This is a genomic window from Mesorhizobium sp. M0159, from assembly GCF_040322295.1.
Classification (GTDB): domain Bacteria; phylum Pseudomonadota; class Alphaproteobacteria; order Rhizobiales; family Rhizobiaceae; genus Mesorhizobium.
Genome location: NZ_JAMYTF010000004.1, coordinates 115343 through 171363 on the forward strand (window position 1 = coordinate 115343; position 56021 = coordinate 171363).

A 56021-nucleotide genomic window follows, 5' to 3' on the forward strand; every position below is an offset into this window, starting at 1 on the left:
CCGACTATTCGGTGATCGCGCTGGCGACCGCCGGCAGCACCATACCGACCTTTGTCATCGCCCCAGTAATCCAGCTTGTATTCGGATTGACCTGGAAGCTGCTGCCGATCGGTGGCTGGGGCGATGGAGCCCTCATCAATAAGGTCGGCCCGGTGCTGACGCTCGCTCTGCCGCAGATCGCCATCGTTGCCCGCCTGATGCGCGGCTCGATGATCGAATCGCTGCACTCGCATCACATCCGCACCGCGCGCGCTCTCGGCCTGTCCGACTGGTCAGTCGTCGTCAAGCATGCACTGCGCGGCGCCATCCTGCCGATCGTCTCCTTCACCGGTCCGGCAGCTGCAGCCCTTCTCACCGGCTCGATCATCGTCGAGACCATCTTCTCTATCCCGGGCATCGGCCGCCATTTTGTCGTTGCCGCGCTCAACCGCGACTACACACTGGTGATGGGGACGGTGGTGGTCATCGCGCTCTTCACCATCGTTTTCAACCTGATCGTCGACGTCCTCTATGGGGTCGTCGATCCGAGGGTGCGCTATGACTGATATCGCAGTTGCCGCACCGGTCGTCGGCCGGTCCCTGTGGGGTGACGCCTGGGCGCGCCTCAAGGCCAATCGCGCGGCCATGTTCAGCCTCTATTATCTTGCCTTCATCGCCGTCATCAGCGTGTTTGGGCCCTATTTCGTGCCGCACCAATACACCACCATCTATGCCGACTATGTCCGTACGCCGCCGAGCTTCTCGGCCTATCCGAAGGCCGACATGATCGAAGGCGCCCTCGATGAGGCGATCAGGCGTATGCGCGTCGACATCAAGGAGTGGCGGCAGGAGGACAGCCGTGTGTTCGTTACCGTCAAATCGTCCAAGCCGATCGATGACCGCAACATTCGCTACCTTGATCGTTCCGATACTTTTGATGACACAAAGATCGAGAGCAAATCGCCGGACGGTCTCGAAATGGTGATGAGTGCCTCGATCAAGCAGCAATATTTCCTGTTCGGCACCGACAATACCGGCCGCGATCTCCTGTCCAGAACGCTGATGGCCGGGCGCATATCGCTAGCCATCGGCCTGCTTGCCGGCATTGTGGCCGTGCTCATCGGCGTGCTCTACGGCGCCACCGCCGGCCTTGCCGGCGGCAGGGTCGACGAGGTGATGATGCGTGTCGTCGACGTGCTTTATTCTTTGCCGTTCATCTTCTTCGTTATCATGCTGGTGGTGTTCTTCGGCAGGAACTTCGTGCTGATGTTCCTGGCGGTCGGAGCGGTGCTGTGGCTCGACATGGCGCGCATCGTGCGCGGACAAGCGCTGTCGATCCGCCGGCAGGAATATGTCCAGGCGGCGGAGGCGATGGGCGTCGGCCAGCGCGGCATTCTGCTGCGCCATGTGATCCCCAATTTGCTCGGGCCGGTTGTGATCTACATGACGCTGCTGGTGCCGCAGGTCATTATCCTGGAGAGTTTTTTGTCGTTCCTCGGGCTCGGTGTCCAGGAGCCGATGACCAGCTGGGGCGTGCTGATCTCGGTCGGCGCCCAGAACATCGGCTCGGCCAACTGGCTGCTTCTGTTCCCGGCCTTCTTTCTCGTCTCCACGCTGTTCGCGCTGAATTTCGTCGGCGATGGGCTGCGCGATGCGCTCGACCCGAAGGATCGTTGAGATGGCCGCTTCCGAAACCATCCTCAGCGTCAAGGACCTTCGGGTCCGCTTCCGCACCCTCGACGGTGTGGTGGAGGCGGTGAAGGGCATCAATATCCACGTCAAATCAGGCGAGACCGTCGCCGTCGTCGGCGAATCCGGTTCCGGCAAGAGCCAGACGATGATGGCGGCGATGAGCCTGCTCGCCTCGAACGGCGAAGCCACCGGCACAGTCGATTATCGCGGCCGCAATCTTTTGACCTTGAGCAAACCCGAGCTCAACAAGATCCGCGGCCGCAAGATCAGCATGATCTTCCAGGAGCCGATGACGTCGCTAGACCCGCTCTATTCGATCGGCAACCAGCTGATCGAGCCGATCCGCAAGCATCGCGGACTTGGCGCCGCCGCGGCGCGCGAGGAGGCGCTCAAGCTGCTGCGGCTGGTCCATATTCCCGATCCGGAGCGGCGGATGAAATCCTATCCGCACGAGTTGTCGGGCGGTCAGCGCCAGCGCGTCATGATCGCCATGGCGCTGGCCAACGACCCCGACATACTGATCGCCGACGAGCCGACGACCGCGCTCGACGTCACCATCCAGGCGCAGATTCTCATGCTGCTCGCCGAATTGCAGCGCAAGCTCGGCATGGCGATCGTCTTCATCACCCACGATCTCGGCATCGTCCGGCGCTTTGCCGACCGGGTCTATGTGATGCGCTACGGCGAGGTGGTGGAGGAGGGCGAGGCGGAAGCGATCTTCGCCAACCCGCAGCACGGCTACACCAAGATGCTACTTGCCGCCGAACCGACCGGCACCAAGGCGCCGCCGCCTCCGAATGCCCCTGTCCTGCTTGAAGGCAGGAACGTCGAGGTGACCTTCAAGATCGGCGGCGGATTTCTTGGCGGCGAGCCGCTGCTGCTGCGCGCCGTCGATCGCATTTCGATACGGCTGAAGCGCAACCAGACGATCGGCATCGTCGGCGAATCCGGCTCGGGAAAATCGACGCTCGGCCGCGCCTTGCTGCGGCTCCTGCCCAGCGACGGTATCATCCGGCTTGGTGACCGCGACATTTCCCACGCTGACCGCCAGGCGATGCGGCCGCTGCGGCGCGAATTACAGCTGGTCTTCCAGGATCCATTCGGCTCGCTGTCGCCACGCATGACCGTCGGCCAGATAATCACCGAGGGGCTTCTGGTCCACGAGCCCAATCTGTCGGGCAGGCAGCGCGATCTCCGCGCGGTCGATGCCTTGCTCGAAGTCGGGCTCGATCCGAACACGCGCAACCGCTATCCGCACGAATTCTCCGGCGGCCAGCGGCAGCGCATCGCCATTGCGCGCGCCATGATCCTCAAGCCGAAAGTGGTGGTGCTGGACGAGCCGACCTCGGCGCTGGACCGCTCGGTGCAGAAGCAGATCGTCGAATTGCTGCGCAAGCTGCAGGCCGACCACGAACTGTCCTATCTGTTCATCAGCCACGATCTCGCCGTTGTGCGCGCCATGGCCGACTACATCATCGTCATGAAACAGGGCAAGATCGTCGAGGAGGGGCCGGCCGAGGCGATCTTCAGCAACCCGCAGGCAACCTACACACAGACACTGATGGCCGCGGCCATCGATGTCACGCGATTTCGCCTGAGCGCATAGCCTTGCTGGCGATCCGCCACATGTCGACGTCGCACAGCACAGGCCACATGGCGCGGGTGTAGCGAAGCACATTCGGGGTGACATCGTCGCCGAGCCCGGCTTCCACGCGGCAGGTGCGGAACGCCTTCTCGATGCGCTTTGTCGGTTCGCCCAGGCTGTCATGGACGACCGGCCCGCAGTCGCAATCGATACGCTTCCAGCGGCGCATATGGGCGATCAGCCGTGACGGCAGTCGCGCCGGCGGACGCCATTTCTTGCTTTTTTTCGCGTGCTGATCTTTGCAATAGAGCACGCCGCGGCCTAGGTCCGGCCAAGCTTGTGCGGCCTCGCCATCCCAATTGAGTTGCAGGATTGAACGATGTCGGCAGCCAGTGTAGAGCCCCACAATGATAAAGCGGCAGAGATGAGCGTACTGACCGTGCTTCCGGCGCAGCCGCAATGCCGCGCGCAGCAGTCCCGCTGCTTCCTCGCGCGTCAGCCAGCGCTCGCGCGCTGCTGGTTTGTCTGGCAAGGTGACGGACGGCTTCGGATCGAGACCGTATTCCTTGGCCCAAAAGTTGATCGCCGAGCGGAGGTCCTCAAGATCGCGACGCGGGCCTGATGTAAAGTCCTTGTCTCGCCACGCCGGGAGTAACGCACGGCGGGTCTCCATCGCCGCGGCGTTGAGCTTGGCGATTCGCTCACGCTCTACCCGATTGCGCTCGCGCGAACGGTGCTCGACATAGGCGCGGCAGCGATCTCCATTGATGCTGGCGACCGGCTCGGTGCCGAAGAATTCGTTCAGAAAACGCATCCTGGCGAGAAATTCCTTGCGACCGGCAATCTTGGCCTGGCGTCCTTCGGTATAGGCGGCGAGGATGTCACCGACAGTCAGGCGGCGGGCATCTGCCCTGGAGATCGGGGGCTGATATTTGCCGGCGGCGGCAGGCCCGAGTTGAGGGCGCAGCATACCTGAAGCGCTAGACACCGCTGCCGTGCGGGCATGATGATGGGTCGTCACAATGGTCCCCTTTTTTTGCTCCGAAGTTGTTCGTCCTGCGGACGGGGATCACTAGAAGAGGCAACAAGACCGGCTCTGCAACAAGCAAAATGGGCGATAGTGCCGTGAGATGCAAAGACTTGCGAAAGGCGGCGCAGAATCGCGCCGGCTTGGCTTTCCCGCCGGACGACGAGTCTTGGTGCATTCCCGGAGGGTAGCTGACAGCCGCATCAAAATGGTGGCTCGGGCTATCCCATGTTGCGGTTACAACTGAGGTGTAAATCTCACGCCGGCCTTCACGGGACGATTTGGCATTCCGAAGCGGGGGAGGTTTCGGGTGCCTTGGAAAGTCGCTTTTTGTCGGTGACGAACATCCGCTCGCGTCGGCATTAGCCGCGATCCGATGCCCCTGCGGGCACCGCTTAGCCTCTCCTCGGCCAGACCTGCCTTCTTGTCCGAATGTATCAGGGCAATTTGGAAAGAGCGCCTACGGGCTCTGAACCGGGATGGACGTATTTTTTCTGGTCGGAGTGGCAGGATTTGAACCTGCGACCCCATCGTCCCGAACGATGTGCGCTACCAGGCTGCGCTACACTCCGTGACCAGACCGCGGGCTTATAGCCGCCGCATTTGGTTACTGCAAGCGCCAATGGCAGCGCTTCTGTCGCATTTCTTTCGCTTTCGCCGCCACGTCATACAGGTTTCAGTTTCCTGTCGCACAAACACGGCTTAAAGGGCTTCTGGATAACCGTCCACTTGCCTCGAAGCACCTGATTCAGCCACCTGGAGTTTGCAGCTTTGTCGATGAAGATCGTTAGCGATGTCAGACCAAACACATTCGAGTTTGAAACCTCTGCGTTGATCAAGCCGTCCGGGTTTCGCGAATATGATGCGCGCTGGTGGTTCGGCCATCCCGGCTCGAACGAAACGCCGGAACTCAATCTGATCGGCGTCCAGGCGCTCGGCATGGGGCTCGGCACGCTTATCCGCCGTCTGGGTGCCGGACCCGACATCGTCACCGGTCACGATTTCCGCTCCTATTCGCTTGCCATAAAGCTGGCGCTGGTTTCCGGGCTGATGGCGGCCGGCGCACGGGTCAAGGATGTCGGGCTGGCCCTGTCGCCGATGGCTTATTTCGCCCAGTTCGCGCTCAACACGCCGTCCGTTGCCATGGTCACTGCCTCGCACAACGAGAATGGCTGGACCGGCGTCAAGATGGGCGCGGCGCGCCCGCTGACTTTTGGTCCGGAGGAGATGAGTGCGTTGAAGGCGATCGTGCTGTCCGGCGATTTCGATCTTGTCGGTGGCGGCTCCTATGACTTCGTTGCGGACTTCCGCAAAACCTACCTTGACGATCTGACAGCGGGAAAGCGTATCTCGAGGAAGCTCAAGGTGGTGGCCGCCTGCGGCAACGGCACCGCCGGGGCTTTCGCTCCCGAAGCACTGGAAAGGATCGGCTGCGAGGTGATCCCGCTCGACGTCGAGCTCGATCATACGTTTCCCAATTACAATCCCAACCCCGAAGACATGCAGATGCTGCACGCCATTCGCGACAAGGTGCTGGAAACGGGCGCCGATGTCGGGCTTGGCTTCGACGGCGACGGCGATCGCTGCGGCGTGGTCGACAATGAAGGCAGCGAGATTTTCGCCGACAAGGTCGGCGTCATGCTGGCGCGCGACATTTCGCACCTTTATCCCGGCTCGACTTTCGTTGTCGACGTCAAGTCGACCGGATTGTTCATGACTGACAAGGTGTTGCGGGAAAATGGCGCGGTCACCGACTATTGGAAAACCGGACACTCCCATATCAAGCGGCGGGTGGCCGAACTCGGCGCCGTTGCCGGTTTTGAGAAATCGGGCCATTTCTTCTTCAATCCTCCGATCGGCCGCGGCTATGACGATGGCCTGGTCACGGCAATCGCCATCTGCCAGATGCTGGATCGCAGCCCGCAAAGCAGCATGGCCGACCTCTATCGCGATCTGCCGCTGACCTTCGGCACGCCGACCATGTCGCCACACTGCGCCGACGAGCTCAAATACGGCGTCGTCGAGCGCGTCGTAGGCGACTTTCGCAAGATGAAGGACGAGGGCACGGTCTTCGCCGGCCAGAGGATTGCCGAACTGATCACCGTCAACGGCGTCAGGGTCGTGGCGGAGGATGGTACCTGGGGGTTGGTGCGCGCATCATCGAACAAGCCGGAGCTTGTGGTGGTGGTGGAGAGCCCGGTATCGTCCGAGCGGCGCCGGCAGATGTTCGAAGCCGTCGATGCGGTGCTGCGCCGCAGCCCCGAAGTCGGCGCCTACAATCAGACCTTTTGAGCACGAGGCTTGTTTTCATGACCGAACGGATCGTCAGTTTTGTGATGAGCGGCGGCGTCGGCTCGCGGCTGTGGCCGTTGTCGCGCGAGGACAATCCCAAGCAGTTCCATGATTTCTCCGGCGACGGCTCAATGCTGGCCAAGACGCTGCGCCGGCTCACTGCGCGGCCGGAAGGCGAAACGCCGGTTTTCCTGATTGCCTCGGAAAGGCATGCCGACCGCGTCCATGCCGACATTGCCGGTCACGAGCTTTCCGGCGGCGGCCCGCTGTTCGAGCCGACCGGACGCAACACCGCTGCGGCCGTCGCCTTGGCAAGCCTGCGCACGCTGTCGGAATTCGGCGACAGCCTGGTGCTGGTGGTGCCGTCCGATCATGAGATCGCGACCCCACAGCAATTCTGGCGGAGCATCGAGGCCGGCACGGCGGCCGCGCGCCAGGGCAGGCTGGTGGTGTTCGGCATCAAGCCCGCCCAACCCGAGACCGGTTACGGCTACATCGAGGTGGCCGGCGAGCGCGATGGCATCTGCGATGTCTCGCGTTTCGTCGAAAAACCCGATCTCGCCACGGCGCAGAGCTATCTCGAGGCCGGCAATTTCTACTGGAACACCGGCATCTTCCTGTTTCGCGCCAGTGCCATGCGCGACGCGTTCATGGCCTTCCAGCCCGACATCTGGAGCGCCACAGAGGCTGCCTACCAGGCTGCGACATCGGATCTTTCCGGCCTCTACATGCCTCTGGAGCTCTATGCCGCCATCCCATCGACATCGATCGACTATGCGATCATGGAGCGCGCCAGCGGCATCGCCATGGTGCCGGCCAGCTTTCGCTGGAACGATCTCGGCTCCTGGCAATCGCTGCTCGACGTCGGCCCCTCCGACACGCAGGGCAATGTCATCGTCGGCGATGTCGTCGCCATCGATTGCGAGAACTCCTATATCCGCAGCGACGGCCGCCTGCTGTCGGCTATAGGCCTGAAGGACGTCGCCATCGTGTCGACCGCCGACGCCACTTTCGTCGCCCCGGTCAGCCACAGCCAGAACGTCAAGAAGATCGTCGAGCAGCTCGAAAAAAGCGGCCGCCTTGAGACCAGGTTCACGCCTGCCGACGACCGCGTCATCGAAAGCGGCGCCTGGCAGCGCCGCGTGCACCATTGGCTGTTCGAGGAGACGGTGCCGTTGTGGTCGACGGTCGGCGTCGATGAGCGCCACGGCGGGTTCCACGAGGCGCTCGGCTTCGATGCCGCCCCGCTGATGAAACCCAAGCGCATGCGCACGCAGGCCAGGCAGATCTACGCCTTCGCCGTCGCCAAGGCGCGCGGCTGGAACGGCCCGGCCGATCGGCTGATCAGCCACGGCCTCGAATTCATGGCCAGGCACGGACGTACCGACAATGGCGGCTGGGTACGCACGCTCAACGTCGACGGCACCGTCGCCGACGCTGCCGAGGATGCCTATGACCATTCCTGCGTGCTCCTGGCGCTGGCGCATGCCCATATGTGCGGCAATCCCGATGCGTTGCGGCTTGGCCAGGAGACCTTTGCGTTCATCGACGCGCATCTCGAGGACGAACGCCTGACCGGCTTCCGCGAGACCTCGAGCGGCGAGGGCGAGCGCCGCTCCAACCCGCACATGCATCTGCTCGAGGCATTCCTGGCCTGGCATCAGGCGACCGGCGAGCGCGCCTATCTTCGCCGCGCCGCGCGCATCGTCGATCTGTTTCGCAGCCATTTCTTCGACCCGGAAAGCTGGACGCTGGGTGAGTATTTCGACCATGAATGGCGGCCGGCCCCTGGCGAGAAGGGCACGTGGACCGAACCCGGCCATCATTTCGAATGGGCCTCGCTGCTGGTCGACTTCGCCGGCCGCAGCGGCCAGAGCGGCTTGACCGGCCTTGCCCGGAAGCTTTACGCGTCGGCGATTGCCAATGGCCTGAACCGCGCCACGGGCCTCGCCTACGGCGCCGTCTCGCGGCAAGGACTGCCGCTCGACCGCGTCTCGCGCAGCTGGCCGCAGGCCGAAGCGATCAAGGCGGCGATCGCGCTGGACGGTTCGGGCGGTCCCGACCTGAAGCCGGAGATCGAAGCACGGGTCGGCCGGCTGTTCCGCTGGCACATCAATCCGGCACCGCTCGGCCTGTGGATCGACCGCATCGACGAGCGTGGCCGCTCCTTGGCGAGCGAGGTGCCGGCCAGCATCTTCTATCATCTCGTCTGCGCGCTGACGCAGTATCTGGACGGCACGGCGCCCAAGGATCAGTACGGGCTGGCGACATCCCCGGTCTCGACATAGACCGACTTCAGCTGCGAATAGAGCGCCAGTGCCGCGAGCGAATTCTCGCGTCCGATGCCGGACTGCTTGAAGCCGCCGAAGGGGATTTCGACCGGCGTCAGATTGTAGGCGTTGATCCAGCAGGTGCCGGCCTGCAGTTCGGCGATGACACGATGGGCGCGCGCCAGGTCGCGGGTGAACACGCCGGCGGCGAGGCCGAATTCGGTGTCGTTGGCGCGCTCGATCACCTCGTCCTCGCTGTCGAATTTCAGCACGCTCATGACCGGCCCGAAAATCTCCTCGCGGGCGATGCGCATCGTGTCGACGACACCGGTGAACACCGTCGGCTCGACGAAGAAGCCGCCCTGAAAACCCTGCAGCGAAGGCACGTTGCCGCCGCAGGCGAGCACCGCGCCATCCTGCTTGCCGGCCTCGATGTAAGAGACCACCTTGTCGTGCTGCGCCTTTGAGACCAGCGGCCCCATCTGCGTGTCCGGATCGAGTGGATCGCCGATGCGGATTTTCTTCGTCCGTTCGGTCAGCCTCTCGACGAAATGGTCATGGATGCCGCTCTGCACGAAGACCCGCGTGCCGTTGGAGCAGATCTGGCCGGTCGAATAGAAATTGCCGAGCATCGCGCCGCCGATGGCATTTTCGAGGTTGGCGTCTTCGAAGACGATCAGCGGCGACTTGCCGCCGAGCTCCATCGTTGCGTGCTTCATCTTCGAGCCGGCGAGCGACAGCACTTTGCGGCCTGTCGGCACCGAGCCGGTCACCGAGACCTTTGCGACAACATCATGGCCGACAAGGCCGGCGCCGACATCGCCAAAACCCTGCACGACGTTGAACAGCCCGTCGGGCAGCCCGGCCTCGGTGTAGATTTCGGCGAGCGCCAGCGCTGAAAGCGGCGTGTTTTCCGATGGTTTGAAAACCATCGCATTGCCCATGGCGAGGGCGGGTGCGGATTTCCAGCCGGCGATCTGGATCGGATAGTTCCAGGCGCCGATGCCGACGCACACGCCGAGCGCCTCGCGCCTGGTATAGGCAAAGGGTCCGCCGAGATCGACGGCCTCGCCATTAAAGGTGGTGACGGCACCGCCGAAATATTCGAGGCAGTCGGCCGCCGACGGGGCGTCCGCAACCAGCGTCTCCTGGATCGGCTTACCGGTATCCAGCGTCTCGATGCGCGCCAGATCGGCATTGCGCGCGCGCAAAATGTCGGCGGCACGGCGCAGGATGCGGCCGCGCTCGACCGGCTTCAGCCGAGCCCAGGCCGGCTGTGCCGCACGCGCGGCCTCGATCGCGAGTTCCAGCACGTTCGGCGTCGCCGAGCGCAGCATGGCGATGGTCTCGCCGGTTGCCGGATAGATAACCGGCAGCGCTGCGCCGCGCTCGTCGTCGATATAGCGGCCGTTGACATAATGCGATGCCGTTGGCTGGGCGCGCATGACTGTTCTCCAAATCGTCTTGTCGCGGCATGCGGAATATGCGTCCGCCGGATCATGGCCTATCTGTCCGACACCTGCCAGCGCGGATTGATCCATGGTTCCTGGTTGGACGGTGGCAGCGGCGTACGCCCGAGAATGTGGTCGGCGGCCTTCTCGCCGGTCATGATCGACGGCGCGTTGAGATTGCCGTTGGTGACGCGTGGAAAGATCGAGGAATCGGCGACCCGAAGCCCTTCGACGCCAATGACGCGGCATTCCGGATCGACGACGCTCATCGCATCATCGGCACGGCCCAACTTGCAGGTGCCGCAAGGGTGGTAGGCGCTTTCGGCGTGGTCGCGAATGAAGGCGTCGAGCTCTTCATCCGATTGTACATGCGAGCCCGGCGACAGTTCCTTGCCTCGGTACGGATCGAAGGCCGCTTGCCCGAAGATCTCGCGGGTCAGCCGGATGCAGTGGCGGAACTCCGTCCAGTCGTCCGGATGCGACATGTAGTTGAAGCGGATCACCGGCTTCGATTTGGGATCGGGCGAGCGCAGCGTGACCGAACCGCGCGACTTCGACCGCATCGGCCCGACATGCGCCTGGAAACCATGCGCCTTGGCCGCCGCCTTGCCGTCATAGCGGACCGCGGCCGGGATGAAGTGATACTGGATATCCGGATAGTCGACGCCGGCGCGCGAGCGTACGAAGGCGGCCGCCTCGAAATGATTGGTGGCGCCGAGGCCGGACTTGAAGAACAGCCATTGTGCCCCGATCAGCGCCTTCGAGAACGGGTTCAGCACCGAGTTCAGCGTGATCGGCTTCGTCGATTCCTGCTGGATGTAGAGTTCCATATGGTCCTGCAGATTGCGACCGACGCCGGGCCGGTCGACAATCACCGGAATGCCGTTCTCCCTAAGGTGCTGGCCGGGGCCGATGCCGGACAGCATCAGGATCTTGGGTGAGTTGATCGAGGACGCGGCAACGATCACCTCGCGCCGCGCTCTGATCACCTGAATTCGTTTGCGCACTTCGATCTCGACGCCGGTGGCGCGTTGATTCTCGATGATTACCCGCCGGGCGAAACCCTTGACCAGGCTGACATTTTTCCAACTCAGCGCCGGCCTCAGATAGGCGCTCGCTGCGGACCAGCGACGGCCGCCGCGGATGGTCTGCTCCATCGGCCCAAAGCCTTCCTGCTTCGCGCCGTTATAGTCGTCGGTCAGCTCGAAACCGGCCTGACGGCCTGCCTTGACGAAGGCGCCGTAGAGTGGGTTCGTCCTCGAGCCGCGCTGCACAGTCAGCGGGCCGCCGTGGCCGCGCCAGCCATTCTCGCCGCCATTGCTGTCCTCCATGCGCTTGAAGTACGGGAGCACATCGGCAAAGCCCCAGCCGGTCGCGCCCTGTTCGGCCCAATGGTCGAAGTCGCGGGCATGGCCGCGCACATAGACCATGCCGTTGATCGACGACGAGCCGCCGATGACCTTGCCGCGCGGCGTCGCCAGCACGCGGCCGCCGAGGTGCGGCTCCGGCTCGCTGGCAAAGCCCCAGTCATAGAGGCTCATATTGAGCGGGATCGACAGTGCCGACGGCATCTGGATCAGCGGGCCGATATCGCTGCCGCCATATTCGATGACGATCACCGAATGCTTGCCGTCCTCCGACAGCCGGTAGGCCATGGCCGAACCGGCCGAGCCGGAGCCGATGATGACGAAATCCGCTTCAAGCATGGTTCATGCGCGCCCGTGGTTCATATGCGCAATGAAATCGGCCAGCGAGACGTTGCCGCCGGTTGCCATTACGAGAACGGTCTTGCCGGTGACGTCGACCTTGCCGCCGAGCAACGCCGCCAGCGAAGCAGCGCCGGATGGCTCGAGCACCAGCTTCAGCCGCTCGAAGGCGAGGCGCATGGCGCGCCGCACCGAAGCATCGTCGACGGTGACGCCGCGAACGCCGGCGGCCTTCACCGCTGCGAACGGCGCGTCGCCGGGCCGCCGCGACATCAGCCCGTCGCAAATCGATTTCGGCCCGATCGGCATGGTTTCGATGGCGCCATGCGCCAGCGACGAGCCCATGCCGTCAAAACCTTCCGGCTCGACACCGATGATCTTCGTGGCTGGCGACAGGTAGTGAAAGGCCAGTGAAACACCGCCGATCAGGCCGCCGCCGCCGACCGAGCAGAACAAGAGATCGGCCTCCGCTTGCCTGGCGGCGATCTGGTCGAGTGCCTCCAGCCCGGCACCGGCTTGGCCGGCGACGATCTCCGGATCGTCGAACGGGTGTAGCAGCGCCAGGCCTTCGCTCGCAGCGATCTCGCGCGCCTTGGCGGCGGCGACTTCCTCACGCGCGCGCTCGCCATGGTCAGTCAGCACCACGCGCGCGCCGTAACCCAATGTGGCGTCGCGCTTGGCGGCCGGCGCGTCGATCGGCATGACGATGGTGACGGGAATGCCAAGCGCTTGGCCAGCCGCCGCTAGCCCCTGCGCAAAATTGCCGGAGGAGTAGGCGACGACGCCCTTTTTGGCTTCGTCAGGCGAGAGCTTCTTCAGCCGCCAGTAGGCGCCGCGCACCTTGAACGATCCTGCCCATTGCAGCGATTCGGCCTTGACGAAGACGCGGGCGGCGCCGGTCTCGCGCGCGAGTGCCGCCGATTCCAGCAGCGGCGTGACCTGCGTCGCCTTGGAGGTGACGGCATAGGCCTGCCTGAGATGGTCGAGCGAGGGGACGAGACTATCTGCCATCATTCGCCTCGCGGAAAGCGCTTCTGCTCTTCGAGCAGGTCGAGGTTCATGTGGTTGCGCATGTAGCGCTCCGATGCCTTCTGCAGCGGCTGGAATTCCCAGGGATAATGGGTGCCGTTGCGCAGCGCCGGGTAGACCACCCAGCGGCGTGCCTGGCTGGCACGCACCGCCGCGTCGAAGGCCGCCATGTCCCAGCGCGCCCGCACCTTGTCGGTGAAAGCGGCCACCAATGCCGCATTGGCCGGATCGGCGGCGAGATTGGTCAATTCCTGCGAATCCGATTCAAGATCAAACAGTTGCGGCGGATCGATCTCGCAATGGATGAATTTGTAGCGGCCCTCGCGCATCGCCACCATCGGCGCGTTGGAGCCTTCGGCGGCATATTCCATCAGCACCGGCGCGGAGCGTTTCTTTCCGTTCAGCAACGGCAGCAGCGACTGGCCGTCAGTCCACGGCGCAATCGCGCTGATGTTGATGCCGGCGAGGTCGCAAAGCGTCGGCGTCACGTCGAGATTGGAGACCGGCGTCTCGATCAGGCTGGCGGCGATGCTCTTGCCGGCGATCATCAGCGGCACCCGCGCCGAACCTTCGAAAAAGCACATCTTGAACCACAGGCCGCGCTCGCCCAGCATGTCGCCATGGTCCGAGCAGAACAGGATGATCGTGTCGTCGAGCATGTGTGTGTGCTCGAGCACCGACATCAATTCGCCGAGCTTGTCGTCGAGATAGGAGATGTTGGCGAAATAGCCGCGCCGTGCGCGGCGTATCTGCTCAGCGGTGATGTCGAACCTGTCATAGTCGCTGGCGCGGTAGAGCCGCTGCGAATGCGGGTCCTGCCTGTCGTAAGGAATGAAGCCGACCTCAGGCTCGAGCGCCGGGCAATCCTCGTAGAAGTCCCAATATTGCCGCCGTGCGACGTAAGGATCGTGCGGATGGGTGAAGGAAACCGTCAAGCACCAGGGCCGACGTGCGGCATCGTCGGAGACGCGGGCAAAATCATAAAGCTTCTGCACCGCATGGAAGGCGACCTCGTCGTCATATTCCAGCTGGTTGGTGATCTCGGCAGTACCGGCGCCGCTGACGGAGCCGAGATTGTGATACCACCAGTCGATGCGCTCGCCGGGTTTGCGATAGTCGGGCGTCCAGCCGAAATCGGCCGGATAGATGTCGGTGGTCAGCCGCTCCTCGAAACCGTGCAATTGGTCCGGCCCGACGAAATGCATCTTGCCGGAGAGGCAGGTGTGATAACCGGCGGCGCGCAGATGATGGGCAAAGGTCGGGATCGAAGACGCGAATTCGGCGGCGTTGTCATAGACCCCGGTGCGTGACGGCAACTGGCCGCTCATGAATGCGGCGCGGCCCGGCGCGCAGAGCGGCGAGGCCGTGTAATTGTTGCAAAAACGCGCCGAACGCGCGGCCAGCGCCTTCAGATGCGGCGCGTGCAGGAAGTCCGCCGGCCCATCCGGAAACAGCGTTCCGTTGAGCTGATCGACCATGACGATCAGGATGTTGGGTCGCTTGGATGTCACTGCTTCTGCCGTCCGCTGAGCTTCGTTTCGAGATAGTCCTCGACCAGTGCAATCGCGGTCGCGGCATCAGGAACACCGTCCTTCAGCGCGCGCCTGATATAGAGCCCGTCGATCAGCGCCGCGGTCGCTTCGGCGACCCGGTCGGCCTCGCTTCTCGGCAGGATGCCGGCCAGCCCGCTGAGCAGATTGGAATGCAGCCGGCGCGCATAGACCTTGAGCAGCCGGCGGAGTGCTGCCGATTTCTGCGCCTCGACATAGAAGGCGAGCCAGGCGGCGATCGTTTCGGGCTGGAACTGGATGTCGGAGAAATTGACCGCGACCACCGCCGAGACGCGCTGGCGCGCCGTGCCGGCCGCGCGAAGTGCACGGCGCGTATCGGCGGTGAGCTCGCTCAGGATGTGCCGCATCGTCGCCAACAGCAATTCGTCCTTGACGCCGAAATAATGGTGGGCAAGCGCCGAGGACACGCCGGCGCGCCCGGCGATTTCCGACATCGTCACATCAAGCGAACCGCGCTCGCCGATCGCCGAGATCGTTGCGTCGATGAGCGCCCTGCGGCGCAACGGCTCCATTCCGAGTTTCGGCATTCCTGCTCCGGCCTGTTGGGACAAGATTATTTTTTATTGACGCATCAATCAACAAAAATCCAGCCTGATTTGCTGGCAAAAGCCAGGCACTATGACCAGATGATCAAGATCAAGCGATTGTGCGGTTCTGGCCCCTTCACGAGGCCGGCGAAACGGTTCATGCTTGAACAATGCTGATGCGCGCGCAGTATCGCGTAGCCCGGGCCCGCAGGATGGAGGTTGCCATGACAGCATGCATCGTCGGCTGGGCGCATTCGCGCTTCGGCAAGCTCGAAGGCGAGACGCTGGAGGGCCTGATCACCAAGGTGGCAGTCGAGGCGCTCGATCATGCCGGCATCGGTCCAGATGACGTCGACGAGATCGTGCTCGGCCACTTCAACGCCGGGTTTTCCGCCCAGGATTTCACCGCGAGCCTGGTCCTCCAGGCCGATGACCGGCTGCGCTTCAAGCCGGCGACCCGCGTCGAGAACGCCTGCGCCACCGGCTCGGCGGCGGTCAGGCAAGGCATCCGCGCCATCGACGCCAATGCCGCCCGTATCGTGCTGGTGGTCGGCGCCGAGCAGATGACGACGACGCCCGGTCCCGAGATCGGCAAGAACCTGCTCAAGGCCTCGTATCTGCCGGAGGACGGTGACACGCCGGCAGGCTTCGCCGGCGTCTTCGGCAAGATCGCCCAAGCCTATTTCCAGCGCTACGGCGACCAGTCGGATGCGCTGGCGATGATCGCCGCCAAGAACCACAAGAACGGCGTCGACAATCCCTACGCGCAGATGCGCAAGGATTTCGGCTACGAGTTCTGCCGGCAGGAAAGCGAAAAAAACCCCTTCGTCGCCGGTCCGCTGAAGCGCACAGACTGCTCGCTGGTGTCGGACGGTGCCGCCGCGCTTGTCCTTGCCGACACGGCCACGGCGCTGAAGATGCGCCGCGCCGTCGCCTTCCGCGCCAATGAGCATGTTCAGGATTTCCTGCCGATGTCGAAGCGCGACATTCTCGCATTCGAAGGCTGCGAGCAGGCCTGGAACCAGGCGCTGAAGAAGGCGGGCGTGACGCTCGGCGACCTGTCCTTCGTCGAGACGCATGACTGTTTCACCATCGCCGAACTGATCGAGTATGAGGCGATGGGCTTGGCCAAGCCGGGCGAGGGCGCCAAGCTGGCCCTGGATGGCGAGACGGCGAAAGATGGAAGGCTGCCGGTCAATCCGTCTGGCGGGCTGAAGGCCAAGGGCCACCCGATCGGTGCCACCGGTGTATCGATGCATGTGCTGGGCGCGATGCAACTCGTCGGTGAGGCGGGCGGCATCCAGGTGCCGGGAGCAAAGCTCGGCGGCATCTTCAACATGGGTGGTGCCGCGGTCGCCAACTACGTTTCCATTCTCGACCGGATCAGATAAACCCGCCCGCATTTGCGGGAGGTGACATGACAAATCCGGTTCTGGTCGAAGTCTTGCGCGGCGCTATCGTCGAGAGCGCCCATCGCGGCGCTGTTGCCGTCTTCGACGCCGACGGCAAGCCCGTCTGGGAGATCGGCGACACGGCACAGCCTGTGTTCCCGCGCTCGGCGGTCAAGGCGATCCAGGCGTTGCCGCTGGTCGAGAGCGGCGCTGCCGATGCCTACGACTTCGGTGACCGGGAGCTGGCGCTGGCCTGCGCCTCCCATTCCGGCGAGCCGCCGCATGTCGAGCTGGCGCGCGCCATGCTGGCGAAAGCCGGCCTCGACGAGACGGCACTCGAATGCGGCGCGCATTGGCCGTCGAGCCACGGGGCGACGCTGGCGCTCGCGCGCGCCGGCCGTGCGCCGAACACCTTGCACAACAATTGTTCCGGCAAGCACTCAGGCTTCCTATGCACCTGCGTTCACAGCGGCATCGCCCATCGTGGTTACGTCAAGGCTGGCCATGCTTCGCAGGAGATGGTGCGCGAAGCGATGCAGGCGGTGACCGGTGCTGCCCATGACGCCGATCACCGCGGCACCGACGGCTGCTCGATTCCGACCTATGCCGTGCCGTTGCGCAGCTTTGCCCTTGGCTTTGCCCGCATGGCGACAGGTGCCGGCTTCGAGCCGGTGCGCGCCCGGGCGGCGAAGCGGCTGCTTTCTGCCTGCATGGCCGAGCCGTTTTTCGTCGCCGGCACGGGCAGGTCCGACGTCGCGATGATGGAGGCCGCCCCGAGTCGGATTTTCGTCAAGGGAGGCGCCGAAGGTGTTTTTTGTGCAGCCCTTCCGGAGCTTGGCCTTGGCATCGCGCTGAAATGCGACGATGGCGCCGGCCGCGCCGCTGAAGTGATGGTCGCGGCCGTGCTGGCTAAGCTGCTGCACGCCGACCACGCGCTCGCTGTGAAATTGATCGAACAGGCAAATCCGCCCATCGAAAGCCGGATCGGCGCCAAAGTCGGCGCGCTCCGGCCGACGGCCACCCTCAACTGACGTGGTTGCGCTCGACGGTCAAATGCGCGTAGCCGGCATTGCCTGATGCGGCGAGGTCACCGGTCACTCGCTCGGCCCAGCGTTGGCCGACGATCGCGCCGTTCTGGACCCCGTCGATGACGTTGTCGGAGATGATTGCCGTTCCGGCACCTTCGACCACGCTGACGACGATGCCGGTTCCGGCCTTGCGGACGATGTTTCCCGTGGCGACCACATTGCGCATGAACGGTCCCCAGCCGATCTGCATGCCGTAGAGCGGCGCATTCTCGACGACATTGCCGGAAACGGTGGTGTCGGCCTCGACGCTGATGCCGACGCCGAAGCCGGGCGCGTCCGCAGGGTAGGGACCGCTGGTCGACAGATTGCGGACGATGTTGCCGGAGCGCACGCCCATGCGGCCGCCTTCGTTGAAGTTGACGATCGAAATACCGTTCGCAGCACCATCGACGATGTTGTTGCCGATGACGGCGCCTTCGAACGAGAATTCGGAATACACGGCCGTCTCGCCCGAACGCGAGCAGGTGTTGCCGGTGATCTGCAAATTGCTGGAACTGTTGGCGCGGATCGCCGAGAACGCGCAATCCGAGACAATATTGCCGGAGATGATGACGTTGCCGGCGCGGAACGCATTGATGCCGTTGCCGTTCTGGCCGGTTCCGCCGCTGCGCGCCTGGATGCGCTCGATCCGGTTGCCGCTGACGATGGTGCCGTCTTCCGCCGCCTGCCAGCGGTGCACGAGAATGCCGCCATTGGCGCAGTCGGAGACGCTATTGCCTGATATTTCCAGGCCATCGGCCTCGACCGAATAGATGCCGGCATCGGCCGCACCGGATATCGCCGAGCGCTCGATTCGGCCCGAGGCATGTTCGAGCGCCAGACCGTTCTTGCCGCTGCCGGTCATCTGGCAGTTGTCGACGACCAGATGGGCGATGCGGCGCAGATCGAGCAGGCCTTGCGTGTAGTCGCCCATCCAGCGGTTGCTGCCATCGAACACCAGCCCGCTGAGTTCGATATGCTCGGCCCGTTCGGCCATAATGAGATGGCCATTGCCGCCATAGACGATCCGCGATGCGCCCGGCACGCCGGACAGGCGCACGCGGCCGGGCAGCGACAGGTTGGAAACGATATAGATCCCCGGCGGCAGGAACACCGGCATGTCGCGGTCGTGCGCGTCGCGCAGCAGCTTGGTGAAAGCCTTGCTCTGATCGTCTAGCGCGCCGGGCCGGACGCCGAGCTCGGTCGCGTTGATCGCGCCACGCGTCGCGGCTTTCTCAATGCCGGGCAGGTTCTTCGCCGCTGCCTTGCCAAGCGAAAGCCTCATGATGGCAAAGCCGGTGGTCTGCGCAAGCAGCGTTCTTCTGTTCAACATCGGCACAGATCCCTTGCGGCCAACGCTCACGCCGCAGGATTCGTGCCAGACTAGCCCGGTCGAACTCGTGGTGAAAATCTGAAGCTTGCCAGCCAGGACGGAATATCGCTTTCGGCCCTTCTGTGGGCGATCAAACGAAGCCCCTCTTGAGCCTCTCTTCGATCCTCGTTGGCTCGGCGAACACCGCATTTACCCCGTTGAAGGCAAGTTGCACGAATGTCTGGTCGATCTCCGCGGGGGACAGCTTCGTATCCCTCTCAAGCCACCAGTGCATCACTTCAAAGAACGCGCCAACGATGAAGCGTGTGGCGATCTCAAGTCTGACTCCGCCTTCATCACCTTGGATATTCGCCAACTCATGGCGAACCTGCCTGCTTATCCAGCCGCGGATCTCTTCTGGCATTTCGCGCTTTTTCCCGCCCATCAGCGCACGGTGCATCTCCCGCGTGGCAAGAGCATGCTCGAACACCGGACCGCTGAAGGAAAAGCCCTTGGCATTTCTCTGCGAATGGCGTTCGGCACCACGTGCCTGCAAGCCCTTCATATGCTCGTCGATCGTTGCTTTCCTCAAGTAGTCCTTGTCGGGATAGTGCGTGTAGAAAGTCGAGCGGCCGACATCGGCTTCCCTGCAGATGTCCTCGACCGTGATCGCCGTATATCCCTTCTCGGCGGTCAGTCTGAAAAGCGCCTGCTGCAGTCGGCTGCGGGTCCTGGCGACCCGACGGTCGATCGGTCCGGCTGGCATCGGCAACATCCTTTTCCGGCCAAAGGACACCAAATCGTCCAGTATTGGGCGCGTCGGTGCGATGTGGCCAGTAAAACTGATACTGGACACACTGTCCAGTATCCTATGCTCTTGCGGAAGGCCCGGCGCGATGCCCGGCTGGCCGGAGATAAAGCAATGCACCAACGTATTTTCGGAACAATAGTTGGAGGGCATGCGCTAGTCGCGCTCGTCAAAATGGCCGTGGTGCTCGCGGCATTTTTCTCGTTGGGACAGGCAAATGCGGTCTTTTCCTTGGGAGTTCCCGTCCTCCTGCTTCATGCTGGTGCACTCGTCGTAGTCGCGAGCTTATTGATATGGCAAAGCGCTCACCGGCGGCTGTCCGCCAAGGACCGCAGACCGGCCGCCGGCGAGGAGAAGGCGCCGCATGTCGGCATCACGCTTCATTCCGCCGCCCTGTACGATATGCTGGCGTGGCTTCTGACCTTCGGTCGCGAACGTGCTTTTCGCGAAAGGATATTAAGCTTTGCGGAGCTGAAACCGGGAGAAGTGGTCCTGGATGTCGGGTGCGGCACCGGCACCACCGCGCTCCTTGCCAGACAGAAGGTGGGGCCGGAGGGGCGTGTGCACGGCGTCGACGTCTCCGTCGAAATGGTTGCGCGCGCGACGGCAAAGGCCCGGCGAGCCGGGCTACAAGTCGGGTTCTCGACCGCCACCGCTCAGGAACTGCCTTTCAAGGATGGGGAATTTGATGTCGTCCTCAGCACGCTGATGTTCCACCATCTGCCAAAGAAGGGCCGCGAGGAATTCGGCAGAGAGGCCTTCCGCGTCCTGAGGCCGGGCGGTCGTGTGCTTATCGTCGATTTTGCGAAACCGCCGCGCCAGAAGAGCACCTTTCGGCTCCACCGGCATGGTTACGTCGATTTGGACAAAGTTGCAGCGGATCTCGGCCGGCACGGCTTCAATATCGTTGAGCAAGGCGACGTCGGAACCAAGGGGCTCCGCTACCTAGTTGCGCAACCGGACCTTAGCCTTGCGGCCCTCGAAGCGCGATAGTGCGCCAAGTTGAGGCATTCGCATGGTCAGCTTTACACCCCAAGCAGCTGTCTAATCTCGGGTACTGAACCCAGATCTTCACCATTAGCCTCTTCATCAGCAATGGCTTGTGGAGTCGCCATTCCAAGCCTAAGTTCGTCAGATGAGCAGGGCCTTCACCCGCGAGGAAGACAGCGAAAACGCCATTGCCGGCATCGGCGAGCGGCCGATCAGCCATCACCGCAATCTGGTCACGGAACGCGGCATGGCGCTGATCGATGCCGAGGTGGCCGCTCTGCGCGACGAACTGGGCAGAGCCGAAAAGAGGGCCGACCGCGAGCGCATCGCGCTGGTCTCGCGCGATCTCCGCTATTGGACGGCGCGGCGTGAAAGCGCCGAGCTTTCGGTGCCGGAACCGGGCAGCGACCTGGTTCGTTTCGGCATGGGTGTCACCCTGGAAAGCGACGACGGCAAGAAGGTGCACTGGAAGATCGTCGGCGAGGACGAAGCCAATCCGGGCAAAGGGACAATTTCCCATATGTCGCCGATGGCGATGGCGCTGTTCGGCAAGAAGGTCGGCGAAGTTGCCGTGGTCAACGGCAAGGAATGGGAGATCGTCAAGCTCTCCGACAGTTAGTCTTCGAGCTTGACGACATGATCGCGGAAGAACGCCGCGGCACCAGCCTCGTCGATTTCGCCGGCGGCGACGCCCATGACGAATTCGTAAAGCATGCCGTCATTGGCCGACAGGGCATAACCATTCACAATCAGAAATGCGCCGGCCGCGACAATGGCCGTGCGTTTGTTGCCGTCGACAAAGGCATGATTTCTGGCAATGCCGAAGACATAGGTGGCTGCGAGTTCCTCAACCGACGGGTCTCCGCAGTTGGCCTTGTTTTCGGCGCGAGCGAGCGCCGATTCGAGGGCATTTTCATCCCTCAAGCCTTGTGCTCCGCCGTGTCGGCGCAACTGCTCCGCGTGCATGGCTTCGACTGCACGCCGCGTCAGAAGCTCCCAGCTCATTCGGCGAGCTTCTGAAGCGCGACCTTGTATTTGTCCATGACCTCGCGGGCAGCTTTCATTTGCCGCTCGAAGCTGTCGTCCACCGGCTTCAGCGCAAGACCGTCACCTGTTTCAACGATTTGAAGCTGGTCGCCGGCCTTCAGGTTCAGACGATCGAGAAGCTCCCTCGGCAGGATTACGCCTTCGGAATTGCCGATCTTGCGAATGGTCGTGTTCATGGTGAGGCATCCTGTTGCAACGCTGATTATAACTCAGCGTGTTTCTCGTTACAACGGATATTATAACAAAGCGTCAGCCGGCCTCCAGCAGCCTATCCATCAGTCGGTCCGCCGCTTCCGGAATGACCGTGCCGGGCGGGAAGATTTCAGTGGCGCCTGCCTGCCGGACTGCGTCGTAATCCTGCGGCGGGATGACGCCGCCGGCGACGATCAGCATGTCGTCGCGGCCGAGCTTCTTCAGTGCAAGCCTGAGTTCGGGAATGAGCGTCAAATGGCCTGCTGCCAGCGACGAGGCGCCGACGATGTGCACGTCATGCTCGACGGCCAGCCTGGCGATCTCGTCCGGCGTCTGGAACATCGGCCCGACGGTGACGTCGAAGCCTAGGTCGGCAAAGGCGGTGGCGATCACTTTCTGGCCGCGATCATGGCCGTCTTGCCCCATCTTGGCGACCAGAATGCGCGGCTTGCCGCCGGACTTCTCCTCGAACGCGACGATCTTGTCCTGCAGCCGGTCGACCACCGGATTGTCGCCGAGCGCGTTGCGATAGACGCCGGAGATCGTCTGCACCGAGGCGACATGGCGGCCGAAAACCTTTTCCAGCGCCAGCGAAATCTCGCCGACCGTGGCGTTGGCGCGTGCGGCCCGGATGGCGAATTCCAGCAGGTTTGCGTTACTCCCGGCAGCACGGGTAAGCGCATCGAGCGCGCTCTCGACGGCGGCGACGTCACGCGTGCCTTTCAGCCGCTGCAGCTTCGACAATTGCCGCGCCCTGACTTCGGCATTGTCGATCTTCAGCACGTCGACTTCGATGTCCGTGCCGGGACGGTGAGCATTGACACCGACCACGATCTGTTCGCCTGAATCGATGCGCGCCTGGGTGCGCGCGGCAGCCTCTTCGATGCGCAGCTTCGGTAGGCCCTTTTCGATCGCCGCGGCCATGCCGCCGAGGCTCTCGACCTCCTCGATATGCGCAAGCGCACGCGCCGCCAGATCATGCGTCAACCGTTCGACATAGGCGGAGCCGCCCCACGGGTCGATGATGCGCGTCGTGCCGGATTCCTTCTGCAGGATGAGCTGTGTGTTGCGGGCGATGCGGGCCGAATGGTCGGTCGGCAGCGCCATTGCCTCGTCGAAGGAATTGGTGTGCAGCGACTGCGTATGCCCTTGAGTCGCCGCCATCGCCTCGATCATGGTTCGGATGATGTTGTTGTAGGGATCCTGCGCCGTCAGCGACCAGCCCGAAGTCTGGCAATGGGTGCGCAGCGACAGCGAGCGCTCGTCTTTCGGCGAAAAGTTCTTCAGCATCAGGCTGGCCCACAAAAGGCGCGCTGCTCTCAGCTTCGCGACTTCCATGAAGAAATTCATGCCGATCGCCCAGAAGAAGGAAAGGCGCGGCGCGAAACGGTCGATGTCGAGGCCGGCCGCGACGCCGGCGCGGGCATATTCGATACCGTCGGCAATCGTGTAGGCGAGCTCGAGGTCCGCCGTCGCACCTGCCTCCTGCATGTGGTAGCCGGAGATCGAAATCGAATTGAATTTCGGCATATGCTTCGACGTGTAGGAAAAAATGTCCGACACGATCCGCATCGAAGGTTTTGGCGGATAGATGTAGGTGTTGCGCACCATGAACTCTTTCAGGATGTCGTTCTGAATGGTCCCGGTGAGATCCTTCTGCGCGACGCCCTGTTCCTCCGCCGCGACGATATAGAGCGCCATGATCGGCAGCACCGCGCCGTTCATCGTCATCGATACCGTCATCTCGTTAAGCGGGATGCCGTCGAACAGCTGGCGCATGTCGAGAATGGAATCGATGGCGACGCCGGCCATGCCGACATCGCCGGCGACGCGCGGATGGTCGCTGTCGTAGCCGCGGTGCGTGGCGAGATCGAAGGCGACCGACAGGCCTTTCTGGCCGGCGGCAAGGTTGCGCCGGTAGAAGGCGTTGGACTCTTCGGCGGTCGAGAAGCCGGCATATTGCCGGATCGTCCACGGTTGCTGGACATACATCGTCGGATAGGGGCCGCGCACGAAAGGCGGCAGGCCCGGATAGGTATCGAGGTGCGGCAAGCCCTTGAGATCGCCTTGGTTGTAGAGATGCTTGACGGCGATGCCTTCCGGCGTCATCCGCTGGCCTTTGACCTCGACCGGCACCCGCCGTGGCGGCGACCAGGCGATCTGGCTGAAATCCGGGATCATGGCACGGCTCCGATCGACTGATCGATGCGGATCGGAAATAGCGGCTCGCACACCGCAACGCCTTCGGTGAAGGCAGGCCGCCGCTCCGCCGCCAGCGTCTCGACCGGACGCTCGGTCTTCGACGGGTGCAGCGTCGTGCCGACGATCGCCCGTTCGCCCGCCTGGTAGGCTGTGTTGCGGCGGGCGGAAGCTGCCTGGACGCGCCTCTGGATGTGGCCTTGCTCAAGGCTGGTCAGCACGCCGCCTTCCGCCTCGATCTGCTGGAACTCCTGCCAGGCCGCCGCGCAGAGCTCCGCAGTCAGCGCTTCGACGGCGCCCGAACCGCAAACCGGATCGGCGACGTGGTCGATGTGGCTTTCATTGGCCATGATCAGTTGCGCGTTGCGGGCAACGCGGCGAGCAAAATCCGCGGGTAGGCCGTGCGCGATCGTGTGCGGCAGGATGGCGATCGAATCCGCGCCGCCGGCGGCAGCCGCGAAAGCGGCGATGGTGGTGCGCAGGATGTTGGTTTCCGGGTCGGCCGCCGTCATCATCCGGAAGGAGGTTTCGGCATGGATGCTGGCGGTGGAGGGCGGTATCGAGCAGGCCTCCTGGACACGCGCCCACAGCCTGCGCAACGCCCTGACCTTGGCCGTCGAAACGAACTGGTCCTGGTCGACGCTGAGCGCAAAACCGATATGCGGCGCCGCGTAGACGAGCGGCTGGCGCGCCTTCTCGAACAGCCTCAGATAGGAGACGGCCGAGGCGAGCATGGTGCCAAGCTCCTGCGCCTCGGTGGCGCCGGCATTGTGGAATACCCGCCCGTCGGCCTCCAGCAGCACGCCGGGCACACCCATCGAAAAGAAATGCGCCAGCGATTGCGGCATCGAAGCCTGCAAAGCCTCGATCGACATGCGCAGCCTGCCGGTCCCGGCAAAGATCGCCGCCGGATCGATGCCGAAGGAGAGGTTGAGCTTTGCCGGGTCGGAGCGGCGCTTGGTCAAAAACGCCACCAGCCAGTCGGCCACGGCACGGCTCCAGGGATGGGCGTCGATGCGGATCTGGATGCGGTTGAGCGGCACGCCGTCGAGCACGCCCTCCAGCGCCTCCGCCGTCCTCGGCAAGCCATAGCCGAAGGCGTTCGGCGCACCCTCGAAGACAAGCGACAGTCCGGTGGCACCCTGCGCGACGTCTTCCAGCGCCTGCGCACTGGCGCGGCCTATGTCCGGATTGTCGATGCGCTGGCTGACGATCCACGGTGATCCCGGGTTGGCGCGCACGACAGGCTCCGCCGTGACCGAACGCTCGTAGAGCGGCTCGATGCGGATGGCGTCGTCCGTATGCGAGACGAGCTTTTCCTCGAAGGACCCGCCGGCCAGCGCCTTCTCCGCCAGCGCCAGCCATCGTTGCCGGTCGACGTTTGGAAGTTCGGCATCCTGGGTCAAGGCACCGGCGCCCATCGGTTCTCCTCGTTCTAGCGGCCGCAGCGGCCGACTATGTCAGTCTACGGTCCCCGGCCCGATATCACAATGCAGCACACATGCCGTGCAACGCGCCTTCCGTGACGGTGACCGTCAACCGATTGCCAAACATGGGCAGGTTCTGCAAGCTCCAAAAGCCATTTTCGACAACGCCCATTGTCGCTGCGCAATGGCCTCACTATACCTGCGGCGGGGCTCCCTTTTCTTCAAGGGATCAGGGCATTCAACCCTATAGGTTTGCGGAGACCGGACACATGGCCGACGATACCAGTATCTTCATAGGGGCCAGCCGCAAGCCGGACGACAGCTATCAGCGGCCCGAACAGCTTTTGCTGCAATATGGCAATCGTCACGGCCTGGTCACCGGCGCGACCGGCACCGGCAAGACGGTGACCCTGCAGATATTGGCCGAGGGTTTCTCCAATGCCGGCGTGCCGGTATTCTGCGCCGACATCAAGGGCGACCTGTCGGGTATCGCCATGATGGGCACAGCGCAGGATTTCCTGGTCAAGCGGGCCGAGCAGGTCAAGCTCGATCCCTATGAATTCCAGGAATTCCCGGTCATCTTCTGGGATCTGTTCGGCGAGCAGGGCCACCCGATCCGCGCCACCATCTCGGAGATGGGCCCACTGCTTCTGTCGCGGTTGATGAACCTTTCCGAGGCGCAGGAAGGCATCATGAACATCGCCTTCCGCATCGCCGACGAGGAAGGCCTTCTGCTGCTCGACTTGAAGGACCTGCAGTCACTGCTGGCCAATATCGCCGACCGCGCCGAAGAGATCGGCTCCCGCTACGGCAATGTGACGAAACCTTCGGTCGGCGCCATCCAGCGCACGCTGCTGGTCCTGGAGCAGCAGGGCGCTGCCAATTTCTTCGGCGAGCCGGCATTGCGGATCGCCGACATCATGCGCACCACGCGCGATGGACGCGGCGCCATCAGCGTGCTCGCCGCCGACAAGCTGATGATGAATCCCCGGCTTTATGCGACGTTCCTTCTGTGGCTGATGTCGGAGCTGTTCGAGGAACTGCCCGAGGTCGGCGACCCGGACAAGCCGAAGCTGGTCTTCTTCTTCGATGAGGCGCACCTTCTGTTCGACGATGCGCCGAAGGTGCTGATCGACCGCGTCGAGCAGGTGGTCCGGCTGATCCGTTCGAAGGGCGTCGGCGTCTATTTCGTCACGCAGAATCCGTTGGATATCCCTGAAACGGTCCTGGCCCAGCTGGGCAACCGGGTGCAGCACGCACTTCGTGCCTATACGCCGCGCGAACAGAAGGCCGTCAGGACGGCGGCCGAGACGTTCAGACCCAATCCCGATTTCGACTGCGCAACCGTGATCACGCAGCTCGGCACGGGCGAGGCGCTGGTCTCGACGCTGGAAGCCAAGGGCGTGCCGTCCATGGTGCAGCGGACGCTGATCCGCCCGCCGTCCTCGCGCCTTGGCCCGATCACGCCCGACGAGCGCCGCAAGCAGATCACCGAGAGCCCGGTTGCGGGACAATACGATCAGACCATCGACCGCGAATCGGCCTTCGAGATGCTGCAGAAGAAGGCCAAGGACGCCCAGGAGGCACAGGCGCAGCAACAGGACGCAGGCCGTTCGCGCTGGACCATTCCCGGTTTCGGCAATGACGAGCCCGCTCCTCAGCCCAGCGGTGGCCGGCGGGCGCCGCGGCCCTCCAACCGTCAGACGGTGGCGGAGGCGGCAATCAAGTCGGTGGTGCGCTCGGTCGGTTCGTCGGTCGGACGAGCGATCGTCCGCGGCATTTTGGGGAGCTTGTCGAGGGGCAGGTGAGGGGCATCGGACCCGAAGGCGGCATCGGTGTGGGCAAATTCTGTCCTGGCATCAAGCGCCAGTAGCCAGATCTGGAGGACAGCGGACGGCGGCTATGCGCCATTTCGAGACCTTTCTGACTGTCGCCGACAATGTCGCGCTTCGGACCCGAAGCCGCTGTCCGGCCAATGGGACTCCGGGCTACAAAGCGACACCCAACAACCTGCAACCGCCGGCTCGAGGCAGAACGACCGCTTGAGCCTCGAAACTGAAGTTTGATTGCCACGCGCCGAATGTCCTTTTGGGGTCATGAGCTGTCACTGGTGGCGTCTGCACACGGCGCCGCAAAATCCGCTGCTCAACGTAAGCATCAAATCCAAAGGCGGGCGCCGGTACGGGCAAGCCGACGCTCGGCAACACCAGCAGGAGCGAGGAAGATCCCGCCCCTGTGCTTTCGACCAGCTCAGAAGATAGAGTTTGTGATCGATTTTATAGGGCCGAGGAGGATCGATCCTTCCGGCACGCCGGCTTGATCGGAATGGCTTTGCGGTTTGCTGTCGACACCATCGGCTGGCCGATGTCGGCTGTCACCACTACCGAGGTCTTGTTCGGCAGGCGATCATAGAGATCGATAATGTCCTGGTTCATCAGGCGCACACAGCCCGACGACACCGACTTGCCGATCGACCGCCAAGAGCGGCCGGACTTCCTGAATGGCAGGAGCGACAAAATACGCGTTTGCCCTGACCGCTTTCTATCCGGCGGGGAGTTCCAGAGCCTTGTCATAAGCTGAAGGCTGAACGTGCCGACCCGCCAAGGTGTGCAAATTCCTGACGTTGGCGCTCGGCGCAGCCAGGTGGCAAGTTGCTTGAAATTCTAATCAACAACATGTATACATGATGTCTATGAGCGAGCGGCATCAATCAGAACGCACTGCGATAGGTCAACGAAGCGATGCTGCGCAGGACGTGGTCTACCGCTGGCTGAAGCAGCATGTGCTCACCTTGCCCAGCCGCGAGGGCAAGTTCCTTACCGAGGCGGAAGTCTGTCGCGAGACGGGAACGTCGCGGACGCCGGTGCGCGAAGCTCTGTTGCGGCTCGAAGCCGACGGCTTCCTGCAGATCGTGCCGAAGAAGGGCGCCTATGTTCCGCCGATTACCGAGGCGGAGATCGAAGCGGTCATGCAGGCCCGGAGCCTGGTGGAGGAGTGGTGCGCGCGACAGGCCGCCGGCTTCGGCAACATGCTTGCCGTGGAACTCGACAGGTTGGTCGCCCTCCAGATGGAGGTGCAGCACGACCCTGTTGCGTTCATTGAGCGCGACCGGGAATTTCATCGCACGATCGTGCGCGCCGCTGGCAATCCGGTGCTCGCCGAATTCTATGAGGGCCTGCGGGATCGTCAGTTGCGGATGGGCGTGCACGCCGTCACAATCTCCGGTGGGCGCGGCGACAGGGTGCTTGCCGAACATGCAGCGATCGTCGAGGGCATACGCCGCGGACAGCCCGAACAGGCGGCCGCAGCCGTTGCCCAGCATCTGGCGCGGACGCTGGTCGCCCTACGGCTGCCGACGGCGGCAGGCTGGGGCGCGGTTGCAACCGCGCGCGGGCCGGCGGTGGTGACGCAGTGAAAAAGGGGCCGCGGCGCTCGCATCGGCAATGCGGCCGAACGGTCGGAACACACAGTGGCGGCGGGCAGTTGGCCAGCGGAATTGGTGAATTGATTTTTGTGACCTAACAAATCGATGCCGAAAGGGCCGGGCATGATCATCGAAGGAGAAACGGCTTTCGACGTGCGCGCGTTCCGGCAGGCGCTTGGACAATTTCCGACCGGCGTCTGCGTCGTCACCTGTCTGGCTGACGGCGAGCAACTTGGCATGACGATAAGCTCGTTCAACTCGCTGTCTCTCGACCCGCCCCTCGTCCTTTTTAGCATTGACCGTCGTTCAGCCAGCCTGCCGCTCTGGGGGAAGGCTGCCAGTTACACGGTCAACGTTCTCTCGGAAAACCAGAAGGACATTTCCAACCGCTTCGCCAAGCCGCTTTCCAACAAGTGGGAAGGAGTGCGGTTCGAGCAGGGCCGCTCCGGCGCCCCGGTGCTACCCGGCGTGGCGGCGCTGTTCGATTGCGAGCCGTGGGCCAGGCACGAAGCCGGGGACCACGTGCTGTTCATCGCCAGGGTGAAGCATTTCCGGTCCTTCGCCGACCGGCAGGCGCTGGTTTTCAGCAAGGGGCGCTACGCATCACTGCAGCCAACGGAGTTCACGGCGCCGCTTTGGCCGCTCGACATCCATTATTGATTTCTTGGGCACTACTGATCGCGGAGGGTAAGATGATCAAGACCGGGGCGCAGCATATCGAGATGCTGAGGGATGGAAGGCAAGTCTACATCAATGGCCAGGGCGCCGGCGACGTCACCGCGCATCCAGCCTTCCGCCAGACCATCCGGTCGGTCGGCGCGCTCTACGATTTCCAGGCGCGACCGGACAACCGGGAGCTGATGACCTTCGAGGTTCCCGAAAGTGGCGGACAGCGGGCCAACCGCATCTGGCAGTTGCCGCGCAGCCATGCCGACCTTGTCGAGCGGCGCAAGGCGCTGGAAGCCTGGACGGAGCTTCATTATGGCTTTCTCGGCCGCGCGCCGGACCATGTCGCTTCTTGCATTTCCGGCATGTTCATGGGGATCGAGGTCTTCGAGGCTTACGACAAGCCGCGCGCCGCGGCGCTTGCTGACTATTACCGTTACGCCCGGGACAATGAGCTCTATCTCACCTATGTCATAATCAATCCGCAGGCCGACCGCTCGAAGCCGACGGGCGAGCAGCAGGACCGTTTTCTCACCGCCGGCATCGTCGACCAGGACGCCGCAGGCCTGACGATCCGCGGCGCCAAGATGCTGGCGACCGGCGGCATCATGGCAAACGAGGTGTTCGTCACCTGCATCCAGCCACTGCGCGAGGGCGACGAACCTTATGCGGTGTCCTTCGCCGTGCCGATGAATGCCGGCGGGCTGAAGATCCTGTCGCGCAAATCCTACGAGGAGAGCGCCGTCAGTGTCTTCGACAATCCACTCGCCAGCCGCTTCGACGAGAACGATGCCGTGCTCTACTTCGACGATGTGAAAGTTCCCTGGGACCGCGTCTTCATCAACCAGGACATCGCCATGTGCCAGCGGCAGTTCCATGCCACCCCGGCGCATGTGTTCCAGAATTATCAGGCACAGATCCGCCTGATGGTGAAGATGCGCTTTCTCGTCGGCATCGCCCGGCGCATCGCCGAGACCAATGGCGTCATCAACTTTCCGCAGGTGCGCGAGACGCTGGGAGCGCTGGCGGCGCAGAACACCATGGTCGACGCGCTGGTGCACGCCATGGAGGTGAAGGGCAGCATGCTTGGCGGCTATTTCGTGCCCGACGCACATACGCTCTATTCGGCTCAGGTGCTGACACAGCAGCTCTATGCCGGGGTGATTTTGGCCTTGCGCGAGTTGGCGGGCGGCGGACTGATCATGCTGCCGTCCTCCGTCCAGGATTTCGCCGATCCGGAGCTGCGCAGTCTGATTGAAAGGACGCAGCAATCGCCGGTCCTCTCGTCGGAGGGCCGGGTAAAATTCTTCAAGCTGGCCTGGGATGCGGTCGGGTCGGAGTTCGCCTCGCGCCACTTGCAATACGAGATGTTCTATGCAGGCGCCACCTTCGTGACCAAGGGGCACAGCTTCCGCACCTTCGACTGGGACCGCTGCACGCAGCTCGTCGATCAGATGCTGGACAGCTATTCGCTGGAAGACGAGGTCGACCGTGCCGCTCTGGCTGCCGCTTGAGGTTTGCGATGCCGATCCGAAAGGAACATAAGGAATTTCACACGATCGACATGACCGGGGATGGCTGGCATTCGCCGCCTGGTTACCCGTCCGGCATCGAGCAGAAGATTCTTGCCGGCCGGCTCGACGAGGCAGGCAAGACCGGGAATCGGACGCGGCTGCTTCGGTTTGCACCAGGCGCCTATACGACGATGCCGTTCGTGCATGAATACTGGGAAGAAGTCTATCTCGTATCGGGAGATCTCATCGTTGGCGGAACTTCGGTCGAAGAGGCGTCTCCGAGTTTTGCCCCGAACACCTACGCCTGCCGGCCGCCTGGCGTCTATCACGGTCCCTTCCGGTCGCAGACCGGGTGCCTGCTGCTCGAACTACACTACTATGAGGCTTAACTTTTTCGAATGATGTCTCGCGAGTGCGCCAGCGAGCCATGCAACGTCTGGCAATATGACGTCTCTGACGGTCCAAATGTCCGTTGCGGATCACGACCGCCGGCTCCGCTAGAGGTCAGCTTTTGGGCTACCAAATCGCCTTGGGAGGGGCGGTTCGGGTCATGAGCTGTCTACCGGCGGCGTCTGCACAGAGCGCGGCAAAATCCGCTGCTCTGCGTAACCATCGGACCTAAAAGCGGGCCACGCCGACGCTCAGCAAAACTAGCAGGAGCGAGGAAGATCCCGCCCGCGCTTTCGCCCAATTCAGAAGATAGAGTTTGTGATCGATTTTATCGGGCCGAGCAGGATCGATCCTTCCGGCACGCCGGCGTCGATCGGAATGGCTTTGCGGTTTGCTGTCGCCACCATCGGCTGACCGATGTCGGCCGTCACCACGACCGGGGTCTTGTTCGGCACACGATCATAGAGATCGATGATGTCCTGGTTCATCAGGCGAACACAGCCCGACGACACCGATTTGCCGATCGACCGCCATTCCGGCGAACCGTGCAAGCGGTAGAGCGTGTCCTGGTTGCCCTGGAAGAGATAAAGCGCCCGCGCGCCAAGCGGGTTCTTGAGCCCACCGGGCATGCCGCCATTCTCGGCGCTGTAGGGTCTCAACTCCGGCTGCCGCGCTATCATGTCGTCCGGCGGCGTCCATTTCGGCCATTTCTGCTTCCATTGGACCACGGCATCGCCCGACCATTCGAAGCCGGCGCGGCCGAGGCCGACGCCATAGCGGATCGCCTGGCCGCCCGGGCGCACCAGGTAGAGGAAGTGATTGGTCGTGTCGACGACGATGGTGCCCGGCTGCTGCCCGGTCGGATCGTCCACGATCTGGCGCAGGAACTGCGGGTCGATCTTGTCGACCGGTATGGCCGGCAGCTCGAAGCCGCCATCCGACATCGGCCCATACATCGTCACATAGTCGCCGAGCGCCGGCTCGACATAGGTCGGCGGCGGTGGCTCGACCGGTTGTTGCGACAGCGTGGTGCAACTGGAGACCGCGACCGAGGCGGCGCCGAGGGCTGCTGCGTTGAGAAAACCGCGACGGCTCAGGCGAAAAGAGGACGATGGGGGTGTGAACATGATTGCCTTTTTTAAGTCTCAAATCGCAACAAAGCATAAATGCGTCCGGTTGCGCGCGGTTGCCCGAGCAATGCCCGGCGCGATAGGCGGTTCCAATTCTGGCCGCAGGGTGGACAAACAAAGGCAAAGCTGTGACTGGATCGTCACTGTTGCGCCGAGGCAACATGTCCGGTGTCACCCCCCGGCGACCAGACCTTCAAGGGACGGCAGGATCAGGGCCGGTGGAAAATCCCGGTATTCCTCTGGCTGATTGGCGCGGTTGATCCACACCGTCCTGAAGCCGAATTTGGTGGCGCCGGCGACGTCCCAGCGGTTGGATGACTGGAAAGAGACAGCGCCCGGATAGAGGCGCCAGCCCGTGGTGACCATGTCGTAGACCGACGGATCGGTCTTGAAGCGCCTGACGCTGTCGACGGAAAAGACGTCGTCCAGGACCTGGTCGAGCGCGGCGGATTTGACGGCCGCTTCCAGCATCTCAGGCGAACCGTTGGACAGGATCGCCAGCCTTGCCCCCGATGCCTTGAGCGCCTTGAGCACGGCCGGTACCTCCGGATAGCAGTCCAGCCGCCAATAGGCCTCGAGCAGCTTCGCCCTCAGCCCGGCATCCGCGGATGGAACCTTGCGCAGGGCGAAGTCGAGGGCCTGCTCGGTGAGCTGCCAGAAATCGGCATAGGCCCCCATCAGCGTCCTGACCCAGGAATATTCCAGCTGCTTGGCGCGCCAAATATCGGACAGCAACTGGCCGTCCGGCCCGATCTGGTCGGCGTGACGGCGCACGGCCGCATGCACGTCGAACAGCGTGCCATAGGCGTCGAAAACGTAAGCCGCGAACTGCATTCGACAGTTTTGAGGCCGCGTAAGGCAAGGCGCAAGCGCTGATTGCAGTCCGCCAGTCCGCTGGCCTCAACAAATCTCAGCCAAGCCGGTTGACGGCGGCCGCCAAAGCATCTTCCAATGCGCCGCAACAAGCATCGAACGGAACCTGGCAATGACACTGGCGACTGCGGCGCAATCCGCGACATGGACCTTCGTCGACGGCGACTGGTACGAGGGCAATGTTGCCATTCTAGGGCCGCGCAGTCACGCCATGTGGCTCGGCACCAGCGTGTTCGACGGCGCCCGCTGGTTCGAGGGCGTCGCTCCCGATCTCGATCGCCATGCAGCGCGGGTAAATGCCTCGGCGATCGCGCTCGGTCTGAAACCGACGATGAGCACCGACAGGATCGTCGGCCTGACCTGGGACGGGCTGAAGAAGTTCGAAGGCAACACGGCGGTCTATATCAGGCCGATGTATTGGGCCGAGCATGGCGGCTATATGGGCGTGCCGGCCGACCCGGCCTCGACTCGTTTCTGCCTTTGCCTCTACGAATCGCCGATGATCTCGCCGGCGGGGTTTTCGGTGACGGTGTCGCCGTTCCGGCGCCCGACCATCGAAACCATGCCGACCAACGCCAAGGCCGGCTGCCTCTATCCCAACAACGGCCGGGCCATCCTAGAGGCCAAGATGCGCGGCTTCGACAATGCGCTCGTGCTCGACATGCTGGGCAATGTCGCCGAGACCGGCACCTCGAATATTTTCCTGGTCAAGGACGGCCATGTCCTGACGCCGGCGCCGAACGGCACCTTCCTGTCCGGCATTACCCGCGCGCGCACCATGGCCCTGCTAGGCGAATACGGTTTCACGACGACGGAAAAGACGCTGTCGATCCGCGATTTCCTGGAGGCGGACGAAATCTTCTCGACCGGAAACCACTCGAAAGTCGTGCCGGTCACCCGTATTGAGGATCGCAATCTGCAGCCCGGACCGGTGGCCAAGAAGGCGCGCGAACTGTATTGGGAATGGGCGCATTCGACTTCGCCCGGCTGACCCGCTAAAAAGCGGCCGGCGCTTCGTTTCCGGAGTTGTTCCAGACCAATCCAGTCCTATGTTAGTCCGGTATCGACACCGGATTTTTCCACGAGGGAGTACGACCGATGGCTTTTGAATTGCCCGCCTTGTCCTATGATTACGAGGCTTTGCAGCCTTATATGTCCAAGGAAACGCTGGAATATCATCACGACAAGCACCACAAGGCCTATGTCGACAACGGCAACAAGCTGGCCGCCGAGGCGGGCATGGGCGATTTGTCGGTCGAAGAGGCCGTCAAACAGTCCTTCGGCAAGAATGCGGGCCTCTTCAACAATGCCGCCCAGCACTACAATCACATCCATTTCTGGAAATGGATGAAGAAGGGCGGCGGTGGCAACAAGCTGCCGGGCGCATTGAAAAAGGCGGTCGACAGCGATCTTGGTGGCTACGACAAGTTCAAGGCCGACTTCATCGCCGCCGGCACCACCCAGTTCGGTTCGGGCTGGGCCTGGGTCTCGGTCAAGGACGGCAAGCTGGCGATCTCGAAGACGCCGAATGGCGAGAACCCGCTCGTCCATGGCGCGACGCCGATCCTCGGCGTCGATGTCTGGGAACATTCCTATTACATCGATTATCGCAACGCCCGGCCGAAATATCTCGAAGCCTTCGTCGACAGTCTCATCAACTGGGACTATGTGCTCGAACTCTACGAAAAGGCCTGATCCGTTCCAGAAAGCCCCGGCAGAACCGGGGCTTTTCTTTTTCAGCATCAGAACGACAGCTGCAAAAATTTCACGCAAGCGTGAGGCGAAGCGTCGGAATTTTTAAGCCATCCTTGCCGTTTGTCATCGGGGTGGGGCCGCATCCTGAATTGCCTTCAACATGGAGCCAAGTGAATGAGAAAGCTTATCCTCGCCATCTCGATGCTCGCCTTCGCCGGTTCGGCGGCATTTGCCGACCCGGTAGCCGACCGGCAGGCCCTGATGAAGGAACGTGGCAAGATCGCCGCCGGCTTGTCGAAAGTGGTCAAGGGCGAGACGCCCTACGACGCAGCTTCGGTGCTGACGGCGTTGCAGGCACTGCAGGTCAATGCCGAGAAATTCCATGCCGGCGTCGACACGCTTTTCCCGGCGGGCAGCGACACCGGCGACACCACGGCGTCCCCAAAAATCTGGCAGGACATGGCCGGGTTCAAGACGGCTGAAGGCAAGTACCTCGCCGACGTCAAGGCGGCGGTCACCGCAGCACCTGCGGATGCCGACGCGTTGAAGGCGCAGTTCAACACCATCGGCGGCGGCTGCGGCAACTGTCATCAAAACTACAGGGTGAAAAAAGGCTGATAGCGGGCAATGCGCTTGCTGAAGAAACTTGTCGGCGCCGCCCTCGTTCTGGGCGGCGCGGCCGCGATTGCCGGCTGGTTCCTGTCGGCTCCGGTCAGGCTCGATGCCGCAACGCTGGCTGAGCTTGGTCCTGGCGACGCCGCCAGGGGCAAGCGCATCTTCTACGCCGGCGGCTGCACATCCTGTCATGCCAAGCCTGGCTCGCAAGGCGACGCCCGTCTTCAGCTGGCGGGCGGCCTCGAGCTCAAGACGCCATTCGGCACCTTCGTGCCGCCGAACATATCGCAGGATACCAGGGACGGCATCGGCGCCTGGTCGGTCGAGGACTTTGCCAACGCCATGCTGAAGGGCGTGTCGCCGTCGGGCGAGCATCTCTATCCGGCATTTCCCTATACTTCCTACGCGCGCATGAAGCCGGCCGACATTGCCGATCTCTATGCATTCCTGAAGACGTTACCCGCGGTCGCCGGCAAGGCGCCCGCCAATTCGCTGGCATTTCCCTTCAACGTCCGACGCGGTCTTGGTCTGTGGAAATTGCTCTATTTGAGCGACCAGCCGGTCGTTTCCTTCGCCGACGGCAGTCCGCAGCCGGTGCAGGCCGGCCGCTATCTGGTCGAAGGCCTCGGCCATTGCGGCGAATGCCACACGCCGCGGGATCTTACCGGCGGCACCAGGAAGAGCCAATGGCTGGCAGGTGCGGCCGCCGCCGAAGGCAGCGGCATCGTGCCGAACATCACGTCGGGCGAGGGCGGCATCGCCGACTGGTCCGAGGCCGACATCGCCAACTATCTCGAAACCGGGTTCACGCCGGATTTCGATACGGTCGGTGGTGCCATGGTCGACGTGCAGCGCAACATGGCCGTGCTGACCCCGGAGGACCGCGCGGCGATCGCCGCCTACCTGAAAGCCGTGCCGCCGCACCCCAACGGCTATCCGGCGCGCAAGAAGCCGTCGAGCTGACGGCCGTTGCGTCAGCGGTCGCCGAGAAAGTCGAAGCCGGTTTCGAAGAAGTGATTGTAGTCGCAGGTCATTTCCTCGCCGGGCGCAATGTCGCGCAAGGCATAGGTCTCCTCCGGCTGCGAGACGTCGCAATTCGGGCTGTCGGCATGGTTCATGTAGCGCGCATCGTCGGCTTCGAAGACGATGTAATTCGGGTCGCGCCGGTCCGGATAGGCGTAGCGGTCGAGATAGGTTCTGACCGGCCCGGTTTCCCGCTCGTAGGCCGCTACCTCGATGCGCCGGTCGTATTTCGGGTCGAGCTTCCAGACCAGCGTGCCGCGGGCAATGTGGTTCTTGGCAAAGACGCCGATGCCCTGGATGGGCGATTTGTCGAGATAGACATCGACGAGCAACATGGCAGATCCCTGGTGATTGTGTGTTGGCGGCGACCGTGAAAAGGCCGCGCACTGGGTAGCGCGCGGCCTTTGCAATTGCGAGCGGAAAATCAGCTGTGCCTGCCCATTATCCGAAGCCTCGTACGGCTCGTCGCCTGTCGAGACCCTAGCGCTGTTGCAGCGCCAGCCGGATGCCTAAGGCGCAATAGATACCGCCGACAGCCTTGCCTTGCCATCTCAGCACCGTCGGGTTTCGGCGCAGGAATGCACCGAGGCCGCCCGCACCCATGGCGAAAACCACCGTGCTGACGAGGCCCAACAGAACAAAGATGACGCCCAATATCGCCAGTTGAAGCATCACCGATCCGTTTTCAGGCCGCACGAACTGCGGAAGAAATGCGAGGAAGAAAAGCGCGGTCTTGGGATTGAGAACCTCGGTCAAAACAGCTTGCCGAAATGCTTTGGCAGCGGGGATCGCAAGTGCGCCGGCGGCCGGATAGGCCGGCGTTTTCTCGATGATCGCGCGAATGCCGAGATAAATGAGGTAGGCTGCGCCGATGTACTTCACGATGCTGAAAAGCGCCGCCGACGTGGCAATGATCGCCGAAATGCCGACGATCGCCATGAAGGTGTGAACCACGTCGCCGGCCGCGATCCCGGCGCCGGTCGCAATGCCCACCCTGGTTCCGGAACTGGTTGCCCGCGCCACCGTCAGAAGAGTGGCGGGACCCGGGATGAAGACAAAGCCAAGCACAACCGCGACATAAGCTATCAACGTGGCGAGATCGATCATTGGTGGGCTCCGCAACTCTCACCGCCAATGAAGCCACGTCGCGGAACGGAAGGCAATGATCGCTCATCCGCCGATGTTCACGCCGCAAGCTCGGCCTTGCCCGTCACCTTGAGCGCGAAGGCGTAGGTGAAGGCGATTTCCTCCAGTCTTGAAAACCGGCCGGAGGCGCCGGCATGGCCTGAATCCAGGTTGATCTTGAACAGCACCGGATTCCCACCTGTCTTGCGGTCGCGCAGCCGCGCCACCCATTTGGCCGGCTCCCAATAAGTGACGCGCGGGTCGGTCAGGCCGGCCAGCGCCAGGATCGGCGGATAGTCGAGTGCGGCGACATTGTCGTAGGGCGAGTAGGCGGCGATGGTCCGGTAATCCTCCGCTGACGCGATCGGATTGCCCCATTCCGGCCATTCCGGCGGCGTCAGCGGCAAGCTGGCGTCGAGCATGGTGGTGAGCACGTCGACGAAGGGAACCTCGGCGACGATGCCGCCGAAGCATTGCGGCGCCATGTTGGCGACCGCGCCCATCAGCATGCCGCCGGCCGAACCGCCTTGCGCAACGATGCGGTCATGCTGTGTATAGCGTTCGGCGACAAGGTGGTGGGCGGCAGCGACAAAATCGGTGAACGTGTTCATCTTGTTCGCCCGCTTGCCGTCGTCGTACCAGCCATAGCCCTTGTCCTTGCCGCCGCGAACATGGGCTGTCGCGTAGACAAAGCCGCGGTCGACCAGCGAAAACAGATTGGTGTTGAACGCGGCGGGTACGGCTATGCCGTAAGATCCGTAGCCGTAAAGCAGGCAAGGGGCGGACCCGTCGAGCGGTGTGTCGCGGTGATGGAGGAGCGAGATCGGCACCAGTTCGCCGTCGGCGGCAGGCGCCATCAGCCGGCGCGTGACGTAGTGCTCCGGGTCGTGGCCGGACGGCACTTCCTGGGTCTTGAGCAGCACCCGCTCGCGGGTGCGCATGTTGTAATCGAAGACCTGCGCCGGGGTCGTCATCGACGAATAGGAAAAGCGCATGATCTCGGTGTCGTATTCGTAGGAGCCGGACAGGCCGAGCGAGAAGGCTTCCTCGTCGAAGGAGATCAGGTGCTCCTCGCCGCTCTTGCGGTCGCGCACGACGATGCGCGGCAGGCCTTCCTTGCGCTCGAGCCGGACCATGTGGTCCTTGAAGCCGATCACCGAAAGGATCAGCCGGCCCGCTTCGTGCGGCACCAGTTCCTGCCAGTTGGCGCGCACCGGATCATGGGCCGGCGCCGTCATGATCTTGAAGTCCTTGGCGCCGTCGGCATTGGTGAGGATGAAGAAGATGTCGCCGCCTTCCTCGAGTTCGTACTGCAGGCCCGTCTGGCGCGCCGCAACCAGCTTCGGCTCTGCGAACGGATCGTCGGCGCTCATGATGCGGTATTCCGAGGTCTCATGATCGTTGATGCCGATCATGATCCACTCGTTGGAGCGCGTGCCACCGACATCCATGAAGAAGCCGGGATCGGTCTCCTCGTAGATCAGCCGGTCGTTTTCAGGACCGTCGCCAAGCGCATGGAACAGCACTTTGGAAGGACGGTGGTTGGGGTCGAGGCGGGTGTAGAAAAAACCGTCATTGCCGGCATCCCACACACCGCCGCCGCCGGTGTCCGGGACCCTGTCCGCCAGATCGTTGCCGCCGGCCAGATCGCGGACGCGCAGCGTGTAGAATTCGGAACCCTTGTCGTCGAAGGCCCAGAGCAGCTTGCTGTGGTCGTCCGAATGATCGACGCCGCCCAGGCGGAAATAGGGCTTGCCCTCGGCCTCGGCATCGCCGTCGAGCAATATCTGCTTGTCGCCGCCGTCACGCGCCGTGCGGAAATAACGCGGCTGCTGGCCGCCAAGCTTGAAGGAGGAGCCGTAGGCGTAAGGTCCGTCCTTCATCGGCACGGAAGAATCGTCTTCCTTGATGCGTCCCTTCATTTCCGCGAAAAGCTGCTTCTGCAGTTGGACCGTATCGGCCATCAGCGCCGCCTGGTAAGCATTCTCGGCTTCGAGGTGGGCGCGGATTTGGCCGTCGAGCAGGGACGGATCCCTGAACATCTCTTGCCAATTGGCGGCCCTCAGCCAGGCATAATCGTCCGTCCGCGTTATGCCGTGATGCGTGTCGAAGATCGGCCGCTTCTCCGGCTGCGGCGGCGTGGCGGTCGGAAACACTGGGGTTCTGGTCATTGCGTCTCGCTGTGGAAGCTACTTGAATGGCGAATGAACACGCCGAGCAGCGCGGGTTCAAGGGCTATGATCTATTGTCGTGGTGGCTCGAGAGGACGGGCTGGAGGAGCGGATAACGAATATTTCTTCTCGGACTGCCGCGGTTCTCGCCGTCGCTGCGATGACCCTGCCAGTGCCGGTCAATCTCATGCAACTGCCTTCGCGGCTTGGCAAGTGGCCGATATGGCTGGGTCTACGGAAATACATTACCCCATTTCAATGACACAGCGCACCGCTCCGGCGACGGCTCGCGAGCAACAGTAACGCTTCGCAACCTATGATTTTACTGAATCCGCCGATCATCCAGGCTGTAATGCCGCCGGCAGGGTCAAGCATCGAACTCTATTTACCTGCTGCCGTTTGTGTAATGGCTGCTTGCCGCGGCGTCAGTCGATGCTGGTCTGACCAGAAAAAACGGCAAAGTTACGCTTTGCACGAAAGAGTGAAGCTGAATATGGAAGATTTGACTTGTATCGCTGAATAGACCGAAAGAAGCGAATTGACTTACTTGGCGGCCCGGCCCATTAAGATGCCGCGACGCGAATCGCGGAGGCTTTTTCCTGCACAAGTTCGCGCGATGCCCAACTATCGAAACGGGCGCAAACAGAAACAATTCTCGTTGGGGCCTGAACGCCATGGATATTACCGAAACACCTTCCAGAAACAGTGACGCGCTGATCGAGCTCACCGCCGACGTGGTGGCTGCCTATGTCAGCAACAATCCCGTACCGGTCGGCGAACTGCCGAACCTTATCGCCGATGTCCATGCCGCTCTCGGGCGCGTCGGCGGGGCCGCCGAGCAGCCGCCTGCCGACAAGCAGAAGCCGGCGGTAAATCCGAAGCGGTCGGTGCATGACGACTACATCATCTGTCTCGAAGACGGCAAGAAGTTCAAGTCGCTCAAGCGTCACTTGATGACCCACTATGATCTGACGCCCGACCAGTATCGTGAAAAGTGGAACCTGGACCCGAGCTATCCGATGGTTGCGCCCAATTACGCGGCCGCCCGTTCGCAGCTCGCCAAGAAGATGGGTCTCGGCCGCAAGCGCAAGGGACGCTGACAAGCGGCTCTTCCGGTTTGATACTCAAACGGCGCCTACAGGCGCCGTTTTCGCATTGTGGGGAGACCAAGCTCAGGCCGCCAGTTCTTCATGCCGCCGGCAATTGCCGTCCGGTCAGGCGGTCTGCTTCAGCGCTGCCTCGGCGTCACGCTTGATGCGCTTGACCATCGAGCGAAGACCATTGGCGCGCTGCGGCGACAGGTGCTCGTCAAGTCCGAGTGCCTTCAATGTGGCCTCTGCGTCGGTCCTCTGGATTTCGCTGGCCGGCCGTCCCGAAAACAGCGCCAGCATGATGGCGACCAGGCCGCGCACGATATGCGCGTCGGAATCGCCCTTGAAGGTGATAACGGGGTCGACACCCCCGCCTTGCTCGGTGGTCAGCCAGACCTGGCTGACGCAGCCGGGCACCTTGTTGGCTTGTATGCGTTGCTCGTCGGGAAACGGCGACAGCGCTTCACCCAGTTCAATCACATAGCGATAGCGGTCTTCCCACTCGTCGAGCAGGGAAAAGTCGTCGCGGATGGTCTGGATCGTCGTCGTCATTCCCCCGGATATAGTCATCCGGCGCTGCCACGTCACGGAAAAAGAGGAGAAACGCCGCAGGTGCCGAGAGCGAGAGCCTTGCGGTTTAGCGATGAATTCGGCCGAAACAGTCTCAGTTCTTCGCCGGCAAGTGCACTTTCGCCGGCAAATCGACTTTCGCCGGCAACACGATTTCCTCGGACACGCTGCCGGTGGTCGTCACCGTATCGGGTTCAGCGGCCTTGTCGTCCAGCATGGCGGCCGCGATCTTGGCGGTCTCCCTGGCCCGGGCGGTGATGGTGTGCATTGCCGATTTGCCGGTCTCGCACACGTCCGGCTTGCGCTCGCAGATGCCGGCGATATCGCCGACGGCTTCGCGCGCCGCAAACAGCGCCTGGAGCGGCCCGACGCTTTCGCGGCCCGCATCATCGGCGCCGACACCCAGCGGCAGCGCCAGAAGCACCAGCGAAAACCAGAAAGCAGCTCTTATCAGAAAGCCCATCTGTCTGTCCTTTATGACGTCATGCATCCGAACCGCACGACCCTTGTACCGCGATACTGACACAGACGCGCAAAGGACGGCTTGTCCCGAAAGCAACAGTTTTCCTTAAATTTTAGGTAGATTCGAAACGAAGCGTTTTGAAGTTCATTTGCCTCGAACGGCTCAGATTTTATTCAGCAACTGATAACCATCCAACCTATTGTTTTTCATTATCATTTTCTTAATCGGCGACAGTTTGATGCCATCGGTCGTAGGTGCAGGCGCGGGCGGTGTGGATAACGCTCCGTTTACTATGGCGGCAATTGCCCCGGTTTTTCCCCGCCGGTATCCCGATATTTGCAGCCTGCCGGGGGACGATCGGCCCAGCCTTATCCATTCCTTAAACGCTGGATGCGAGTTTTGGATCGACAAAAGCCGCCTGCAAAGCAGGGCCGTTCACGACCGGGTGCGTTGAGTTGAGTGCGATCAAGGCCAGATACGCCGAGTTGCCGGGCGCGATAGCCGCCGGTTGCGAACGGATGGTTCATCCGTCCGTGCTCGGCCAGAGCGATCGTTGCCGCCACAGCCGGTTCATTGGCGCCATGCTGGCGGCTCCTTTCTTCAGCGCGGGTGCAGCGGTGACGCTGGTCACGTCGGGCATGGGCGCGGCCGTGACTGTGGCTGCCATCTTTGCGGCGTTCGGCCTTTGCTGGTTCGCCGCCCTGCTGGTGGCTGCATCGGGCAAGATGACCCTGGCCGGCCAACTCGCCTTGGTCGTCGGCAGCGTTGCCCTCGGTGCCCTTATCGCTGCCGCCGGCGGTGTGGCATCGCCGGGTGCCTTGCTCGCGGTGGCGGTGCCGTTTGAAGCGTGGTGGATCGGCCAGTCGCGCCGTGCCGTGATCTGGGGCGCCATATCGGCCTTTGTCGCAGTCTTGCTGCAGCCTTTAGCCGGTTCCGTCTTGCCGCTCGACCAGACCGAAATCGCCGCATGGCACTGGCTGGTACCACTGGCCTGGGCACTCACGCTCATTCCGCGTATCGCTCCGCTTCGCGGCGCCGCCAGCGCACAGTTCGATCCGGCCGGCAGCGACCGGCTCGAAGACCTCATCGACGCCGTCGTGCTGCGAATCGCGGCGCATGGCGAGGTTCTGGACGTCTCGGCTAAGGCACGCGCTATGCTGAGGCTGCCGCCGGAGCTGCTTTTCGGCACCGGACTTTTCGATCGCATCCATCTGTCCGACCGCGTCCCGTATCTCAGTGCGCTGGCCGATATGCGTGATGGAGCCCTGTCGCGCCGGCTCGACCTTCGCGTACGGCTGCCGCAGAGCAGCGGCGTGACGGCCGACAATTACCGGCCGTTCTCGCTCGAGATGATGCGCGCGCCGGGGCAGGAGACTGTCTTCACGCTTCTTCTGTGCGAGAACGACGAACTGGCCGGACTGCGCCAGGAGCTTGCCGCTGCCAATGAGGCGGCTGCCTCCGCCGAGGTGGCGAAAGGACGTTTCCTTGCCGTCGTCAGCCATGAGTTGCGCACCCCGCTCAATGCCATCATCGGCTTTTCCGACATGTTGCTGCACGAGATGTTCGGCAGCTTCAAGGATCCGCGTCAGAAGGAATATGTCGGGCTGGTCAGGGATTCGGGCCAGCACCTGCTTGCCGTCGTCACCTCGATACTCGACGTATCGCGGATCGAATCGGGCGCCTACGCGACCGAACCGGAACCGTTCCGCTTCCGCGAAGCGGTCGAGATGTGCCAGTCCATGATGCGCCTGCAAGCCGAGGCAAAGGCTATCGATCTGCAGGCCCAGATCGCGCCGGACGCAGGCGAAATAAATGCCGACCGTCGCGCCGTGCAGCAGATCCTGATCAATCTCGTCTCTAACGCGATCAAGTTCACGCCCGAAAGCGGCAATGTCGTCATCGGCGCCAAGCGCATCGGCTCGCGGCTGCATTTCTGGGTCCGGGACACCGGCATCGGCATCGCCGAGGAAGACTTCGTCAATCTCGGCAAGCCGTTCATGCAGATCCAGAACGACTATACCCGCCGTTTCGAAGGCACAGGCCTCGGGCTCTCACTGGTGAAGGGGCTGGTGGCGCTGCACGAGGGCACCATGTCGATCGAAAGCATGCCGGGCGAGGGCACCACGGTGACGATCAGCCTTCCCGTGAGCGGCCCGACGGGCCGCTCGGCGGAGAAGATCGGCGTGGTGCCGATGTCCGCGGTCAAAGCCAAGGCGGACGGTGGCAAAGGGGAGAGCAATGGGTCGCTCCGCAAAACAGCCTAAGGCGGTCAAACGCCGCGGCAATGCCTTCGAGCACGGAGCGATGGCGCTGGGCAGCCTGATCTCGCGCAATCCTGTTGTGGTCGGCGGCTCCACCGCGTTCCTGGTGACGCTGTTCTACGTCTCGGCGAACGCGCTTTGGTACCAGCCCTTTCCGCATGCCGGCGCGTTTTTCGCCACCAGGAGTATCGAGCGCTTTCCCCGGGCGGACAGCGACGAGCCCGAAACCACCATCAATATCGTGCGTCCGGCCGCTGCGCCGATCAAGAGCGACCCGGTCGTCGAACAGGTCCAGGGCATATTGAAGGATCTCGATTTCTATTCCGGCACCGTCGACGGGATTCCCGGACCGAATACGCGCAAGGCCATCCAGGCCTATCAGCAGAAGGTCGGATTGAATGCCTCCGGCGAGATCGACAGCGTCCTGCTGGATCAACTGGGCGCCACGCCAAAGACCGCGGCCGTGGTACCGCATCCGGTGCCGCGGCCGGTCGAAACGGCTGCTGTTCCAGCCGCCATTCCAGCGTCCGCACCGGCAAATGCGGTGGCGCAAACGCCTGATCCCCGCATCGTCAAGATCCAGGCCGGACTGAAAGCGTTCGGCAATGACGACATGCAATTGGATGGCGTCGTAGGCGCGCGCACCAAGGCCGCGATCAAGGAATTCCAGGCGCTGTTCGGCTTGCCGGAGACCGGCGAGCCAGACGAGATCGTCTACGTCAAGATGCGCGAGATCGGCCTGACCAACTAAGGGTCGTGACGGCCGCTCGCCGGTCGCTCGGCAAAGACCGGTTACGGTTTTCCGGCCAATGCTGTAAGGACCGCCGCATGTCCAGGAATTCTCCATGCGGGTAACCACCGATCTGTGGGTGTCGGCGCTGTTGCGCCGGGTTTTCAGCGCCGGCGGCTTTGCCGCCGTGGTCAAGCGCGGCGCGACGGAAGCCGGCGCGGTTTTCGTGCTGGCGCGGGGCAGGCTGGGGGAGATAGCGCTGTTCGGGCCGGCGCCGCAGACGAGTTACGATTCAGCCAGGCCGGACGACCGTTTTTTCAGCCTGCTTGGCGAAGGCGACGATGCCGCCATCTTCGACGCGCGGCTGGAGCGCGAGAAGAGATTCGATCCGGATATCTGGGTGGTCGAGATCGAGGCGGGCGCCATTCCCGTCGAGGAGCTTATCTCGGTCAAGGCGTCGTAACGGCAAGCCTTCAGATGCGACGCGCCTTTGGGGTGGCGGCTATATCGGCGCTGTTCGGCTTGCGCAGGTCGGCATTTGCGGCGACGCGCCCAGGCTTGCGAACAATTTTCGATACGGTGTCGGCCTTCCAGCCGCGGAGCCTGTCCAACGCCGCGTCGCGGTGCAGCAGGCGGTAGCGGTCGAGGAAGATGCGGATCGCCTGCGGGTGCGGAAACTCGGTCGGATAGATGGCCGCCGTGATCAGGAACGCCTTGTCTTCACTAAGGTCGAGCGCGCGCAAGGCGGCCAGCAGCGGTGTGTAATTGTGGCTCGCGGTGAGCGTCCGCGCCGTTGAAAAATCGACTTCGAGCGCATCGGCGAGCGCTGTCTGGAAGAATGCCGCATTGCCGGTCAGCGCGGTCTCGCGCAGCTTGACATAGGTTTGTGGCTCGACGAACGGACTGATGGCGGCGCCGCTCTCGGCGCGCATCATGGATCGCAACCGGCGGCGTACAGTTTCAGCGGCATCGGAAGCCTCTTGCCTGTTGACCTCGCCCGCAACCACTTCGGCGTTTTCGGACGCGGCTTTGGCGGTTGTTTCCGGCTGCTGCTGCGACCGCACCAGCGTCGGCCTTTCGAGCACTTTGATGAGATCCGCGATCGTTTGATTGAGATCCTTGCGGCGGGCAATGGCACGGGCATGCGGCAGGCCGTGACGTCCGATCAGCGCGATCAGGTCGACGTCGCTGAGGGCGCGCGAGCGGATGAGCAGCGGAGCGGCGATGTCGACCCGCTCCTGGCAAAGCCGCCGCACCAGCGCGGCGGGTGCATATTCGCATTCGGAAAGGGCTGCCGCGACGTAGCGGCGCGATTCGACCGAGACATTCTCGAAAAGCGGCAGCGTCAGGTCTTCGAGCTGCGCGATCTCCCGGCGCGAAGGGCGGGTGAGCGAGCAGAACGCCGATACCGCGGCGCGAAACAGCCTTTCGGCCTTTCCCGATTCAGCTCCTGCTGCGATTTGCCTGAAATCCGAAGCTGACACGAAGGATACGCCCGACACTCGACACGATCTGGACAGCGCTCTGCCGGGCTGTACCGGTTTCGCGTTTCCCAAGAACAAAGATCAATTTAGCGGCGATCCGTTAGCGCTCCGTTAACCTACTGCCTTCTTAATCGACTATGGAGGCGTTGCGTTGTGCTCCGGGGCAACCGAGAGGAATACGCGAACCATGGGCATGGTACTGTCTTTCGTGCCGCGAACGGCGGCAACCAATCGAGCACAACAAGCCGCGCCGGCGGCAGTGATCATCTTTCCCGGGGTGCGCTACGAGCAGCGGCCGCTGACGGGCGAAACGCGGCCGGCCGGCCCCGACAAGCCGGGACCTTCGGGAACATTGCCGGTACCGCATCACTGAGCATCGGAACCGGCTTAAAAATCCTGCAGTTCGCAGGAACTCTGTTCGAGAAACCGCGAGACGATCGGCTTCCAGCTGTCGTCGGGCACGAACGAACGGATGACGAATACGCCTTCCTCTATCGGCGCCTCGACGAAGATCGCCCCTTGCAGTTCCTCGGGAAGATCCTTGCGGACCTCGATCATCTGGGCCGGCGTCAGTACAACGGTGTCGAGCACGCCTGCGGTCGCGCTGTGGTCGTTGAACGAGTAGATGTTGTGGCCGCCGCGGTCATAGACCGATATCGACCAGAACGGCACCTTTCCCGGCGCCTTGACCCGCACCATCCCCTCGGCAAGATCGAAGCGGCATGCCGCCGCATAAAACAGCGGATCGACCGATTTCACCACCGGCGCGCCGCCGGCTTCCGCGTCGAGCCGGGTCATCTTGTAGAGATCCGAAGCCATGGCCAATCGCGACCAGGCGTCGCGTTCGGAAAACTCGGGGACGAGCACCAGCACGATGATGTGCACGATGCCGGCGCCGAGCAGGCCGAGCAGCACGGCATGCAGCAGGCTACGCATTGCAGCCGACCTTCTGGATCTGCGGCAGCGTGACGTCCGAGAGACCGGTGCTGCTGGCGATCGGCGTGTCGTAGAACGTAAGCACCAAGTACATCTTACCGGCGCCGCTGGTCAGCAGCCAGTTGCCGGGCGCAGGGCGGCTGCCGACGGAAATGACCACCGAATTGTCGGCCTGGCGCAGCACTTGATAGGACTGCAGCGCAGCCGGCCTCGGCTTGCCGGTCTCGACCACGCCAAGCGACTGGTCGGCGGCATAAAGCGTCCAGAACCGGGCGGTGGGAAAGCCGCCCGCAATCTTGTAGGCACATTGCCGCTTGAGCTGTTCGCCGCCGGAATCGCGCTCGGCTATGAAGGACAGTCCTTCCGCCTGTCCGAGCGCCAGCACGCCTTCGCGAGCCACGCGGGCCTTCGAATAGGGATCTGCCGTCGGCGTGCCGATATCGGGGAAGGCGGTCCATTGGCCGATCCTGATGGCGCCGACGCCGTCCTGCAGCTTCAGTGCATACCAGACGCTGCCGCCACCGCCGACGACGGCGATGGCAAGCGAAAGCAGTGTCAGGAAGGCGTTCTTGAGCATGAGGAGGCAAGGGAACCGAAGGCCGGGACTGAAAGATTGCCCCTCGGGGATATCGCGGCGCACGGCCTTGTGGCAAGCGGCCCCGCGCAATTGGCCGTCACAGCGCCGACAGGGTCTCCGGCGCAGCGGGCGCGTCGAGCACGGGTGCCGCCTGGAACAGCCTGGTCAGTTCCTTCAGGGTCTGGGTGGTCCGGCTGGACAGCACCGGCGGACGCTCGGCGGCGGCATCGGCAGCTGCCTGTTCGGCGTTCTTCTTTTCCGCTTCCTCGGCCTTGGCGGCGACTTCGGCATCGACGAAGGGGTGATCGAGGCCGGGGATCGGCTTGAGATCGATGTGCTGGTGCGCATAGAGCATCAGCCGCTGCCACACCATGGCCGGCAGCGTGCCGCCGGTCATCTTGTTGGTCGCGGTGAAGTCGTCATTGCCGAGCCAGACGGCGGCCGTGTAGTTGCCGGTAAAGCCGACAAACCAGGCATCGCGGTAGGACTGGGTCGTGCCGGTCTTGCCGGCGACGACGATGTTTGGAAGGGCTGCGCGCCGGGCAGTGCCGATCACCGGCACCGCCGCCAGCATGGTGTTCATGTATTTGAGCGCCTGCTCCGACAGCACCCGGTGCGGCGGCGACGCATCCTTGGCGAAGTCGTAGACCACCTGGCCGGTACGGGTAAAGAGTTGGCTGACGCCGTGCCGGGTTCCGGCAAAGCCGTTCTGGGCAAACACGCTGTAACCCGTCGCCTGGTCCATCACGGTCATGCCCGACGTGCCGAGCACCATGGTCTTGTGCGATTCCAGCGGCGACTCGACGCCCATCGCCTCGGCCATCGCCTTGATCGGCTTGATGCCGAGATAATCCTTGGCCAGCCGCACCGGCACCGTATTGATCGATTTGGCCATCGCCGTGATCAGCGTGACGTTGCCGGCCGACCCGCCATTGTAATTGTGGGGCGACCAGCTGCCCCAGGAGATGGGTCCGCCGGAAACCACCGAATCCGGCGTGAAGCCATGCTCCATCGCCGTCGCATAGACATAGGGCTTGAACGAGGAGCCGGTCTGGCGAAGCGCTTTGGTGGCGCGGTTGAACTGGCTGGCGCCGTAGTCGCGGCCGCCGACGATCGCCCTGACCGCGCCATTGGTCTCGATGACGACGATGGCGCCCTCGGTGACGTTGTATTCCTTGCCGAACTGGCGGAGGTGGAACTCCATCGATTCTTCGGCCGCCTTCTGGATGTTGGCATCGAAGGTGGTGTGGGCGACAAGCGAGTGCGGGCCGCCTTTGGCGGCGATCTTCTTGACCTCGTCGAAGGCCCAGTCGAGGTAATAGTCGGGGCTCTTCTGCTCGCCGCGGTCGACGATTTCGGCCGGGTGCAGCCTTGCTTGCAGCACCTGGCCTTCGGTCATGAAGCCGGAATCGACCAGATTGGACAGCACCACGTTGGCCCGCGCCCGGGCGGCGGGCAGGTTTATGTGCGGCGCATATTTGGTCGGCGCCTTGAACAGGCCGGCCAGCATCGCCGCCTCGGCAAGGTTCAGGTCCTTGACGCTCTTGCCGAAATAGAAATCGGCTGCCGCCTCGATGCCGAAGGTGCCGCCGCCCATATAGGCGCGGTCGAGGTAAAGCTGCAGGATTTCCTTCTTCGACAGATTGGCTTCGAGCCACAGCGACAGGAACGCTTCCTTGATCTTGCGCTCGAATGTCCGCTCATTGGTCAGGAACAGGTTCTTGGCCAGCTGTTGGGTGATGCTCGAGCCACCCTGGACGACGGAATTTGCCCGCACATTCTCGAATATGGCGCGCGACAGGCCGAGCACATCGATGCCGTAATGGTCGAAGAAACGGCGGTCCTCGGTCGCCAGCACCGCCTTGATGACATGGTCGGGCATCTCGTCGACCGGCACTGAATCGCGCTGGATGATGCCGCGCTGACCGATCTCGTTGCCGTAGCGGTCGAGGAAGGTGACGGCGAAGTCGCCTTGCGTGCGCCAGTCGCCGGCGGTTATCTGGAAGGCCGGCAAGGCCAGCGCCAAAAGCACGACGATGCCGCCGGCACCGAGCGTAAAGCCTTCACTCAACAGTTCGATCAGGCCGCGGCGCCAGCCGCCGACGCGGAAACGCCGCGAGAAGATGGTCGCCGCCTCCCAGAACTGGCGCGCCCTGAAGCCGATTTCGTAGACCGAGGAATCGATCCACGCATCCACCGCCAGCAGCCTAGCGGCGACCGGACCTCTTCTCTTGCGTGGTTCCAAAGGACTGGCCATTCCAGGATCCGGCTGCGGCGATGCCGCCAACTGAGAAACCGCATACCGGCAATTTCACGGCGGCGCGCCGCTATGACTATTCGTCCATTTTGGCGCTGCCTACAAGGGCGATGAAGATAAGGGCGATGAAGATAAGCGGGAGGTTTGTCGAGGGGAAGACGGCTCCCGTGCGGCGTCAGCGCAGGATGCTGACTGTCCTGCGCGAGTAGGTGGTGTCGTTGATCTGGGCGAGCATGAAGGCCGCTACGTCGGCCCGCGCCAGTGTCGGCAGCAGCGATGCCGCCCGGATGCCATTGCCATGGCGGAATTCACCCGTTGCCGCTCCATTGCTCAGCTTGGGCGGCCGCACGATGGTCCAGTCGAGACTGGATTGAACGACCAGGCTTTCCTTCACCTCATGGTCCGTCACCTCATTGCGCAGCACCAATGGCACGATGATGTTGCCCAACAGGAGGCCTAGTTGCCGCCGGCCGTCGCGAACGCCAAGGAATGAAAGATAGATGAGCCGTTCGGGGCCGGCCTGCTGCATCGCCGCGACGATGAAGCCGATGCCGGCAACGACGGCCGGATCGCGTTTCAGCGGCACGCCCACCCCAAGACAGCTGAAAACCGCATCATACCTAACAACGGCGCGTTCGACTGCCTGCCGATCGGCGACGTTTCCGACGATCACCTTCAGATTTTCGTGGCTGATGGCAAGCTTGCCCGGCGTGCGGACGAAGGCGGTCACCGCATGGCCCTTCGCCAACGCCGCCGAGACAAGCAGTCGACCCGTCGCACCGGAAGCGCCGAAGATCAGCAGTTTCATCGTCCGCTCCTGGAAACCGTTAGCCCCGCTTACGCCCGGCGACGAAGGCGACAGGCGCCCCGGTCGGGCCGGGCAGCAACCGGCTGTCGGCATAGCCGCTCTGATCGACCAGGTCCTGGGCTGCGCCTTTTTCAAAGACCGTGCCGCCCCACATTGTGGTGCGGAGGCGGGCGAGGGCGTCTCCCAGTGCATCCGGTCCAGGATTGACCATTGCCAGCAGCAGCCAGCCGCCGGGCCGCAACGCGGCGTGGCTGCGCTTGACGATGGCCCTGACATCCGGCTCGGGGATGAAGGCGCTTGGTACGAAAACAAGGTCGAACGCGTCCGTGTCCGCGATATCCTGGCCCAGCCCGGTGTGCAGTTCGATGCGATGTTCGAGCCCGGCTGCCCTGACGTTGGCAGCGGCCTGCGCGATGGCTTCAGGCAAGGGATCGACACCGACCGCCTTCAGGCCGGGCCATTGCCGCAGCATCGACACCGACAGGGCGCCGACGCCGACGCCGATATCCAGGAAGGCTGCGCCCGGTGCGGCGAGCCTCTCCGGCAAACCGGCCAGTTGTGGCGCGATCAGCCGCTTCAGCAACGCCGGGAAGCCAGATGAAACGTCGCCGAAGGCCTGGCGTAAACGGGCTTCCAGGGCCTCGACGCTTTCGGAGGAGCGCGACAGCAGCTTGCCACCTGAAAGCAGGTCGACCCGGATGCTGGCCAGCACCGGCGTAAGTTCGATGACGCCAGCACTTGCCACGACGTTGGAGGCGCCGAGTTCGGCAAGCACGGCCCCTGTGCGCCGGGCCACACTGCCCTCGAGTGGCGTGCCGGAAATACGCGCCTCCATCGCCAAACCGAGCGCCACCAACGCATTGGCCGACGTCGCCTGCCGCGCCACCATCGTTCGCAAACCTTCGATATCCATCGATCGCTTCCCTGAATTGGATCAGGCCTATTCTCGCGCGGACGTCAAATTCAGGCGATTTGCAATTTCCGGGCATGCTTGTGCAAAACTGCACAGGTGCGCGGCGAGGAATTGATCTAGACTAGGTTCGTGACCAAGACCGGCGAACCGGACTGGAACGATTTGCGCTACTTTCTCGCTGCCGCCCGCGCGGGAACGTTGTCGGGAGCAGCGCGCGTGCTCGGCGTGCGTCACACGACGATCAGCCGGCGCCTTGCTGCTCTTGAGGCGGCACTCGGGGTTTCGCTTGTCGTGCGAACGCGGCAAGGCATCGAGATCACGCCGCTTGGCCAGACATTGCTGCCGCTCGGTGATGACCTTGAACGTACCATGCAAGCACTGACGGCGCTTGTGCGTTCGGGCAAGAATAGCGTTCGGCTGGCACTGCCGTCGGGCTTCAGCCCCCTTTTTGCCGAGCGTATGGCCGGGTTCCATAAGGCCCACCCAGATATCAACCTGGAACTGACGAGCGGCAGCAGGCCAGTGGACCTGCAGCACGGCGAGGCCGACCTTGCGGTCAGGATCGGCACCGTCGCCGCAGACGATTTGATCGCGCAGAAGCTTTGTGTTGCGGGTTGGTCGATCTATGCGTCCCAGCGCTATCTCGACCGTCACCCAATGCCCATCGACCCTCGCCAGTTGGCCGGACACGAGATCATTGGATTTCACGCAAGCCTTGCCGGCGTCCCCGGCGCCAAATGGGTTGAGGCGCACGGCGCCGGCGCGACAATTGTCCTTCGCGTTGCCGAAATGACGGAAATGCTGGCGGCGGCTCTGAGTGGCGCCGGTCTGGCGGTAATGCCCTGCATGTTGGCCGAAGCTGAACCGCGGATGGTGCGCCTTGCCCCCGACATTCTCGGCAGTCATCCGGTGTCGCTCGTCTATCGCCGTGAAATCGGGGCGGAGGCGCCGGTGCGCGCCGTCATCCGCTTCGTTTCTACCATCATCAAGGACCATGCCGAGGTGATCAGCGGCGAAACCCAGTAGGGGCATGGTGCAGCCGCTTGCGCGAGGTGCCGAGGATTGGCAGTCGTCACACGGGACGCTTGTCCCGCTCTTTGCGGGTCGCACCGTATCGTCCGGCGTTGGTTCTCTCGGAAGACTCGCTGGATACTCGATTTGCGGGAGCGCCAGAGAATCTTGCGATCCATGATAATATTAACAGGTATTATTTCCGCCAGGTCTCTCACCACAGTTGGGTCATGCCAAATGCCTGAGAATTGAATTTCCGCTGTGAAACACCTATCTTACAGTGAAATTCACGTTTTCGACTTTAGCTGCAAGGAGATTTTACCGATGGCCCAAGGCAATCAGAACATCATGGGAAAATCTGAGGCTCGCTTCATGGAAAATCAAAAGAAGACGGCGGAGCGGAACAAAGCAACTGCCGAATATCTCTCGGAGGCGAAGGCCAGGACCATCAAGACGGCAAGGCTGAGGGAATTGCGACTGGCCAAGGAAGAGGCGGACCGCGCGGCGGCGGCTCTGAATCCGGTCGCGCCGAAGAAGAAGCGGGCGTCGCGGGCACTCAAGCAGGCCGTATCCGCATCGACGCAGGCGAAATCATGAGCCTGACATTTCACAATCCCAGCCGCAGCTAGGAAGCAAACGCATCCGCTTCGTCTGCCGCGGCGTCGCGCATCCCAGGAGCAGGGCTTATTGCCGAGATCATGAAGGTTCATAATCCGCATGAGACGCGCTGATTCGCGCTTTGCCGGGATGCCTTCATGCAACGCAGCTACGCAGCCGGGAGGTCGACGCGACGGGCGAAGGGAAAGACGATGACCGCGCCGGCCGTCGAATTGCAGAGGGCCATATTCGAGGCAGTGAACGGCGATCCCCACCTGTCGGCGGCACTGGGCGATGCAAGATTGTTCGACCATGCGCCGGAAAATGTTGCGTTCCCCCACATGACCTTCGGCCGCACCAGCGTCTACGATTGGGCAACGGGTGGAGAACGACGCAGAACAGTTGCTGACGTTGCATGTCTGGTCGAAATCAGAGGCCAGCAAGGAAACCAATGACATCATGGACCTTGTTAGCACCCGCCTGCGCGATACGGCTCTCTCGCTCGGCGAACATCGCCGCGCCTACCTCAAGCTCGAATTCGCCGAAGCCCGCTACGACGAGGACCTTTCGGCCCATCACGGGCTGCTGCGCTTCCGCGCCGTGATCAAGGACGAGGGCTGACCACCGGGCACTTTTTGCAAATCGGGCAATTTTGTTCTTGCTTTGTGCCGGCAGCTATGCTACTAATTTCCCTATGGTGCTGATGACGCCAGCGACCCGCCGCAGAGGCGGGTTTTTTGTTTCAGGTTCGGTTCGCCTGAACTGCCATCGGTTGTCTTGGGCCGGATGCTTCGTCCTCCCAAATGGTCCTGCCCGCCAGATGATGCCGGTTGTCGGCGAAGGATTGGAGGGCTAGGTTAAACATTGGCGATTTCGCGGAGCCGGGCGGCGAAATGGCAATCCGGTAATCTCGCGCTTCAGGGGTGTGGCGGGCATGCATTCGAGCGTTCACCGTTCATATCACGTTCAGCACCGGCGCGTTAGAACGCTGACCATGAAGATCCTTCGCCCCCACTTCCGGACCGCGGCACTGGCGCTCGCAGCCGCCGGTCTGCTTGCGTCGCAAGCGATGGCGATCCCCGTTGTCGTGCCCGAGCAGCCGCAGCCGGTCGTCCTCGCCGCCTCCGACTGCTACGCGATCGGCCAGCAGGTGGCCGAGCAGAATGGCGGCACCTTGGCCAAGGCCTCGCAGTCGACACGCGGCGGCCAGCCGGTCTGCGTCATCGTCGTGCTCGTTCCGGGCAAGGACGGGCAGCGTCCTCGTCGCTCGGAGATCGTCGTTCCGCTGAACTGAACCGTGCCGTTTCCCAGTCTGCCGGAATCGGCCTATATCTGAACAGCTTCAACAGGCCTTCCGCATGCGCGTACTCGTCGTCGAAGATGACAAGGATCTCAACCGGCAGATCGGCGATGCGCTGGTCGATGCCGGCTATGTCGTCGACCGCGCTTTCGACGGCGAGGAAGGGCACTTTCTCGGCGACACCGAGCCCTATGATGCCGCGGTGCTCGATATCGGCCTGCCGCAGATGGACGGCATCAGCGTGGTCGAGCGCTGGCGGCGCGGCGGCCGCAAGATGCCGGTGCTGATCCTGACGGCACGCGACCGCTGGAGCGACAAGGTTGCCGGCATCGACGCCGGCGCCGACGACTACGTCACCAAACCCTTCCACATCGAGGAAATCCTGGCCAGGGTGCGGGCCTTGATCCGGCGTGCTGCCGGGCACGCTTCGTCCGAACTGACCTGCGGGCTGCTCCGCCTCGACACCAAGGCCTCCAAGGCCGACGTCGACGGCGTGCCGCTGAAGCTGACCTCGCACGAATTCCGCTTGCTTGCCTATTTGATGCACCACATGGGCGAGGTGGTGTCCCGGACCGAGCTGGTCGAGCATCTCTACGACCAGGATTTCGACCGCGATTCCAACACGATCGAGGTCTTTGTCGGACGGCTTCGCAAGAAGATGGGCATCGACATGATCGAAACTGTTCGCGGCATGGGCTACCGCATGCGTAAGCCGGAGGCGTAACGCGGAACCGCTGCCTACAAAACCCGCCGTCTCGAACACGCCGTCGCTGCGGTCATGGCCGCGTTCGGTGGCGTTTCGCGTCATCGCCTTTTCCACGGTCTGGGCGATCCT

53 protein-coding genes, 1 tRNA gene and 2 pseudogenes (2 of these 56 running past the window's edge) are annotated in these 56021 nt (G+C 62.9%); 29 read left to right on the top strand and 27 right to left on the bottom strand.

Annotated elements, in window-relative coordinates; genetic code table 11:
• The 3 genes in view from NKJ32_RS05695 to NKJ32_RS05705 are tightly spaced (at most 1 nt apart) and all read left to right on the top strand, a layout consistent with a single transcriptional unit that may run on beyond the window.
• Positions 1 to 545: the 3' portion of an ABC transporter permease subunit gene (locus NKJ32_RS05695; RefSeq protein WP_352591556.1), read on the top strand. It extends 379 nt beyond the left edge of the window; 545 of the gene's 924 nt are visible here — the last part of the coding sequence; its start codon lies off the left edge, out of view; the stop codon is at positions 543 to 545.
• Entirely contained in the window at positions 538 to 1656 is a 1119-nt protein-coding gene (locus tag NKJ32_RS05700; protein ID WP_352591559.1) for an ABC transporter permease, read from the top strand. Before NKJ32_RS05695 ends, NKJ32_RS05700 begins: the two co-directional genes overlap by 8 nt.
• Before the next feature lies 1 nt (position 1657).
• Entirely contained in the window at positions 1658 to 3277 is a 1620-nt protein-coding gene (locus NKJ32_RS05705; protein WP_352449088.1) for an ABC transporter ATP-binding protein, read from the top strand.
• Here NKJ32_RS05705 and NKJ32_RS05710 read toward each other — a convergent pair.
• Both NKJ32_RS05710 and NKJ32_RS05715 read right to left on the bottom strand, forming a co-directional pair.
• Positions 3252 to 4277, bottom strand: coding sequence for a site-specific integrase (locus tag NKJ32_RS05710; protein ID WP_352591565.1), 1026 nt, complete (start codon positions 4275 to 4277; stop codon positions 3252 to 3254). The two genes, NKJ32_RS05705 and NKJ32_RS05710, sit on opposite strands and share 26 nt — an antisense overlap.
• Before the next feature lie 501 nt (positions 4278 to 4778).
• Positions 4779 to 4855 (bottom strand) — tRNA-Pro (locus NKJ32_RS05715).
• Positions 4856 to 5060: 205 nt separating this feature from the next.
• Here NKJ32_RS05715 and NKJ32_RS05720 point away from each other — a divergent pair.
• Entirely contained in the window at positions 5061 to 6575 is a 1515-nt protein-coding gene (locus NKJ32_RS05720; RefSeq protein WP_502897383.1) for a phosphomannomutase/phosphoglucomutase, read from the top strand.
• A gap of 17 nt (positions 6576 to 6592) precedes the next feature.
• Complete coding sequence (locus tag NKJ32_RS05725; RefSeq protein WP_352591571.1) at positions 6593 to 8863, top strand: AGE family epimerase/isomerase; 2271 nt, start codon at positions 6593 to 6595, stop codon at positions 8861 to 8863.
• On the opposite strand, the gene betB is transcribed toward NKJ32_RS05725, so the two are convergent.
• Genes betB through betI form a run of 5 tightly spaced genes read right to left on the bottom strand, consistent with a single transcriptional unit; the run spans position 8827 to position 15129 of the window.
• Positions 8827 to 10290, bottom strand: a complete 1464-nt coding sequence (gene betB, locus NKJ32_RS05730; RefSeq protein ID WP_352591574.1) for a betaine-aldehyde dehydrogenase — start codon at positions 10288 to 10290, stop codon at positions 8827 to 8829. The two genes, NKJ32_RS05725 and betB, sit on opposite strands and share 37 nt — an antisense overlap.
• A gap of 59 nt (positions 10291 to 10349) precedes the next feature.
• Complete coding sequence (gene betA, locus NKJ32_RS05735) at positions 10350 to 12002, bottom strand: choline dehydrogenase (protein WP_352827009.1); 1653 nt, start codon at positions 12000 to 12002, stop codon at positions 10350 to 10352.
• A 3-nt stretch (positions 12003 to 12005) separates the two neighbouring features.
• Positions 12006 to 13013, bottom strand: coding sequence for a threonine/serine dehydratase family protein (locus tag NKJ32_RS05740; protein ID WP_502897384.1), 1008 nt, complete (start codon positions 13011 to 13013; stop codon positions 12006 to 12008).
• On the bottom strand, positions 13013 to 14542 hold the full coding sequence (gene betC, locus NKJ32_RS05745) for a choline-sulfatase (protein WP_352591580.1): 1530 nt from the start codon (positions 14540 to 14542) through the stop codon (positions 13013 to 13015). Before betC ends, NKJ32_RS05740 begins: the two co-directional genes overlap by 1 nt.
• Positions 14539 to 15129: a transcriptional regulator BetI gene (gene betI, locus NKJ32_RS05750; RefSeq protein ID WP_352454288.1), complete on the bottom strand. Its 591-nt coding sequence runs from the start codon at positions 15127 to 15129 to the stop codon at positions 14539 to 14541. Before betI ends, betC begins: the two co-directional genes overlap by 4 nt.
• A gap of 224 nt (positions 15130 to 15353) precedes the next feature.
• Here betI and NKJ32_RS05755 point away from each other — a divergent pair, with 224 nt between their 5' ends.
• Positions 15354 to 16520: an acetyl-CoA acetyltransferase gene (locus tag NKJ32_RS05755; protein ID WP_352591583.1), complete on the top strand. Its 1167-nt coding sequence runs from the start codon at positions 15354 to 15356 to the stop codon at positions 16518 to 16520.
• A 26-nt stretch (positions 16521 to 16546) separates the two neighbouring features.
• Entirely contained in the window at positions 16547 to 17551 is a 1005-nt protein-coding gene (locus tag NKJ32_RS05760; protein WP_352591586.1) for an asparaginase, read from the top strand.
• Here NKJ32_RS05760 and NKJ32_RS05765 read toward each other — a convergent pair.
• Both NKJ32_RS05765 and NKJ32_RS05770 read right to left on the bottom strand, forming a co-directional pair.
• The gene (locus tag NKJ32_RS05765; RefSeq protein WP_352827011.1) at positions 17544 to 18920 is read right to left on the bottom strand and encodes a TIGR03808 family TAT-translocated repetitive protein; all 1377 of its coding nucleotides are present in this window, start codon (positions 18918 to 18920) and stop codon (positions 17544 to 17546) included. The two genes, NKJ32_RS05760 and NKJ32_RS05765, sit on opposite strands and share 8 nt — an antisense overlap.
• A 130-nt stretch (positions 18921 to 19050) precedes the next feature.
• On the bottom strand, positions 19051 to 19860 hold the full coding sequence (locus NKJ32_RS05770) for a TetR/AcrR family transcriptional regulator (protein ID WP_352645789.1): 810 nt from the start codon (positions 19858 to 19860) through the stop codon (positions 19051 to 19053).
• Between the two features lie 21 nt (positions 19861 to 19881).
• Here NKJ32_RS05770 and NKJ32_RS05775 point away from each other — a divergent pair, with 21 nt between their 5' ends.
• Entirely contained in the window at positions 19882 to 20700 is an 819-nt protein-coding gene (locus NKJ32_RS05775) for a class I SAM-dependent methyltransferase (RefSeq protein WP_352591595.1), read from the top strand.
• A 142-nt stretch (positions 20701 to 20842) separates the two neighbouring features.
• Positions 20843 to 21316, top strand: a complete 474-nt coding sequence (locus NKJ32_RS05780; RefSeq protein ID WP_352507466.1) for a GreA/GreB family elongation factor — start codon at positions 20843 to 20845, stop codon at positions 21314 to 21316.
• Here the strand turns inward: NKJ32_RS05780 and NKJ32_RS05785 are convergent.
• From NKJ32_RS05785 to NKJ32_RS05800, 4 genes are all read right to left on the bottom strand, one after another.
• Positions 21313 to 21702, bottom strand: a complete 390-nt coding sequence (locus NKJ32_RS05785) for a type II toxin-antitoxin system death-on-curing family toxin (protein ID WP_352454295.1) — start codon at positions 21700 to 21702, stop codon at positions 21313 to 21315. The genes NKJ32_RS05780 and NKJ32_RS05785 overlap by 4 nt on opposite strands.
• Positions 21699 to 21920 (bottom strand): AbrB/MazE/SpoVT family DNA-binding domain-containing protein, encoded by a 222-nt coding sequence (locus NKJ32_RS05790; RefSeq protein WP_095496758.1) that lies wholly within the window; start codon positions 21918 to 21920, stop codon positions 21699 to 21701. Before NKJ32_RS05790 ends, NKJ32_RS05785 begins: the two co-directional genes overlap by 4 nt.
• Positions 21921 to 21993: 73 nt before the next feature.
• Complete coding sequence (scpA, locus tag NKJ32_RS05795; RefSeq protein WP_352591599.1) at positions 21994 to 24117, bottom strand: methylmalonyl-CoA mutase; 2124 nt, start codon at positions 24115 to 24117, stop codon at positions 21994 to 21996.
• A complete protein-coding gene (locus NKJ32_RS05800) occupies positions 24114 to 25556 on the bottom strand; it encodes a methylmalonyl-CoA mutase subunit beta (protein ID WP_352591602.1) in 1443 nt (480 codons plus the stop codon). The genes scpA and NKJ32_RS05800 overlap by 4 nt, the downstream gene beginning before the upstream one ends.
• Before the next feature lie 275 nt (positions 25557 to 25831).
• Here NKJ32_RS05800 and NKJ32_RS05805 point away from each other — a divergent pair, with 275 nt between their 5' ends.
• Positions 25832 to 27370 carry a helicase HerA-like C-terminal domain-containing protein gene (locus NKJ32_RS05805; RefSeq protein ID WP_352591605.1) on the top strand — a complete coding sequence of 513 codons (1539 nt, stop codon included), beginning with the start codon at positions 25832 to 25834 and terminating at the stop codon, positions 27368 to 27370.
• A gap of 442 nt (positions 27371 to 27812) precedes the next feature.
• On the opposite strand, the pseudogene NKJ32_RS05810 reads toward NKJ32_RS05805, so the two are convergent.
• A pseudogene (locus NKJ32_RS05810) lies at positions 27813 to 28042 on the bottom strand (L,D-transpeptidase); the annotation flags it as partial.
• A gap of 275 nt (positions 28043 to 28317) precedes the next feature.
• Between NKJ32_RS05810 and NKJ32_RS05815 the strand changes: the two are divergent.
• From NKJ32_RS05815 to NKJ32_RS05830, 4 genes are all read left to right on the top strand, one after another.
• Positions 28318 to 28977: a GntR family transcriptional regulator gene (locus NKJ32_RS05815; protein WP_352827013.1), complete on the top strand. Its 660-nt coding sequence runs from the start codon at positions 28318 to 28320 to the stop codon at positions 28975 to 28977.
• Positions 28978 to 29109: 132 nt separating this feature from the next.
• Positions 29110 to 29646: a flavin reductase family protein gene (locus tag NKJ32_RS05820; RefSeq protein ID WP_352591611.1), complete on the top strand. Its 537-nt coding sequence runs from the start codon at positions 29110 to 29112 to the stop codon at positions 29644 to 29646.
• A gap of 32 nt (positions 29647 to 29678) precedes the next feature.
• Complete coding sequence (locus NKJ32_RS05825; RefSeq protein WP_352591614.1) at positions 29679 to 31166, top strand: 4-hydroxyphenylacetate 3-hydroxylase family protein; 1488 nt, start codon at positions 29679 to 29681, stop codon at positions 31164 to 31166.
• Positions 31167 to 31174: 8 nt separating this feature from the next.
• On the top strand, positions 31175 to 31555 hold the full coding sequence (locus NKJ32_RS05830; RefSeq protein WP_352591617.1) for a cupin: 381 nt from the start codon (positions 31175 to 31177) through the stop codon (positions 31553 to 31555).
• A gap of 303 nt (positions 31556 to 31858) precedes the next feature.
• Here NKJ32_RS05830 and NKJ32_RS05835 read toward each other — a convergent pair whose 3' ends face one another.
• Positions 31859 to 32683 (bottom strand): L,D-transpeptidase, encoded by an 825-nt coding sequence (locus tag NKJ32_RS05835; RefSeq protein WP_352578407.1) that lies wholly within the window; start codon positions 32681 to 32683, stop codon positions 31859 to 31861.
• Between the two features lie 174 nt (positions 32684 to 32857).
• A complete protein-coding gene (locus tag NKJ32_RS05840) occupies positions 32858 to 33520 on the bottom strand; it encodes a haloacid dehalogenase type II (protein ID WP_352827015.1) in 663 nt (220 codons plus the stop codon).
• A gap of 151 nt (positions 33521 to 33671) precedes the next feature.
• Here NKJ32_RS05840 and NKJ32_RS05845 point away from each other — a divergent pair, with 151 nt between their 5' ends.
• The 4 genes from NKJ32_RS05845 to NKJ32_RS05860 all read left to right on the top strand — a co-directional run bounded on the left by NKJ32_RS05845 (position 33672) and on the right by NKJ32_RS05860 (position 36832).
• Positions 33672 to 34550, top strand: coding sequence for a branched-chain amino acid aminotransferase (locus tag NKJ32_RS05845; RefSeq protein WP_352578408.1), 879 nt, complete (start codon positions 33672 to 33674; stop codon positions 34548 to 34550).
• Positions 34551 to 34657: 107 nt separating this feature from the next.
• A complete protein-coding gene (locus NKJ32_RS05850; protein ID WP_352827016.1) occupies positions 34658 to 35254 on the top strand; it encodes a superoxide dismutase in 597 nt (198 codons plus the stop codon).
• Between the two features lie 174 nt (positions 35255 to 35428).
• A complete protein-coding gene (locus tag NKJ32_RS05855) occupies positions 35429 to 35872 on the top strand; it encodes a c-type cytochrome (protein ID WP_352827017.1) in 444 nt (147 codons plus the stop codon).
• A 9-nt stretch (positions 35873 to 35881) separates the two neighbouring features.
• The gene (locus NKJ32_RS05860) at positions 35882 to 36832 is read left to right on the top strand and encodes a cytochrome c (protein WP_352827018.1); all 951 of its coding nucleotides are present in this window, start codon (positions 35882 to 35884) and stop codon (positions 36830 to 36832) included.
• A gap of 11 nt (positions 36833 to 36843) precedes the next feature.
• Here NKJ32_RS05860 and NKJ32_RS05865 read toward each other — a convergent pair whose 3' ends face one another.
• The 3 genes from NKJ32_RS05865 to NKJ32_RS05875 all read right to left on the bottom strand — a co-directional run bounded on the left by NKJ32_RS05865 (position 36844) and on the right by NKJ32_RS05875 (position 40188).
• Positions 36844 to 37227 (bottom strand): SET domain-containing protein, encoded by a 384-nt coding sequence (locus NKJ32_RS05865; protein WP_352449057.1) that lies wholly within the window; start codon positions 37225 to 37227, stop codon positions 36844 to 36846.
• Positions 37228 to 37372: 145 nt separating this feature from the next.
• A complete protein-coding gene (locus NKJ32_RS05870; RefSeq protein WP_352827019.1) occupies positions 37373 to 37999 on the bottom strand; it encodes a LysE family translocator in 627 nt (208 codons plus the stop codon).
• 77 nt (positions 38000 to 38076) lie between these two features.
• The gene (locus NKJ32_RS05875; protein ID WP_023677845.1) at positions 38077 to 40188 is read right to left on the bottom strand and encodes a S9 family peptidase; all 2112 of its coding nucleotides are present in this window, start codon (positions 40186 to 40188) and stop codon (positions 38077 to 38079) included.
• 674 nt (positions 40189 to 40862) lie between these two features.
• Here NKJ32_RS05875 and NKJ32_RS05880 point away from each other — a divergent pair.
• Entirely contained in the window at positions 40863 to 41288 is a 426-nt protein-coding gene (locus NKJ32_RS05880) for a Ros/MucR family transcriptional regulator (protein WP_023677844.1), read from the top strand.
• 114 nt (positions 41289 to 41402) lie between these two features.
• Here NKJ32_RS05880 and NKJ32_RS05885 read toward each other — a convergent pair whose 3' ends face one another.
• Both NKJ32_RS05885 and NKJ32_RS05890 read right to left on the bottom strand, forming a co-directional pair.
• Positions 41403 to 41831, bottom strand: coding sequence for a SufE family protein (locus NKJ32_RS05885; protein ID WP_352591662.1), 429 nt, complete (start codon positions 41829 to 41831; stop codon positions 41403 to 41405).
• A gap of 112 nt (positions 41832 to 41943) precedes the next feature.
• Positions 41944 to 42312 (bottom strand): DUF5330 domain-containing protein, encoded by a 369-nt coding sequence (locus NKJ32_RS05890; protein ID WP_023677842.1) that lies wholly within the window; start codon positions 42310 to 42312, stop codon positions 41944 to 41946.
• Between the two features lie 518 nt (positions 42313 to 42830).
• Here NKJ32_RS05890 and NKJ32_RS05895 point away from each other — a divergent pair.
• The 3 genes from NKJ32_RS05895 to NKJ32_RS05905 all read left to right on the top strand — a co-directional run bounded on the left by NKJ32_RS05895 (position 42831) and on the right by NKJ32_RS05905 (position 45766).
• Entirely contained in the window at positions 42831 to 44576 is a 1746-nt protein-coding gene (locus tag NKJ32_RS05895) for a sensor histidine kinase (protein WP_352827127.1), read from the top strand.
• Complete coding sequence (locus NKJ32_RS05900; protein WP_352622487.1) at positions 44551 to 45324, top strand: peptidoglycan-binding domain-containing protein; 774 nt, start codon at positions 44551 to 44553, stop codon at positions 45322 to 45324. The genes NKJ32_RS05895 and NKJ32_RS05900 overlap by 26 nt, the downstream gene beginning before the upstream one ends.
• 94 nt (positions 45325 to 45418) lie before the next feature.
• Complete coding sequence (locus tag NKJ32_RS05905; RefSeq protein WP_352454316.1) at positions 45419 to 45766, top strand: DUF1491 family protein; 348 nt, start codon at positions 45419 to 45421, stop codon at positions 45764 to 45766.
• A 10-nt stretch (positions 45767 to 45776) separates the two neighbouring features.
• On the opposite strand, the gene NKJ32_RS05910 is transcribed toward NKJ32_RS05905, so the two are convergent.
• Entirely contained in the window at positions 45777 to 46787 is a 1011-nt protein-coding gene (locus NKJ32_RS05910; protein ID WP_352569878.1) for a DUF2336 domain-containing protein, read from the bottom strand.
• Positions 46788 to 46974: 187 nt separating this feature from the next.
• Between NKJ32_RS05910 and NKJ32_RS05915 the strand changes: the two genes are divergently transcribed.
• The gene (locus tag NKJ32_RS05915) at positions 46975 to 47160 is read left to right on the top strand and encodes a hypothetical protein (RefSeq protein WP_023677835.1); all 186 of its coding nucleotides are present in this window, start codon (positions 46975 to 46977) and stop codon (positions 47158 to 47160) included.
• A 14-nt stretch (positions 47161 to 47174) separates the two neighbouring features.
• Here NKJ32_RS05915 and NKJ32_RS05920 read toward each other — a convergent pair whose 3' ends face one another.
• The 5 genes from NKJ32_RS05920 to NKJ32_RS05940 all read right to left on the bottom strand — a co-directional run bounded on the left by NKJ32_RS05920 (position 47175) and on the right by NKJ32_RS05940 (position 52278).
• A complete protein-coding gene (locus NKJ32_RS05920; protein WP_023677834.1) occupies positions 47175 to 47723 on the bottom strand; it encodes a DUF1254 domain-containing protein in 549 nt (182 codons plus the stop codon).
• Positions 47716 to 48300 (bottom strand): DUF1214 domain-containing protein, encoded by a 585-nt coding sequence (locus NKJ32_RS05925; RefSeq protein WP_352449049.1) that lies wholly within the window; start codon positions 48298 to 48300, stop codon positions 47716 to 47718. Before NKJ32_RS05925 ends, NKJ32_RS05920 begins: the two co-directional genes overlap by 8 nt.
• A 97-nt stretch (positions 48301 to 48397) precedes the next feature.
• Positions 48398 to 50557, bottom strand: a complete 2160-nt coding sequence (locus NKJ32_RS05930) for a transglycosylase domain-containing protein (RefSeq protein WP_352827020.1) — start codon at positions 50555 to 50557, stop codon at positions 48398 to 48400.
• 175 nt (positions 50558 to 50732) lie between these two features.
• Positions 50733 to 51365, bottom strand: a complete 633-nt coding sequence (locus NKJ32_RS05935; protein ID WP_352636413.1) for an NAD(P)-dependent oxidoreductase — start codon at positions 51363 to 51365, stop codon at positions 50733 to 50735.
• A 19-nt stretch (positions 51366 to 51384) separates the two neighbouring features.
• Positions 51385 to 52278 (bottom strand): class I SAM-dependent methyltransferase, encoded by an 894-nt coding sequence (locus tag NKJ32_RS05940; RefSeq protein ID WP_352827021.1) that lies wholly within the window; start codon positions 52276 to 52278, stop codon positions 51385 to 51387.
• 129 nt (positions 52279 to 52407) lie between these two features.
• On the opposite strand from NKJ32_RS05940, the gene NKJ32_RS05945 reads away from it, so the two are divergent.
• The 6 genes and pseudogenes from NKJ32_RS05945 to NKJ32_RS05970 form a co-directional block, all read left to right on the top strand.
• Positions 52408 to 53304 (top strand): LysR family transcriptional regulator, encoded by an 897-nt coding sequence (locus NKJ32_RS05945; protein ID WP_023677829.1) that lies wholly within the window; start codon positions 52408 to 52410, stop codon positions 53302 to 53304.
• 309 nt (positions 53305 to 53613) lie between these two features.
• Positions 53614 to 53886: a hypothetical protein gene (locus NKJ32_RS05950; protein ID WP_023677828.1), complete on the top strand. Its 273-nt coding sequence runs from the start codon at positions 53614 to 53616 to the stop codon at positions 53884 to 53886.
• A gap of 212 nt (positions 53887 to 54098) precedes the next feature.
• A pseudogene (locus NKJ32_RS05955) lies at positions 54099 to 54507 on the top strand (DUF3168 domain-containing protein).
• A gap of 373 nt (positions 54508 to 54880) precedes the next feature.
• Positions 54881 to 55180: a hypothetical protein gene (locus NKJ32_RS05960; protein WP_023677826.1), complete on the top strand. Its 300-nt coding sequence runs from the start codon at positions 54881 to 54883 to the stop codon at positions 55178 to 55180.
• A gap of 64 nt (positions 55181 to 55244) precedes the next feature.
• Positions 55245 to 55910 carry a response regulator transcription factor gene (locus NKJ32_RS05965; protein WP_023677825.1) on the top strand — a complete coding sequence of 222 codons (666 nt, stop codon included), beginning with the start codon at positions 55245 to 55247 and terminating at the stop codon, positions 55908 to 55910.
• 10 nt (positions 55911 to 55920) lie between these two features.
• Positions 55921 to 56021: the 5' portion of an ATP-binding protein gene (locus NKJ32_RS05970; RefSeq protein ID WP_352827129.1), read on the top strand. 1327 nt of this gene lie beyond the right edge of the window; only the first 101 of its 1428 coding nucleotides appear in the window; its start codon is at positions 55921 to 55923; the stop codon falls past the right edge of the window.

Bases quoted from the DNA above. Each gene is read 5' to 3' on its own strand.
- NKJ32_RS05700 (WP_352591559.1), top strand. From the start codon at position 538: ATGACTGATATCGCAGTTGCCGCACCGGTCGTCGGCCGGTCCCTGTGG.
- NKJ32_RS05705 (WP_352449088.1), top strand. From the start codon at position 1,658: ATGGCCGCTTCCGAAACCATCCTCAGCGTCAAGGACCTTCGGGTCCGC.
- NKJ32_RS05720 (WP_502897383.1), top strand. From the start codon at position 5,061: ATGAAGATCGTTAGCGATGTCAGACCAAACACATTCGAGTTTGAAACC.
- NKJ32_RS05725 (WP_352591571.1), top strand. From the start codon at position 6,593: ATGACCGAACGGATCGTCAGTTTTGTGATGAGCGGCGGCGTCGGCTCG.
- betB (WP_352591574.1), bottom strand. From the start codon at position 10,290: ATGCGCGCCCAGCCAACGGCATCGCATTATGTCAACGGCCGCTATATC.
- betA (WP_352827009.1), bottom strand. From the start codon at position 12,002: ATGCTTGAAGCGGATTTCGTCATCATCGGCTCCGGCTCGGCCGGTTCG.
- NKJ32_RS05740 (WP_502897384.1), bottom strand. From the start codon at position 13,013: ATGGCAGATAGTCTCGTCCCCTCGCTCGACCATCTCAGGCAGGCCTAT.
- betI (WP_352454288.1), bottom strand. From the start codon at position 15,129: ATGCCGAAACTCGGAATGGAGCCGTTGCGCCGCAGGGCGCTCATCGAC.
- NKJ32_RS05755 (WP_352591583.1), top strand. From the start codon at position 15,354: ATGACAGCATGCATCGTCGGCTGGGCGCATTCGCGCTTCGGCAAGCTC.
- NKJ32_RS05760 (WP_352591586.1), top strand. From the start codon at position 16,547: ATGACAAATCCGGTTCTGGTCGAAGTCTTGCGCGGCGCTATCGTCGAG.
- NKJ32_RS05765 (WP_352827011.1), bottom strand. From the start codon at position 18,920: ATGTTGAACAGAAGAACGCTGCTTGCGCAGACCACCGGCTTTGCCATC.
- NKJ32_RS05770 (WP_352645789.1), bottom strand. From the start codon at position 19,860: ATGCCCTCCAACTATTGTTCCGAAAATACGTTGGTGCATTGCTTTATC.
- NKJ32_RS05775 (WP_352591595.1), top strand. From the start codon at position 19,882: ATGGCCGTGGTGCTCGCGGCATTTTTCTCGTTGGGACAGGCAAATGCG.
- NKJ32_RS05780 (WP_352507466.1), top strand. From the start codon at position 20,843: ATGAGCAGGGCCTTCACCCGCGAGGAAGACAGCGAAAACGCCATTGCC.
- NKJ32_RS05785 (WP_352454295.1), bottom strand. From the start codon at position 21,702: ATGAGCTGGGAGCTTCTGACGCGGCGTGCAGTCGAAGCCATGCACGCG.
- NKJ32_RS05790 (WP_095496758.1), bottom strand. From the start codon at position 21,920: ATGAACACGACCATTCGCAAGATCGGCAATTCCGAAGGCGTAATCCTG.
- scpA (WP_352591599.1), bottom strand. From the start codon at position 24,117: ATGATCCCGGATTTCAGCCAGATCGCCTGGTCGCCGCCACGGCGGGTG.
- NKJ32_RS05800 (WP_352591602.1), bottom strand. From the start codon at position 25,556: ATGGGCGCCGGTGCCTTGACCCAGGATGCCGAACTTCCAAACGTCGAC.
- NKJ32_RS05805 (WP_352591605.1), top strand. From the start codon at position 25,832: ATGGCCGACGATACCAGTATCTTCATAGGGGCCAGCCGCAAGCCGGAC.
- NKJ32_RS05820 (WP_352591611.1), top strand. From the start codon at position 29,110: ATGATCATCGAAGGAGAAACGGCTTTCGACGTGCGCGCGTTCCGGCAG.
- NKJ32_RS05825 (WP_352591614.1), top strand. From the start codon at position 29,679: ATGATCAAGACCGGGGCGCAGCATATCGAGATGCTGAGGGATGGAAGG.
- NKJ32_RS05830 (WP_352591617.1), top strand. From the start codon at position 31,175: ATGCCGATCCGAAAGGAACATAAGGAATTTCACACGATCGACATGACC.
- NKJ32_RS05835 (WP_352578407.1), bottom strand. From the start codon at position 32,683: ATGTTCACACCCCCATCGTCCTCTTTTCGCCTGAGCCGTCGCGGTTTT.
- NKJ32_RS05840 (WP_352827015.1), bottom strand. From the start codon at position 33,520: ATGCAGTTCGCGGCTTACGTTTTCGACGCCTATGGCACGCTGTTCGAC.
- NKJ32_RS05845 (WP_352578408.1), top strand. From the start codon at position 33,672: ATGACACTGGCGACTGCGGCGCAATCCGCGACATGGACCTTCGTCGAC.
- NKJ32_RS05850 (WP_352827016.1), top strand. From the start codon at position 34,658: ATGGCTTTTGAATTGCCCGCCTTGTCCTATGATTACGAGGCTTTGCAG.
- NKJ32_RS05855 (WP_352827017.1), top strand. From the start codon at position 35,429: ATGAGAAAGCTTATCCTCGCCATCTCGATGCTCGCCTTCGCCGGTTCG.
- NKJ32_RS05860 (WP_352827018.1), top strand. From the start codon at position 35,882: ATGCGCTTGCTGAAGAAACTTGTCGGCGCCGCCCTCGTTCTGGGCGGC.
- NKJ32_RS05865 (WP_352449057.1), bottom strand. From the start codon at position 37,227: ATGTTGCTCGTCGATGTCTATCTCGACAAATCGCCCATCCAGGGCATC.
- NKJ32_RS05870 (WP_352827019.1), bottom strand. From the start codon at position 37,999: ATGATCGATCTCGCCACGTTGATAGCTTATGTCGCGGTTGTGCTTGGC.
- NKJ32_RS05875 (WP_023677845.1), bottom strand. From the start codon at position 40,188: ATGACCAGAACCCCAGTGTTTCCGACCGCCACGCCGCCGCAGCCGGAG.
- NKJ32_RS05880 (WP_023677844.1), top strand. From the start codon at position 40,863: ATGGATATTACCGAAACACCTTCCAGAAACAGTGACGCGCTGATCGAG.
- NKJ32_RS05885 (WP_352591662.1), bottom strand. From the start codon at position 41,831: ATGACGACGACGATCCAGACCATCCGCGACGACTTTTCCCTGCTCGAC.
- NKJ32_RS05890 (WP_023677842.1), bottom strand. From the start codon at position 42,312: ATGGGCTTTCTGATAAGAGCTGCTTTCTGGTTTTCGCTGGTGCTTCTG.
- NKJ32_RS05895 (WP_352827127.1), top strand. From the start codon at position 42,831: ATGGTTCATCCGTCCGTGCTCGGCCAGAGCGATCGTTGCCGCCACAGC.
- NKJ32_RS05900 (WP_352622487.1), top strand. From the start codon at position 44,551: ATGGGTCGCTCCGCAAAACAGCCTAAGGCGGTCAAACGCCGCGGCAAT.
- NKJ32_RS05905 (WP_352454316.1), top strand. From the start codon at position 45,419: ATGCGGGTAACCACCGATCTGTGGGTGTCGGCGCTGTTGCGCCGGGTT.
- NKJ32_RS05915 (WP_023677835.1), top strand. From the start codon at position 46,975: ATGGGCATGGTACTGTCTTTCGTGCCGCGAACGGCGGCAACCAATCGA.
- NKJ32_RS05920 (WP_023677834.1), bottom strand. From the start codon at position 47,723: ATGCGTAGCCTGCTGCATGCCGTGCTGCTCGGCCTGCTCGGCGCCGGC.
- NKJ32_RS05925 (WP_352449049.1), bottom strand. From the start codon at position 48,300: ATGCTCAAGAACGCCTTCCTGACACTGCTTTCGCTTGCCATCGCCGTC.
- NKJ32_RS05930 (WP_352827020.1), bottom strand. From the start codon at position 50,557: ATGGCCAGTCCTTTGGAACCACGCAAGAGAAGAGGTCCGGTCGCCGCT.
- NKJ32_RS05935 (WP_352636413.1), bottom strand. From the start codon at position 51,365: ATGAAACTGCTGATCTTCGGCGCTTCCGGTGCGACGGGTCGACTGCTT.
- NKJ32_RS05940 (WP_352827021.1), bottom strand. From the start codon at position 52,278: ATGGATATCGAAGGTTTGCGAACGATGGTGGCGCGGCAGGCGACGTCG.
- NKJ32_RS05950 (WP_023677828.1), top strand. From the start codon at position 53,614: ATGGCCCAAGGCAATCAGAACATCATGGGAAAATCTGAGGCTCGCTTC.
- NKJ32_RS05960 (WP_023677826.1), top strand. From the start codon at position 54,881: ATGAAGATCCTTCGCCCCCACTTCCGGACCGCGGCACTGGCGCTCGCA.
- NKJ32_RS05965 (WP_023677825.1), top strand. From the start codon at position 55,245: ATGCGCGTACTCGTCGTCGAAGATGACAAGGATCTCAACCGGCAGATC.